Origin of the sequence: Wohlfahrtiimonas populi, from assembly GCF_002006795.1 — a bacterium.
Classification (GTDB): Bacteria; Pseudomonadota; Gammaproteobacteria; order Cardiobacteriales; family Wohlfahrtiimonadaceae; genus Wohlfahrtiimonas; species Wohlfahrtiimonas populi.
In genome coordinates this window covers 288358-346028 of record NZ_MVDN01000001.1, presented here as the reverse complement: position 1 = coordinate 346028, position 57671 = coordinate 288358, and the positions used below count along the sequence as shown (strand labels likewise).

Genomic DNA, 57671 nt, shown 5'->3' with positions numbered 1-57671 from the left:
AACGTAATGAGCTCAATTTAAGCGAAATAGCTGTTCGTGCAACATCTGGAGAATCAGAAATCATCATTCAGCAATTGAATCAGTTGTTGGAAAGGATTGCTGAACGCATTGAATATGAGAAGCAATTTACAGCAGATGTTGCCCATGAATTAAGAACGCCATTGGCTGGTATGAGATTAAATCTAGAATTAATGGATGATGTACCAGAAAAAGCGTTATTCATTACCAAAATAGATGAATTATTGGTCACGATTGAGCGTTTATTGCAATTTGCACGTGCAAGTCATGAATTGCATTCCAATGAAGCTTATCAATTCAATGTTTATAGTGAAATCATTGAGCCTTTGAAAGCCGAATATGAAGGTAATTATCCAAATACATTGCTATGGAATGTGCCCCAAAACTTAAAGCTCAAAGGCGATCCTAGTTTGATTTATTTGCTGATGAAGAATTTACTGGATAATGCAAAGTTTTATGCTGCAAATGGCAAAGAAACCGTGATTGCTTTTCAGGAAAAAGTAAATACAGTTGAATTAACTATTATGGATAATGGAAAAGGCATTAACCCGGAGCAATTAGCTGAAATGAGTAAACCTTATAAACGCTCTGACGAAACACGCAATGGTTTTGGTTTGGGGTTAAATATTGTGGAAAGAATCGTTCAAGCACACGATGCCAAAATGATCATTCAAAATAGAACAGATGGTGAAACAGGATTGATGATTACCATTAAATTTAATCGATAAATATACATAGACTCATAGCAAGTTACGCTGTTGTTTGCTAATCTCTTTGATCCGCTCTTAATAAATGATGATTGATTCACCATGATGTTGCTCAACTTGCTTTGGATTCTCGCGCCACTTTTTATTGGTTTCTTTACTGTTATTCGTTCTAAAACAATTCTAAAGATCATTGATCGTAGTTTAATGGCTTTGATCTATTTGATTCTATTGGTGATGGGATTAAATTTATCCGCGATGGAAAATTTAGACAGTGAATTGAGTAAGATTCTCTGGCAAACCGCAAGTTACATCGTTTGTATCTTGGGTATGAATATGCTCTTTTTCTACTATTTAGATAAAAACCTACCTGTCAAAACTGAAAAAGCAGAAGGTTATCAATCCTCCACATTAAGCCTAGTTTTCAATGCCATTAAACTATTAGGCTCTATTGTGATTGGTGTAATTTTAGGGAAGTTGTTATTGGCAAATTTCTCCATAGAATTACCAACTTTTAAACATGTGGCAGATTGGTTGGGGCAAGGTGCTTTGATGACTTTGTTACTATGTGTTGGTATTCAATTGCGCAGTAATGGTATCAGCTTAAAAGCAGTATTTTTAAATCGCTACGGTTTGATTTTGAGCGTTGCGATCATCATTTCATCGTTCTTAGGTGGAATGTTGGCTGCATGGTTAAATGGCCGTCCATTATTAGAAGGCTTGGCTGTCAGCTCAGGTTTTGGTTGGTATTCATTATCAGCAAGTGTATTACAAAAAAGCTTAGGACCAACTGTGGGCAGTGTTGCTTTTTTCAATGATCTCTTCCGTGAGTTTTTTGCCTTTGCTGTGATTCCATTAATCATGGCACGTTTACCTTTGTCAGCAATTGGCTCAGGCGGTGCAACATCCTTAGATTTTGTATTGCCTTTGATCCAAAAAACAGGTGGCATTAAAGTTGTACCTATTGCGATTAGTTTTGGCTTTATTGTGAATATCATTGCGCCATTTTTATTGGTATTATTTGGTAGCTTAGCGCAATAGTTTTGGGTTGTTTTACAACTTTTACAATTAAATACAAGCGCCTCACAACTTTATAGATAGAGTGATCATAATGTTTATAACAAATCACTCAATCGGAGGTTTTATGAAAAAGTTATGGACATTGCTATTCAGTTTTTCAAGCTTGTGGGCAGTTGGCCAAGCGCAAACTAATGAAATTATCATTCAATCAGAATTATCATCGCCTGTTGTTTTAGTGAATGATAAATCACCCAACTATTTAAAGGTTTCTCTCAAAGGTTTTCCTGTCAAAGCGACAGAGCGCCCACCATTAAATTTGGCATTAGTTGTGGATCGTTCTGGTTCAATGTCGGGCGATCGCATTGAAAAGGCAAGGGAAGCGGCGATTATGGCAGTAGAAGTTTTAGGTGAAAATGATACTTTATCCATCATTGCTTATGATAGCGGCGTGGATGTGATTGTGCCTGCAACTAAAATCAAAAATAAGAAAGAGATTATTCAAAAAATTAATAAACAATTAACACCACGCGGTGCAACAGCGCTATTTGCAGGTTTAAGCAAAGGCATTGGTGAGGCTTCTAAAAATCTAGATCCTAACAAAGTCAATCGTATTATTTTATTATCTGATGGACAAGCAAATGTTGGGCCAACATCTACAAAAGAGTTAAGTGAACTCGCAAAAATTGCAGCTCAAAAAGGCATTGCTGTGAGCACATTCGGGATTGGTAACGATTACAACGAAGATTTAATGACGGCTATTTCTAATTACAGTGATGGTAATCATGCTTATGTTGCCAACGTGAGTGATCTAGAATTGATTATGGAAAAAGAGTTTAAGGATTCTATGTCCGTTGCTGCGCAAAACTTTGAAATCATTATTGAGTTAAAAGAAGGTGCAAAACCAATTCGTTTATTGGGTCGTGATGGTGAAATCAGAGATAACAAGATTACTGTGAACATGAATCAAGTTTATGCGAACCAAGAAAAATATGTGTTATTGGAATTAGAACCAATGGCAGGTGCATTGAATGAAGAAAAACTATTGGCAAATGTAGATGTGCGCTATACCAATGCAGTGACGAAACAAACACAAGAGCGTAAAATGCCAGTAAATATCAGCTATACAGATAACCAAGAGTTCGTAGCAGATAGCGTACAAGAAGATGTTTTAGTTGAATCAATTGTCCAGAAGATCGCTATGGATCAAGAAAAAGCTGCTGAGTTAATAGAAGAAGGAAAATTTGAAGAGTCAAAAGATGTATTAGAGTTTGGAGCAGGAGCAACTTCTGCATTAAGATACGCAACAGGCCCAGTCATGTTGAAATCAGAAGATAGCCGAAAAAAACTTGAAAAAGTGCATTCAGAGAATTTACAGTATGTTGAAGAGTTAACAAAGCCAAAACCATCAGCAGCTCCAATTCGTAAATCAATTAAAGAATCGAGTTTTAAAGCTAAAAACCAACAAGAATAACTGTAATATTATTTGAGTTAACAATACAACAAAGGAACCTAAAATGTTCAAGAAAACTTTATTAGCAACAGCATTAATCAGCACATCATTAGCAATGGCAAACACAAACAATGTTGTCAGTAATGATGATAATCGTGAAGCATTGTCCATTACGATTTATAACGAATCATTGGCACTCATTAACGAAACACGCAATATTCCTTTTAAAGCAGGCTTAAATAATGTGGAATTGAAAGGTGTTTCTGCACAAATCAGAGCAGAAACAGCTTTACTTACATCCTTATCGAAAATGCCATTCAATGTGATTGAGCAGAATTTTGATTATGATCTGTTGTCACCACATGCTTTGTTAGAAAAAGCAGTTGGGCAGGAAATCGAGATTATTCGTACAAATCCTGCAACGGGTGAGGAAACTCGTGAAACAGCAACATTGTTATCCAATAATGGTGCACCAGTTTTACAGTTCAAAGATCGCATTGAAATCGGTGCATTTGATAAATTTGCTTTTAAATCCATTCCAGAAGGATTGCGCGATCGTCCAACATTATCGGTATTGTTAAACAGCGAAAAAGATACTGATAATAAAGTGCAATTAACTTATTTAACACGCGGATTCAGTTGGAAAGCTGATTACACTGCAACATTATCTGATGATGAAAAATATTTAGATTTATCAGGCTTAATCACATTGAATAACCAAAGCGGTACAACGTTTAATAATGCTAAATTGCAATTGGTTGCAGGTGATGTGAATCAAGTATCTCAGCCTTCACCAGTTATGATGGAAGCAAGAATGATGAAGTCTGCCGTTGCTTATGATATGGCAGGTGGTGCATCAGAAGAGCAGTTTGGTGATTATCATTTGTATAAAATCCCATTTGCAACTAACTTGAAGAATAACCAAACGAAGCAAGTGGCATTGTTATCGACTCAAAATGTACCTGTGCAAAAAGAGTATAACTTTAACCAATATTACGGTTACACAACGCAAGATGGGCAAAATTTAAAAGCTTCTGTATCGTATCGCTTGGAAAATTCTAAAGAGAATCAGCTCGGTATGCCTTTACCAAAAGGCGTTTTCAGAATGTATAAAAATGACTCTTCAGGCAACGCATTGTTGTTGGGTGAAGATACCATTAATCATACCGCTGAAAATGAAAAGTTTGTGATTAATACGGGTGATGCATTCGATGTTTCTATGATCAAAACATTGAAAGATCATAAAGCGATTTCAAAAAATGTGACGCAATATACATATGAAGTTGTATTCAACAATGCTAAAGATGAATCTGTTGATGTGAATTATACTTCCTTCATTGGCGATGATAGTAATTGGCAGTTGTTGAAAACTTCTCAACCAATGTTGAAAGGTCAAGCATCTGATATCGCAAAATGGACAGTAAAAATACCAGCAAAAGAAAAAGTAACTTTGACTTNCAATATACATATGAAGTTGTATTCAACAATGCTAAAGATGAATCTGTTGATGTGAATTATACTTCCTTCATTGGCGATGATAGTAATTGGCAGTTGTTGAAAACTTCTCAACCAATGTTGAAAGGTCAAGCATCTGATATCGCAAAATGGACAGTAAAAATACCAGCAAAAGAAAAAGTAACTTTGACTTATACATTACAAGTGAGCAGTAAATACTAATGGCTGACAATCGCATTTCTACAAAGTTAATCGCATTCATTACGATCAGTGCTTTAGTGATTGCGATTGTAGCTTATTTAGGTAGCCAAACCATTGGCTACCAAGCTTTGCGTCAACAATATGCGATGGAAGCAGAAGGTAAATCCGAGCTTTCTCGCGTTGTTGATGTGATTGAATCTGTGTTACAAACTGAAGAAGAAAAATTACGACAAGGTGATGAATCGGCTGTTCAGCAAGAGTTTATTTTGGATGGCAATCAGCTGATTTATCCTAATATCACTGAATCTTTATCCATGAAAGAACAAACATTTGTGCAAAAGATTGCGCCAATCGTGGAAAATTCATCAGTTCTATATCAAGCTTATTTAAATGAAGGCACAGAAATTCCTGATGATGGTTGGTACATTCGCCACGATCATGATCTACCTTTATGGATTTTTTGGATGAAATCAGGTTCGCAAATCACAGGTTATGCTGTGAATTATTCATATCTGATAAGCCAAATATTGAATCAGTTGGCTGATCAATCCTATGATCCAAAAAGCTTAATGACACTAGAAGATAATGGGCAACTACTGTTTCAAAATCATGATCAGGACAGTGCAACCATTCGCTACGCAACGCAGCAATTAACATTCCCATTCAATTATTGGCAGTTGAACTATTATGCAGCGCCATACAATGGTTGGTTGATTTACACACTGGGAACTATTGTGATCATTGTATTGTGTTTGGTTTTAGGCTGGTTATTTTGGCGAGTTTATCAAGAGTATCAACGCATACAAAACACAGCGCGTCAGCAAGTAAACTTTGTGAGCCAAGTTTCTCATGAATTGAAAACGCCTTTAACAAATATTTCCTTGTTTGCAGAATTATTGCAGGAAGAACCATTGAATGATGCTTCACAAAAATATAGCGAGATCATTCATTCAGAAAGTAAACGTTTAACACGTTTGATTCAAAATATTTTAAGCTTTACTAAAAAGCGAGAACCATCATTATCAAATTTTGATTTGGTGGATTTGGTGAAGCAAATTGCAGTAACATTTCAGCCATCGTTTGAGTCTAAAAATTTAGTATTGAATTTGCAATTACCTGAAGCTTGTCCGATTTATTCGGATCAAGATGCAATTACTCAGATCATTAATAATTTACTCAGTAATGCTGAAAAATATGGCTCTATGGGCAAAGTAGTGGATGTGACTGTAGAACAAAATGAGCAGGGAATCATGATTAAAGTTCGGGATTATGGTGAAGGCATTAGCCATAAGCATTTATCACAAATCTTTAAACCTTTTTATCGTGTGCATAGTAAAATTACAGAAGGTGTTGCAGGTACAGGCATTGGCTTAACAATCGCGCATCAATTAGTTGAATCCATTCATGGTACGATTAGCGCATATTCACTAGATCAAGGTGTGGAGTTTCGTTTATTCATAGGACAATGATGAAAATATTAATTGCAGAAGATGATCCCAATATCCGTTTTGGTTTAGCACAAGCTTTAAAAAATGAAGGCTATGAATTATTGATGGCAGAAAACGGGGCGATTGCTTTGGAGTTATTTCAAGCACAATCTCCTGATTTTATCATTTTAGATATCATGATGCCCGTGATGGATGGTTATACTGTTTGTAAAGAGATCCGCAAGGTGAATGAGCAGATTCCTATTCTCTTTTTATCTGCAAAAGATGAAGAGATTGATCGTGTTGTGGGATTGGAATTAGGTGCGGATGATTATATTGGTAAACCTTTTGGTATTCACGAAATTCGTGCACGCATTAAAGCTATTGCTAAGCGCTGTTGCCAAATAGTTAAAAAAGAACCTGAAATATTGCCAAGTAGTTTTAAATTTGGCGAATGGCTGATTCAACCTAATCAATTAACAGCAACGAAAAGGCAAGAAGAAGTTGTTTTAACGTTGCGTGAAGTGACAATTCTAGAATATTTTCATGCGCACCCAAATGAAGTAATCACACGCGATGCTCTATTCAATATTGCCTGGGGTTATGATCATTTACCCAATAGCCGAACATTGGATCAACATATTTCTAAGCTCAGAAAAATTATTGAACCAAATCCTCATGTTCCAACTTTGATTTTAACGGTTCATGGCTTGGGTTATCGGTATACGAAATGATTGTGGCTTTTGTATCATATTGAAAGTCAATCAATCCTTTGATTTGGCAATTTAAGAAGCTTTCAGGTGTTGATGTACTAAGTAATTCACAATAATCATAGAGATATGCATTATATATTTCGTAAGATCTACGATATTCACGTTGTTCATTTGTGCCTAAAAGCTTTAAAGCATCTTCATATTGTTCAAGCAGTAGTTCTTTTACATCTTCATAAGAGTGTTGTGTGATTTCACCATCGACATCAAATTTTAAGGTATATGAAGGTGATGTTTGGAAAAGAATTCTGCCTAAAAGTAATGCTTCTAAGTTTTGAGTTTGAACTTCTGTTGCATTGATTTTGCAGCTGGAAGAAGTCATACAGTGACGAGAACGATAACGAATCCATTTTTGCTGAATTTGCGCGAAACGATTACGATATTTAGCATCTAACTGATGGATGACCAATTGATAGTATCTATTTAATTCATGATCGAGTTGAATGTAATCTTCAGGAATTTCAGATTCATAATCAACCACAATGAAGTTATTGNGCAGTAGTTCTTTTACATCTTCATAAGAGTGTTGTGTGATTTCACCATCGACATCAAATTTTAAGGTATATGAAGGTGATGTTTGGAAAAGAATTCTGCCTAAAAGTAATGCTTCTAAGTTTTGAGTTTGAACTTCTGTTGCATTGATTTTGCAGCTGGAAGAAGTCATACAGTGACGAGAACGATAACGAATCCATTTTTGCTGAATTTGCGCGAAACGATTACGATATTTAGCATCTAACTGATGGATGACCAATTGATAGTATCTATTTAATTCATGATCGAGTTGAATGTAATCTTCAGGAATTTCAGATTCATAATCAACCACAATGAAGTTATTGGCAAAAGTGATATTAAAACTTGGCCAAATCAATAATAAAGATATCAAAAATAATTTACGCATAGTCATTTATTCAAGTAATGTTGCATGTCAAAGATAACGTCGAGTGATAATTTTGTTGCACAATAGTTGTATTGAATGATGTTACGACTATTCAGTAATAAACAGAGTTGATTACGATAAGAGAGCCACGCGACATAGGATTGATGTAGTTGAAGTCGCCTTTGCGCATCCAATTGAGAATAAAATTGTTGATATTGGCTATTGAGCTTTTGAGCAATACTGGTATCAATGTTCTCATTAAGATACTGGGGTTATGCTTTTTGAAATCTGATAATAGATTGTTTAAGTTTTTCTTTGAGAAAACGAATCATATCAATTTGATTAGGGCGTAATACTTTTAGAACAATATTATATCGAAATGTGATTGCTATTTTACATTGCTCAGCATTGCCTTGAAAAATAGTCTCATGCATTTCACAACGTAAATCACGATACTGTAACCACACCTTTTGCCCACGAAGGAGCAGATTTTTCTGCTTTTCTGGTAAGTGATCTAATGCGTCATCATAATGATAGCGTGCTTCCTCTTCAATTTCTTGCAGAGTCAAAGCATGACTAAATTGCATTATGATGAACAACATTCCACATATATATGAGAATAGTCGTTTAGCCATTTTATGCCTCTGATGAATGGGGGAAATATCAAATAAATTAGCTTGCTTAAATGTAACTTTGTTTAAGTTATTGTTATTTTACATTTTTAAAATGATATTGACTAATTATTTATGAATACTTGTGAGTAATATCAGAAATGCTGATTTTCTTTATAATTTATTTATATGATTTTATTCATGCATAATTTTTATAAAAAAAAGCAGGCACTTAAATGAGTGCCTGCTTTGGTGTATAATAGAAATTTCTACTTATAAATCAATGTCACGATGACAATCTTTGGAATAAATGTAACTGAAATCTTCTTCGCCCACTTGGTAAGCGACTTGCAAGTTATAAGGACCCATGAAGATGTAATCGCCTTCTTGAACAGGCATCCATTGGTTGTCTAAGTTATACATACCACGGCCAGAAGTGATCAATGCACCATGTTCTTGTACGTGTGTTTCGATATAACCATGTGATCCACCTTTTTTGAAAGTTAGGATGTGCATATTCATATCAAAGCCTAATTCAGCAGGTAACATACTTTGGAAGTGAACATTTTCCATGCCTTCATAGTGTACGATTTCAACATTTTTGATGTTATCTGAAATCACACGTGCAGAGTAACCTTCTAATGGTACATAACGGCGTTTATAGAGGAATAATTTACTCTTTTCACCATTGTTATCATTTTTTAGGTACATTGTTACGCCTGCAGGGCAGTACAAATAACCACCTTGATCCAAGTTATGCTCATCTTTATCAGAGTAAGCTTTGATTTTGCCTTCTAATACGAATACGAAAGTTTCGATATCACCGCCACCAAAACCACGAGTATTTTCCCCATTAGGATGCATTGTCACAACGTAGTCCACAAATGATGCACCCATTTTTGGTGAACCCAAAATTGTCATATCGCAGTTATCAAAACCAGGCACTCGGTTATTCACCCAACCATTTGGTTCCAATAATGCACAGTTACCGTGTTTTACAAATGAACGAGTTTGCAATACACCGTTTGGAAAGCCTAGTTGATTATTAATGTAACCCATCGATTATCTCCTTAAAAAATAAAATATCAGCCATTCTGAAATTGCTTTATTGAGCAACTTTCTTTTTGTTCATTAACATAAATAGGATTGCACCAGCAAATAGAATTGCAACTGCAACATAGAAGCCTAAAGCTTGGCTGTTTGTTGCATCTATGATAGCACCTGTTAATGGTGGTGCGATAACGGAAGATGCCATACCACAGCTGTTGAATACACCAAGTGTTGTACCATAACCTTTTTTAGGTGCAACATCAGCAACGTAAGAGATGATAATAGGCTCGACAGCAAGTTTACCAAGTAAACCATATAAAATTAAAGCAATCAATAAAGCTGTTTCGTTTGTAAAAGAGATGATGCCAAAGAGCATAATTGCAGCTGCAATTTCCAGTGCAACGATCAAGCTTGTTTTTTTAGATTGGAATTTATCAGATAAACGGCTGAATAATAGTGCGCCAGGGATGGAAGCAAAAGCCACCAAAGATGCCGCAAAACCAACGGCAACGCCTTCAAAGCCTCTTTCTGATTGTAAGAATTTGGGCAACCATGTCACGATCATGTAATAGCCATAGCATGTACCAAAATAGAGGAAGTAAATAGAAAGCATTTTTGGTGTTAATAAACGCTTCATTACGCCTTCTTGATCTTCTTCCTCAGCTGCAGCATCTGTAGATTGAGTACTATTGGCTTGTTGTGGTTTGATGCCTTTGATCACTGCTAAAAATACAAAAATCATCACGATGATTAAAGCTGCTGAAATGTACATCATGAGCTGCCAAGACATGCCCATTTGTTTAACCAACAAACTTGAACCAATCAATGCAATTGCCATACCCAATGCCGAACCACTGTTGATAATCGCTGTTGATAATCCACGACGATCAGCAGGGATATTTTGAGATGATAATGAGTAAGCAGAACCATAATATGTACCACAACCAATACCAGCAAGCACACTTGCAAAGTAGATCATATTAATGGAGCTTGAAGTTGCAATCAATAATGGAGCAACAGCGAATAGAATAAAGCCAGGCACCATAACAACTTTTTGGCCAAACTTATCCACTAAAATCCCTGCAGGAATTTGCATTGCGGTATAGGAGAAGAAATAACAAGTTGCGATAAAGCCTAGTGCAGTATTGCTCACACCCAAGTCGAGTTCCATTTCTGGATAAACGCTTGGTAGGGTTTGTCTATAGATCCAAATCGCCGTCCAACCTAAGCAGAGTACGATGATCAGTTTCATCCAATAAGGCCAACCTTGTTTAGGATCATTCATTGTTTCGATATTGGTATTCATATTTACCTCGATTTTTAGTACAAAGAATCCTTGGGCTGATAGGCATTGCTATCAGCCTTGATTTCGTTGAGTCAAATAATAAATTTTGTTAAAGGATTGATTTACTCTTGATACGCTAACTCATAAAGTGTTTGTGCCAATACTTTTACGCCTTCTGCTAAATCCTCTACTTTCGTTGCTTCAGCAGGGTTATGGCTCACACCATTAATGCTTGGTACAAAGAACATCACTGTTGGCACTTTCGGTGCGAAAATTTGTGAGTCATGTCCTGCGCCACTGTGCATTACACGGAAATTATAATTGTCACGTTTGCAAATGCCTTCTAATTTAGCCACTAAATCTTTATCCATTGGGATTGGATCTTCATCCATCCAACGATCGATTTCAATGATTAAACCTTGCTCTTTAGCAATGCGCTCCATATCTGCTTCCATCTCAGTTGTGAAATCAACTAAGGCTTTTTTGTCAGTATGGCGACAATCAATTGTGAAAGTCGTATAACCAGGGACAACGTTGACAACACCTGGTTTTGGTTCAACTTTACCAAAAGTTAATACTAATGGATCACCCATTTTTTTGGCTTTATTAATAGATTCAAAGCAGATTTGGCTAAAACCATAAATGGTATCTTTACGATAGCCCATTGGCGTTGTACCCGCATGATTCGATTGACCTTTCAATGAAACATTGTAACGACGTTGGCCCACTATATTATTCACAACACCAATTTGTTTGCCTTCCATTTCAAGCACATTACCTTGCTCAATATGGATCTCAACAAATGCTTTGATATCACTGCGCATTGGTTTGGCATTATCACGGAAATCAAAGCCAGCATTGCGCATTGCATCGACAAATTTATTACTTTTGCTGTCAGCAATATTTTCAACGTCACTATTTTTCGCAATACCTACGATATTTTTACTGCCCCAAAAAACGTAAGGGAAGCGACTACCTTCTTCTTCCGCCATAGAAACAACTTCTAAAGAACGAAGCGGTTGGCCATATTTTTCTTTCAGATATTGAATCGCTAAGAATGCAGCTTCAATACCATATTGACCATCTAAGTTCCCACCATTCACAACAGTATCAATGTGCGAGCCTGATAAAATGGTTTCATTAGGGTATTTACTACCTTCAACACGGCCAAATAAGTTACCAATTTCATCAAATTGTGCATCTAAACCATTATCAATGAATCTTTGTTTTAAAGCATTTTGTGCATCGATCCACTCTTGTGTATAGAGCAAACGCGTCATTCCGCCCGTTGGATCTGCGCCAATTTTGGATAACCATTCAGAAAGTTCAGTAAAACGTTGTGTAAAATCGATCATTACATGCTCCTTAATCATTTTGAATTAAAATGTTGTTGCTTGTAGAAGAAAGCTCGATATTCGGGGGAGAGAGATCGAGCTTATGGTTTTAATTAACTGGCAAATGGGTCTTTGTTGTCATATGAGTTGACAAAGATCGCATCTGAAATGAGATAGTTATAAATCTCATCGACGATTTCTACACCATTTGCTAATGCTTCACGCTCTGCGATTTCAGTGTTTTGTCCAGGATAAAAGACCATATCTATACCTTCAGCAGGTTTAATGTCGTTGAGTTCTTTCATCATTCGGCTGATACCTTGGCGAACAACTTCAGCACCTGCAAATTTAGCAGGATCAATCACAATGTGTAATTGGCCTAAATTACGACCTTCTTTTAAATCATGATACATGGAAGAGACGCTTTTACCGAAAGGTAAGCCTAATAATACGCCTGCTAAAACATCCACCATCATCATTAAACCATAGCCTTTTGGTCCTGCAATTGGCAATAAACCATGCACAGCATGTGCATCTGTTGTGGGTTTGCCATTGCTATCAACAGCCCAAGTATCTGGAATTGCAACATTGCGAGAACGCGCATCGAGTACTTTGCCCCAAGCTTGCACTGTGGTTGCCATATCAAAAATAATTTTATCTGTGCCTTCGCCAGGTGCAGCAAATGCAATAGGGTTTGTGCCGTAATAAACTTCAGCACCATTGAAAGGTACTGCCATTGGGTCAGATTGGCACATTGAAATACCAACTAAGCCAGCATTGGCTGCCATTTCCACAAAGTATGATAAAGCGCCACTGTGACCAACTTGTCTCATGCCGACAACTGCAACGCCATTTTCTTTTGCCATGGCAATGGCTTCATCCATTGCTAATTTAGCAGCAACATGACCAGAGCCATTGTCGCCATGAAAAATTGCGCTACAAGGGCCTGTTTTTTCAAATTTAAAATTAGGGTTAGTGTTTGTACCACCTTTGCTGATACGTTCTGCATAGTATTCAACGCGAACTGCGCCATGAGAATGAATACCACGTAAATCGGCGTGAACCAATACATCAGCTACGATGCTTGCATGTTTTTCTGTTAAACCTGCTTGCATTAGTTTATTTTTCATAAGGGAATGCAATTCTTGGTGAGTCAGCTTCATAGTTCTTCTCCAAAATGTCCATCGAATAACTGCAATATGCGACATTTTATCGAAAAATGACTTGACCTGAGTTAAGATTCTCGAAGTGGTCAATCTTTTCATTTAAACAAATTGTATTGTTAGAAATAATCTAACAACACAATTCATTAGGTTTCATCAGAAGTTTGCTGGGTTTTATGTCAATGAAGAATTGGATAAAGGAACTTTTGAATCATTGATTAAAGGTTCATCCTCTGCTGTCCAACCTTTATGAGCTAAAGGGAAGAAAGCGACTGCAATTGCTAGGATTGCTACAAACCATAAGTAATAAGCAACGCCCATTGGCGTAATTTTCAATAAGGCAATGGCAACAGCAGGCGTGATTGCGCTGAAAATCGCATAAGATAAATTATATGAAAATGATAAACCGCTGAAGCGAATGTTTGGCGGAAACATACGTGTTGCAAGAATAGGTGGCAATGATGTGCAACCTGCAAAGAAGCCCATTAATCCATACAATGCCATGACTGTGAATAATGTCCCTTGTGTTAATTGATTCGATTGATAAGGCTCTAAAATGGATGACAATGTCGAGTAGAAGATCGCTGATGTCACAATCAATCCACCCCAGAATAGAACAGAAACTTTACGGGTTTTAATTTTATCTTCAAAAATTCCGCAAGTGATACAGCCGATCACTAAACAAATGGCCGCAATTAGTCCAGAAATACGTGTGATCATTGGATCAATGCCATAGATACCTTGTAATACTTTGACAGGTGTAAACAATATGCCAAGCATAATGGTTGTGGATAATGACCAAGTTAATAAACCTGTTAATACACAAGCAAATCGGTGCTTTTTCACAACAGTCACAATGGGAATTTCTTTGGATAATGATTTGTTTTTTGCCATCTCTTGGAAGACAGGCGTTTCTGATAAGAAACGACGTAAGTAAACAGCCACTAAGCCAAAAATACCACCAATGATGAATGGAATTCTCCAAGCATAATCTGTAATTGCAGCACGATTATCAGCATAGATAACATCAATGGATAATGAAATAGAGAAGCCTAATAAAATACCGCCAGCGATACCGCCTGTTAATACGCCAATGCCTAAGCCATAATGTTTTTTAGGTGAATGTTCTGCGATGAATACCCAAGCACCAGGCATTTCACCACCAATTGCAGCGCCTTGTAATACGCGAAATACGATCAATAAAATGGGTGCTGCGATGCCAATCGTTGCATATGTTGGCATTAAACCGATTAGTAATGTTGGGATTGCCATCATAAAAATGCTGAGTGTGAACATTTTTTTACGGCCTAAAGTATCACCAAAATGCGCCATGACCATGCCACCAATAGGGCGGGCTAAGTAACCTGCGGCAAAACCACCCCAAGCAAATATATCGCCCCAGATGCCAGCTGCTAAATCAGCAGGTAAGAAGAGCGGTTTAACAACAGTTTCTATGTAAAGTGCATAAATCACGAAATCATAGAATTCTAATGTGCCACCCAATGCAGCGAGTGATAATGTTTTCTTATCCTCTCGCGATAATGACTTTTCGGCCTGAACTGGCTCGGTACTGACAGACATGGTTTACTCCTTAGGTTTAAATTTATAATTGTGTAGATCAAAAAAAAGCCCGCTTTCTGCGGGCTTTCGGTTATGTTTTGCTAGTTTATTTTGGCATCACAAAATTCTCCGAGTCCCGCAGGGCTTGAAGTAAAAGAAATAAACTAGTGCAATAATTTTGTTCATGTCATATTTTTTACATCGCTTCTGTCATAAATGCAAGCAATCAGATTAAAAAAATTAATAGTGATCCATAAAGCTTATGCTTAACAATTACTTTGTATAAAATTTTAAATTTATTCTATGAAATTACGATAAGAAAAAAATTGACTTTAAAAATAATTGTACTACTATGCTAGTACAGTTTATGGAGGANCATCACAAAATTCTCCGAGTCCCGCAGGGCTTGAAGTAAAAGAAATAAACTAGTGCAATAATTTTGTTCATGTCATATTTTTTACATCGCTTCTGTCATAAATGCAAGCAATCAGATTAAAAAAATTAATAGTGATCCATAAAGCTTATGCTTAACAATTACTTTGTATAAAATTTTAAATTTATTCTATGAAATTACGATAAGAAAAAAATTGACTTTAAAAATAATTGTACTACTATGCTAGTACAGTTTATGGAGGAATCAATGAAGAATGATGATTATCAAGCGCTTTGTGAAGCATTAGTATCCATTGATGATGCAAAAGAGATGAATGACTTTTTAAGAGATCTCTGCACACCCAATGAATATGCCGCATTTGTAGAGCGTTGGAGAGTATGTAAATTACTTGCAACGGAACAGCACTCATACCGTGAAATTCATGCCCTGACAGGGGCGAGTTTAACGACAATAGGACGTGTTGCACGTTTCTTAAAAGATGAAAACAACAATGGATATGCTTCAGTTTTAGCAAAAATTGATCAAAAATAAATTTATGTTGAGGAGTATGGAATGAAAAAGACAGTATTGGCAGCAGCTTTAGGATTAATGACAGTATTCAGCGCATCGTATGCTGAAATGAAAAAAGTTTATGTGAACCAAATTGTAGAGCACCCTGCATTAGATCAAACTGCTAAAGGCATTAAAGATGGTTTGGAAAAGCGTGGTTATAAGCAAGGTGAAAATTTGGATTTCCGTGTTGAATCGGCGCAAGGCAATATCGCATTGGCAAGCCAGATTTCTACAAAATTTGTGAATCAGGGCGCTGATGTGACTGTGGGAATTGGTACACCTTCAGCACAAAGCTTGGTGAAAGCTGCAAGTGAAGGTAAAACAAAAATGGTTTTCTCTTCAATCACTGATCCTTTAAGTGCAACGCTAGTAACAAAATTATCTGGTTCAAATAACAATGTGACAGGCATGTCGAATAAAGTAGACGTTGTGCCACAGTTTGAATTATTTAAAGAATTGTTGCCTAACTTAAAAACAATCGGTTTCATTTATAATCCTGCGGATGCAAACTCTATTCAGCAGTTGGATGATGTGAATGTTGCAAGTAAAAAATTAGGCTTAACAATTGTGCCACAAGCTGTGAACAAAACATCAGACGTTCCGCAAGCGGCAACACGCTTAGCAGGTAAAACAGATGCATTATTTGTTTATGGTGATAACACAACTTTGGCTGCATTGGAAAGTGTGATCATGGCAGCAAATAAAGAGAAAAAACCTGTATTTGTGGCAGATACAGATGCAGTTGAATTAGGTGCTTTAGCTGCATTAGGTCCAAATCAGTATGATTTAGGTTTAGATACAGCAGTGATGATTGCAGACATTTTAGATGGTAAAGATATCAATAGCATTGATGTTGGTTTCCCGAATGGTTTAGAATTGTTCATCAATCAAGATGCTGCAGATAAATTGGGTTATACATTCTCAGATGAAGTTAAAGCAAAAGCAGCAAAAGTAATCAAGAAGGATTAAGTTAGTAGATGATAAGTTTCGGTGAATTAGAGATGAGCCTCATTTTGGGGCTCATTTATGGGATAGTTGGTATGGGGATTTATCTCACATTTCGTGTGATAGATTTTCCTGATTTAACATGTGATGGTAGCTTCGTATTAGGTGCGGCGATTTCAAGTATTTTGATCAAATATGGTTACAATCCTTATTTCGCGCTATTGATCGCAATCATGGGTGGAATGGCAGCAGGATCGGTTACAGGGGTTCTCAATTGCTATTTTAAAGTGACAGATTTGCTGGCAGGTATTTTGGTTGCCTTTATGCTGTACTCTGTCAATATTCATGTGATGGGCGGTATTCCTAATATTTCTTTGATGGGCGCGAAAACCATTTTCCCTTCATCGTACTTTGAATTATTTGGCTACAGTTTTTCTTACTCATTAATTTATTTAGCAATCATTAGTATTGTATTGGTTGCAGTATTTACTTGGGTATTAAGCACAAACTTGGGTTTGTCATTACGCGCAATTGGGCAAAATAAGCGTTTGTGCTTGAATGGCGGTGTCAACGTTAAGTGGATGATTATTCTAGGTGTTGCGTTGGGGAATGGTTTGATTGCATTAGGCGGTGCTCTATTTTCCCAACAGCAAGGCTTTGGTGATTTAACATCAGGCATTGGTACAATCATTGCAGGTTTCGCGGCTGTGATCATTGGTGAAAAAGTTTTACCATTCAGATCAATCTGGGTGAAATTATTGAGTTGTATCATTGGTTCAATTGTTTACCGTGTTGTGACTTCTATTGCTTTAAATACAGAGTTTTTAAGCCTTCAAACGTCGGATTTCAATCTCATTGCAGGCGTATTAATTATTGTGATTATGGCGTTACCAGGAAGAAAAAATGCTTAAACTAGAATCAATTGATGTCATCGTTGCCAAAGGCACAAAATTAGAAAGAGAAGTGCTTTCAGGTTTGAGCTTGGAAGTTAAAAAGGGTGAGTTCTCTGTCATCATTGGTGGCAATGGTGCAGGTAAATCAACATTATTTAATGTGATTTCAGGTTTTATGAAGCCTGAAAAAGGTCGCATTTTAATCAATGATGAAGATGTAACAACACGTTCTCAACAAAAGCGTGCAAAAGATGTTTCGATTGTGATGCAGGATCCTCGTGTGGGCACGATGGAACGTATGACAATTTTAGAAAATATGGCATTTGCTGCAAAACGTGGTCAAACACGTGGTTTAGGATTTTTCAATGGCAAAGCACAGCGTGAGTTCTTTAGAGATCGTTTATCTTTATTGAATATGGGCTTGGAAAATCGCTTGCAAGATTCAGTGATGAACTTATCGGGCGGTCAGCGCCAAGCTTTGAGCTTAATTATGGCGATTTTGTCTGATTCTAAAATATTGTTATTGGATGAAATCACAGCAGCATTGGATCCTAAAATTGCTGAAAATGTGATGTATCTTGCGAATAAAATTGTGGAAGATTCACATTTAACATGTTTGATGATCACTCATAATATGCACCATGCAATCAGATATGGTGATCGCACAATGTTATTGAAAAATGGTCAGTTTCTAAAAACATTCAGTAAAGAAGAGAAGCATAATCTTACAGCACCAGAATTGGCTGCAATGTTTGAAGAAGATTTGGATTAGAGATTCAATCTTCGATTAAAATTTAAAAAGTTCTGAATAATCAGAGCTTTTTTATTGCCAAATATTTATGTTTAATGAATTTTGGGTGTGAGTTTTACGTAAACCAATTCACCGATTAGCTCAACAATTGTTTGTGTGACGATGATGCTTGTTGTGATTAGAATTATGTCGATAGGCAATGCCAATGCAAAAGGCAATACTGCCAATGAGTTTCTTGTGCCTGCACTGAAAATCAATGTGCGCTTAGATTCAGATGACAATCTAAATAGTTTTCCCACCAAAAGATTGAGTGGGAACATGATGATCATAAATGCAATGTAGATCGGAATAACTTGAATGATTTGTTCATAATGCAAAGTTATCGGTGTGATTTGTGAAGCAATGATGATGAATAAAACAATTGCCATGAATGGCACAGGCAACCAGTTAGAAATTTGACGTGTAAGATTCAATATCGTATTTTTAGCTGATAATGTTTGCACAATGATTGCTGCTATAAAAGGAATCACAATCAAAAATAGGAAAGATTCCACAAAAGGTAGAATGGATAATGAAGATAAAAAACCTTTACCCATCATCAACCAAATATAGAAAGGCAATAACAATATTTGAGTGATGAATAATAACGGCGTAGAAGCTAGCATTAACTTAGCATCGCCCTTGCCAATTTGCGTGAACACAATTACGTAATCTATGCACGGCGTTAATAATACTAATAAAACTGCAAAGATAATGGCAGGTTGATCGGGTAGAAATTGAGTGAGTACATAAGCCAATAAAGGCACAACAATGTAATTGCTGATGAGTAAAGCAAGCATGAATTTGCGATGACCAAAAGAAGCTTTTAAATCTGCAAATGGTATTTGCAAGAACATGCTGTACATTAAAATGCCTAAAGCTAAAGGCAATCCATCATTCAAGATATGAATGGCAGGGAACATTAATCCAATCACAATGGCAATGATGATTGTGATGGCATAAATGCCCACTTGATTGTGTTCTATTTTATCTCTCATCTCTTTGATCCATGAATGATGGGATTGTATTCAATTTTTAATTATAGCGGATGATCATGAGAATGGTGGTTCTTTGAGAATTGAACGCTATAATCGTGGATTCATGAGTAATCGATTGGAGCATTGAATGATCACTGTAACAACATTGAGAAAGATGAAAGAGAAGGGCGTGAAAATAGCGATGTTAACTTGTTATGATGCCTCTTTTGCAAAAGTGATGAATAACGCTGGGGTAGAAGTTTTACTCATAGGTGATTCACTCGGTATGACAATTCAAGGTCATACAAGCACATTGCCTGTCATATTGGAGCATATGATTTACCACACTCAAAATGTCGCGAACGGTAATCAAAAAGCATTATTAGTCGCTGATTTACCATTTGGTGCTTATGAAGGCTCTGTAGAATCTGCTTTTCTAAACTCTGTGCAGTTAATGAAAGCTGGCGCACATATGGTTAAATTGGAAGGTGGATTAGATCAAGTGGATAAAACGGCTTATCTATCTAAGCGCTCAATTCCTGTGTGTGCACATTTAGGTTTAACACCACAATCTGTGAATACATTGGGTGGTTATCGTGTGCAAGGTCGTGATCAAGAAGTTGCTAATGAAATGATTGCAGCAGCAAAGGCACATGAGGAAGCTGGTGCAGCATTGATCGTTTTAGAATGCATTCCTCGAGAATTAGCTAAGGCTATTTCAGAGCAGTTGAATATTCCTGTGATTGGTATTGGTGCTGGTGTGGATTGCGATGGTCAGGTTTTAGTCTTACAGGATATGCTCGGGATTTATCCCAATCCCCCAAGTTTTTCCCATAATTTTTTAGCAGAAACTAATTCGATTGAGTCGGCTGTGAAAGCCTATGTTAATGCTGTTAAAGCTTCTCAGTTTCCAACGGCTCAACATTCATTTAATTTAAATCATTACTGAAATCGTTCAAATAAAAAACTCTTCCTTAAATATCATTAAGGAAGAGTCTGATGAATCTTGTTTGAAATGATTAAGCTTTTTTAATAGCTAAAATCACGTGTGGTGCTTTGAATAGTGCTGTGACAGATTTGCCAACAGTCAATGCCATATTTTCAACGCCAACATTTGTGACGATCGCAACTAATTCAACGCCTTCTTCTGTTTTTAAGAAAACTTCACTATCAGCAGCACCTGCTTTGATGGCTGTGACTGTTGTAAAAAATTGGTTACGTGTCGAGAATTCGTATTCATCAGAATCAACTGCCAAAATAATCCAAGTCGCTTTGATCATAGCAACGACTTCTTGGCCCACTGATAAATCAAGGCGACGTGTGTTGCCTTGAGTAATGCCAGCAACAATTTCTAAACCAGAACCAATATCAATGATGATTTCATCATTGCCTGAGCCAGCAGATTGAATGGCTTCAATTGTTCCTTTGAATTGATTGCGTGCTGTTGTTTTCATCCCTACTCCTTTGTGAAATGTGTTATCGTCTGACATTATAGCGTTGATTGCGCAAATTGATTGTCAGATAATGTATATATTTATATTATTAATTTCAAGGCTCAAGATATGAATCATACAGTTCTATCAATGGATGAATGTTTAACGCATCAATGGCAGAGTTGTGAATCATTTGCCTATCGATTGCACAGCCGATTCAGCCATGCCATCAATTGGATGAATGCTGACGGTGAAATGGTCACATTCTTATCTGAAGATTTGCCAAATGGCCCAAATACTTTGATCGTGGATATTGAATCTTTTGATAATTGGGCTTTAAATGAATCTGTAATGCTTACTAAATCTTCTCAGGGTTTATTATTATCCAATACAAATATTAATTTACTGATCCGAGAAGATCTTCAAATATGGCACCCAAAGTTTCCAAAATTATCTAAAGTGAATGGCGATGCAATCCTTGCGATCCACCTGTTTTTAAGTCTGAATAATGGTGATCTGCAAGAGATAGAGAAGAAAATTTATTATCAATTGGATGATAATCATCGGGCTTTGTGTCAAGCTATCCAAGCTAAAAACTATGATGATGTGATCCTGTGTATTCAGCGCAATATTGGCTTAGGATTGGGTTTAACGCCATCAGGTGATGATCGTTTAGTGGGGTTTTTATTAGGTTGCTATATTCAATCTCGAAGAAATATAGATTTATTAGAAGCAATACAGAAAGCTATAGCAATCAGCCACGATAGAACGAATGATATTAGCTATGCAATGTTAAAATGTGCAGCAGAAGGGCGATTCAATGAATGGTTAATGGCATTGAGTGAAGTGATTTGTCATCATGATTCAAAAGCATTGGACGATGCAATCCAGAATGTTTTTAGTATTGGCTCAAGATCAGGTGGCGATATGCTCAAGGGATTTGTACTATCCCTTGAGTTATTCAGATAGTTTTGACTCTATAAGTTCACATAACGTGATGGATTGATAGGATTACCATTTACACGAACTTCAAAGTGTAGAATACTTTTACCTTCAGGGCTTGCACCCATTGTGCCAATTTTTTGCCCGCTGGAAACTTTTTGTCCTTCACGAACTGCGACAGAAGATAGATAGCCATAAGCGGTATAAACATTATTAGAATGTTTCACCATGACTAATTGTCCAAATCCGCCACTGCCTTGACCTGCATAAACCACAACACCATTATTAGCGCTGTTGACTGGTTGGTTTAAGCTACCAGAGATTTGCACGCCTTTGTGACCAGGTAGATTTGGATTGAATGAGCGAACAACTTTACCTTGCGTTGGTTTGTGCCAGCCGCCCATTTTTGGAATTGGTTGATTAGTGTATGTGGATGATGCTTGAACACTATGATCAGTATTTTTATTAACAGGTGGGACTTTGTAATTGTTACTAGAAGAGTAGTTAGAACTACTGCCACGAGTATCTTTAACCTTTGTGCCACCACGTGTTTTAAGCGTTTGCCCAACACGAATATGATTAGGATTGGAGATATTATTCATACGACTGAGATCAGCCACAGACATATTGTGACGACTCGCAATATTACTCAATGAATCGCCTGGTCGAACAGTATATGTGCCAGAACTAGAACAAGCAGCGATGATCAAAACGATTGGAATCAGAAGAGTTGTACGCATAGAGCTCATAGTATATTTATTATCGATCCTAAATTTGAGACAAGTTCGCAAAATAACGGCTTTACACTATATTGTAAAGGATAATTTTGCGAACTTGAGGATTTATTGCTAAATATTATTCAGTGGCACAAATTGCTGTGATATTCACAACACGGCGCACAGTCGCAATGTTTGTCAAAATCTGAACAGGTTTTGCAAATCCTGTTAAGATCGGAGCAACCACAACGCTGCCTGTAATTGATTTTGCAAGGTTATAAGAAACGTTTGCAGAATCAATGTTGCTGAATACCAATAAATTCGCATTGTCTGACAACTTGTTTGTTGGCAAATATTCATCGCGATAGTACTTGAATAGTGCCAATTCAGGTTGCATTTCACCATCCACAGATAAAGTTGGTGCTTTCTCTTTTAAGATTTCTAATGTTTTTCTCATTTTGAGTGAATATTCAGTATCAAATGAGCCAAAGTTAGAGTGAGAAACCAATGCGATATTAGGTTTTAAGCCAAAGCGTTCAACGATTTTAGCACCCGCTAAAGTAATATCAGCCAATTGTTCAGCACTTGGATTTTCATTCACATGAGTATCTGTGAAGAATAATGGACCATCTTGCGCCAATAGGATGCTCACAGCAGAAGGTTTGTTGTGTGAATCTTTCAAGCCCACAGTATCTGTAATGTGTTCTAAATGGTTTTTGTATTGACCTAAAGTACCTGCAACGATGCCATCAATGAAACCTTGATCCAATAACATGCCAGCTAAAACGTTCGGGCGCATTTGTAAACGGTGATAAGCCCAATCAGATGTTAAGCCTTTGCGTCCCATTTTTGCATAGTAACCTTTATGGCAAGCATCTAAATGTGGCGGAGTACGATAATCAATGATCTGTACAAACTCACGTTCAGTGTGGGAAATTTCTTCTTCAGATTGCAACACTTTAGTTGGCAAGCTGATGGATAATTCAGCCAATTTAGCTTGAATCACATCTGCACGGCCAATTAACACAGGGTTTGCAATTTGTTCATTATGAATGATTTCAGCCGCGCGCAATACACGCTCATCTTCACCTTCAACATAGGCAATTGTTCGATAGTTATGTTTTGCTTCATCAAACAAAGGCTTCATGATCATGGATGAGCGATAAACTAAAGCTGTGAGCTCTTCACGATATGCAGCTAAATCTTCGATAGGACGAGTTGCGACGCCTGTTTCCATTGCTGCTTTTGCAACAGCAATTGGTAATTCGATGATCAAACGTGAATCAAATGGCTTAGGAATAATGCTATCACGACCAAAGCGAGCAGTTTGGCTCTTACGGCTACCAACATTGATGCTTGCACTTTGTTGAGCAAGTTTTGCAATTGCATTCACACAAGCAACTTTCATTTCTTCGTTGATTTCGGTTGCGCCACAATCTAGTGCACCACGGAACAAGAATGGGAAGCATAATACGTTATTGATTTGGTTCGGATAGTCAGATCGGCCTGTTGCAACGATTGCATCTGAACGAACTTCATGAACAATTTCAGGGCGAGTTTCTGGCTCAGGATTTGCTAATGCAAAGATGATTGGGTTATCTGCCATTGATTTAATCATGTCTTGATTCAAAAGACGTGGTGCAGATAAACCTAAGAAAATATCAGCACCTGCGATTGCTTCAGCCAAAGTATTGTGAGGCGTTTCACGTTGATATTCTTTGTTGTATTTATTCAAAGTTTCTTCAGGGCGACGTGTATTGATGATGCCATCAATGTCTGAAACTAAGATGTTCTCTTTCTTTAAACCCATTGTGACCAGCATATTTAAACATGCTAATGCAGCAGCGCCTGCGCCACTTGTCACTAAGCGGACGCCTTCAATAGACTTGTTCACAAGTTTCAATGCGTTCATGATGCCCGCAGCAACGATGATCGCTGTACCATGTTGATCATCATGGAAAACAGGAATTTTCATGCGTTTTTTCAATTCAGCTTCGATTTCAAAACATTCTGGTGCTTTGATATCTTCTAAGTTGATGCCACCAAAAGTTGGCTCTAATGCTGCAACAGCTTCAATGAATCTTTTTGGATCTTGTTCATCCACTTCAATATCAAATACATCAATGCCAGCAAATTTTTTGAATAGAACGCCTTTACCTTCCATCACAGGTTTGCCTGCTAAAGCACCAATATTACCTAAGCCTAATACAGCGGTACCATTGGAGATCACTGCAACTAAGTTACCTTTAGCCGTGTAATCTAATGCAGATAAAGGATTCGCTTTAATTTCTTCACAAGGATAAGCAACACCAGGAGAATATGCGAGTGCAAGATCGCGTTGATCACTCACAGGTTTGCTAGGGATGACTTCAACCTTACCGGGTTTCGGGAAGCGATGATAATTCAATGCTGCCTTTCTAAATTCTGCTTCTTTCTTAACCTTATCGTTGGTCATAATTCCTCCAAAACCATTGTTTGTTGTGTAAAATTTACGCAATGCGCGTAGCATTTTTAGGGCTTGATGTTACCAAAAAATGTAATTATTGACTATACTTATGGTAAGCATAGTAAAAAGATAATAGAAGACAATAAGAGACTATGTCATCATAGATTTATGATATAATAGTCTGTCAAATTTTAAGGGAGGTTTAATGAATAAATCTTTAGTTTTAAGAGCTAATTCATTGCCTGCTGTCAGTGATGACTTCAGTGCATATGCTTCTGCAATCGCAGATATCCCAACTTTAAGTGCAGAAGAAGAGAAAGAGCTTGCAACGCGTTTGATTGAAAAAAATGATATTCAAGCGGCACAATTATTAGTTTTAGCACATTTAAAATTTGTTGTTCATATTGCTAAAGGCTTTACTGGTTACGGTTTGCCATTAGTAGATTTAGTACAAGAAGGGAATGTTGGCTTGATGAAAGCAGTGAAACGCTTTGACCCAAGTTACAACGTTCGCTTGATTTCGTTCGCTGTTCATTGGATTAAGTCAGAAATTCATGACTTTGTCATTCGTAACTGGCGAATTGTTAAAGTGGCAACAACTAAAGCACAACGTAAATTATTCTTTAACTTGCGTTCATCTAAAGAATCTTTAGGTTGGCTCAATGAAAATGAAGCTGAGAATATCGCAGCGGATTTAAATGTTAGCGTCGATGAAGTGAAAAGAATGGAATCGCGCTTGTTTTCTAATGATGTTTCGTTTGATTTATCCACAAGTGATGATGACAATGAACATTATTCACCATCAGAATGGTTGGCAGATGAAAATATGGATCCATTAGTACAAGTTGAACAAGATGATACTGAACAGAAAAGCTTAGAAGCTTTAGCAAATGCTATGGCGAGCTTGGATGATCGTAGTCGTGATATTGTTCAGCGCCGTTGGATGGAAACAGATGACAGTAAAAAGCCAACATTGCATGAATTGGCTGCTGAATATGGTGTGTCAGCAGAACGTATTCGTCAGATTGAAGCGCAAGCAATGACGAAGTTGAAAAAATTCCTGATTGAATAATCAATTGGATCGTTATGAAATCTAAAAAATTATTAACAATTTTGTTAGGGGCATTGATTTTGCCCCTATCTGGCTGTGCGCCATTATTAGTATTTGGTGCAGTTGGCACAACAGGTGTCATTATGGCGGATCGTCGATCAAACGCAGTTATGCTTGAAGATCAAGAAATTGAATTGAAAGTGGATAAGGCTATACGTGACCTGCCTTATGGCTCGAAAAATCACATTAACAAGGTTAGTTACAATCACGTTGTGCTGTTAGCGGGTGAAGTGCACAATCGAGAAGTGGGTTTAACTTTAGAAAATGAAGTTAAAAAAATCCCAGGTGTAACAAATGTCTACAATGAACTGGTGATAGCACCTGCATCATCATTTGGTGAACGTTCGCAAGATACTTTCTTAACTACGAAAGTTAAAGGTGAAATTGCATTGTTGAATATCGCACCTGACTTTTATGCTGGTAATGTTAAGGTTGTGACGGAGCGAGGCATTGTTTATTTAATGGGCTTATTGAAACCATCTGAAATGCAGCCAGTGATTGACCGTGCGCGTGGCGTTTCTGGTGTTGTTGAAGTTGTACCATTATTCCAAACATATTACCCAGAGAAAAAGGATAAGTAATGAAATATGATGTAATTGCTCTTGGCGCTGGTTCAGGAGGAATTTCCGTTGTAGAGCGTGCTGTGAGTTATGGCGCTAAATGTTTAGTGATTGAAAAAGGTATGGTTGGTGGCACATGTGTGAACGTTGGCTGTGTACCGAAAAAGATCATGTGGAATGCATCTCATGTTGCAGACACAATTCGCAATGCATCTGGTTATGGCTTTGATGTTGAATTGAAAAATTTCTCTTGGGTAACATTGAAAGAGAAGCGTGATGGTTATATTGGTGGCATCACAAATTGGTATGGCGGTTACATTGAATCTTTAGGCATCGATTATATTGAAGGTGCTGCAAAGTTCATTGATGATCATACAATCGAAGTGAATGGTGAACGTTATACTGCTAATCACATTGTAATCTCAACTGGTGGTCGTCCAAAAATTCCTACAGATGTCAAAGGTGCTGAATTTGGCATTACATCAGATGAGTTTTTTGCATTAGAAACGCAACCTAAAAGTGTTGCTGTGATCGGTGCGGGTTACATCGCTGTAGAAATTGCACAATTGATGCAAGGTTTAGGCACTGAGTCACATTTATTCTGCCGTAAAGAAAATGTATTGAGAACATTTGACCACTTTGTAACGGATGAGTTGAAATTAGAGTTAGAAAAAAATCTCTCATTCCATACAAATTCTACGATTGAAGCCATCGAAAAAACTGCAAATGGTTTAGTCGTTGTTTCTAATCATGGTCGCACAGAAGTTGAACAAGTGATTTGGGCGATTGGTCGTGATCTGAATACAGACAACATTGGTTTAGAAAATACTTCCATTAAAATGGAATCAGATGGTGTGATCCCAGTTGATCAATATCAAGAAACTAATGTAAAAGGTGTTTTTGCATTGGGTGATATTATTGGTGAATTCTCATTAACACCAGTTGCAATTGCAGCGGCACGCCGTTTAGCAGATCGTTTATATGGTGGTAAAGAAGGTCGTTATTTACCTTATGAAAATATCGCAAGTATTGTGTTTTCCCATCCACCAATTGGTACTGTTGGCTTAACAGAAGCGGAAGCAGAAGCTCAATATGAGAAAGTAAAATGCTATACAACATCATTTACTTCTATGTATTCAAGCTTTACGCCACATCCTGTAAAAACAGCAATGAAATTAGTTGTTGTGGGTGATGAACAAAAAGTTGTGGGTGTTCATATGATTGGCCCACAAGTGGATGAAATGTTGCAAGGCTTTGCAGTTGCAGTTCGCATGGGCGCAACGAAGCAAGATTTTGATGACACAGTTGCGTTACATCCAACTTCTGCAGAAGAATTGGTGACAATGCGCTAAACATCGCTAGCATTTTGTATTACAATAGGCTCTTTCGTCATTTGAAAGAGCTTTTTTTATGTTGGCTGAATTTTTTTCTGGACTTGATTGGCATGTCATTTTAATTTTGATTGGCTCTGTCGGACTTGTTCTAGCTTTTGAATTTGTAAATGGATTCCATGATACCGCCAATGCTGTAGCGACAGTGATTTTTACCAAATCAATGAAGCCTGGCATGGCGGTTTTTTTATCTGGCATATTTAACTTTTTAGGTGTTGCATTGGGCGGTTTGGCAGTTGCTTATGCGATTGTAAATCTATTGCCAATGGAATTATTAGCAACGGCAAACTCAACGAAGGGATTGATTATGATCTTCTCATTGTTGGTTGCAGCGTTGATTTGGAATTTAGGTACTTGGTACTTTGGTATTCCTGCTTCAAGCTCTCACACTTTGATCGGATCAATTTTAGGCGTTGGTTTGGCAAATGCATTGATTGAGCATGGCTCATTAGTGGAAGGTGTGAACTGGGCGAAAGCTTATGATGTATTCTTCTCATTACTATTTTCACCATTGATTGGTGCTGGTGTTGCAGGTTTATTTCTATTATTGTTATTGAAATGGAAGCCTAAAAGTAATATCCATAAAACACCACATATTCGCCATAATATCGAAAAGAAAAAGCGTCCGCCATTCTGGCCGCGTTTTTGTTTAGTTTGTTCAGCAATGGGCATGAGCTTTGCTCATGGTCAAAATGATGGACAAAAGGGGATTGGCTTGGTGATGTTAGTATTGTTCAGCATTGTGCCAGCACAATTTGTTGTGAACATGAAATCGGATGTTTATGACATTCAGCAGACTAAAATTGCTGCAGAATTGATCATCACTTCTTATGATAAAAATAAAGATGTGATGGAAAAGTTATTCCCAAGGCCTGAAAAAGTAGAACAAACACTTTTCAGCTGTGAGCCATCTGAAATGGTTGCACATGCACAGAAATTAGTGGGTTTATTGGATGGCATTACTAGCTATGATCAGTTAACAACGGATCAACGCTGGTCTGTGCGTAACGAAGTTTTGTGTTTAGGCAATGTGACTAAGAAGTTAGAAAAAGCAGAGGATTTATCTGATGCTGATCGTAAAACTTATAAGAGCATTTCTAAGAACTTAACAAAGACAACTCAATATGCACCAATTTGGGTGATTTTCGCTGTGGCATTAGCGTTAGGTTGCGGCACGATGATTGGCTGGAGAAGAGTTGTAGAAACTGTTGGTGGTAAAATTGGTAAGAAAGAGATGACTTATGCCCAAGGCATGAGTGCTCAGATTACAGCAGGTGTTTCGATCGCTTCAGCAAGCTATTTGGGTTTACCAGTTTCAACAACGCACATTTTATCAAGTGCAGTTGCAGGAACAATGGTTGCGAATAAATCCGGTTTGCAAGGATCGACAGTGCGTAGTATTTTAATGGCATGGGTATTAACATTACCTGTTTCAATTATTTTATCATTTACGTTATATTATATCGGTAACCTTTTATTTATTAGTTAGTTGGTCATGAGCAAGTTATTAACAGTGGAAGAAGGGATTGAAGCATTAGTTCGTCAAGAACTAATCCTTTATCCTACAGAGGGCGTGTATGGCATCGGCGCTGATGCACGAAATGTAGAATTAGCCAAAAGAATTTGTGAAATCAAAGGGCGACCGTTAAGCAAAGGCCTGATTGTTTTAGCTGACTCATTAGAAAGGTTACAAGATTGGATTTTGCCATTAACCGAAGAGCAAAAAGCATTGATGGAAACTATGGATTTTGGTTTTCATCATACTTGGTTAGCGCCAAGAACAGATCAATGTCCAGATGTTTTATCTGGGGATTCGTCTGATTTAGCAGTAAGATTAACAACGCATCCTGTGGCAAAAGCGTTGTGTGAAGGTTTTGGTGCTCCTTTAATTTCAACGAGTGCTAACATTCAGGGAGAACCTGCTATAATGTTAGAAGAGGATGCTTTAAGATTTTTTGATTCTGAAGTGACTGGTGTTGTTGCAGGTAGATTAGGTGGGATTCCACAAGCAACAAAGATCCAGCATATCGTGACAGGAAAAGTTTATAGAACTTAGTATTGATAGGAATCAAATAGAGAAAATAAATACCTTTTAACGTTTGTGATTGTGGTATGTACGTCATAATATAATTAAATAATTTGTGTATATAAGGAATCATCTATGGATAACAATGTAGACTACAAAATTCCACCGAACATGGAACTTTCCGATTTACCTCAAGGTACAATAGAGTATGTAGAAAAGACTTTGACGTATTATGAAGGCTTCCAGCGTCGAATTTATGTTGTGGATGAGGAAGTGCCTTATCCAGATGGTCGCTTGATTGTTTCGAGAACTGATACACGCGGTATTATCACACACGCTAATAGAGCATTCGTGGATATGTCTGCATGGACAGAAGAAGAGTTAGTAGGTTCACCACACTCTATTTTGCGTCATCCTGATGTTCCACCTGTGATCTTTAAAGATTTATGGGATACGATTCAATCAGGTAAGCCTTGGCGTGGTTTTGTTAAAAACTTGCGTAAAGATGGTCGTTATTATTGGGTTTATGCAACAGCAAGCCCAAACTATGAAGATGGCCATATCATCGCTTATACATCTGTTCGTCGTAAGCCTGCACGTGAAGGTGTGAATCAAACGCTAGAAGTGATTGGTAAAATTTGGTCAGGTGAATTAGTGCTATAATTAATATTAAATCAGTATTAATAAATTATTTAATAAAAAATCCCGCATAGCGGGATTTTTTATATCTAGAGCATTTCACTATAATTAATTAATGCTTTTTGCATCGTTTTTGGCAATAGATCAAAGTCTAAGCTATCTAGCCAATTTTTAATTTCTAAAACTAAAGCTGTCTTACCTTCGATTGCTAAAGCACGATTGAAGAATAATGTATCAGGATCTTCTGTTCTGGAGATTAATAAAACCAAAGGATTAAATGTTGATTTTAATATGACATCAGCTTTTTCATTAGCATCCAATGCTACCAGCTTATTATTTCGTAATGTGATGGTTGTTGAATAATGAATATCATCCACGTTAATTTGAAAAGTTTTATTCTCTAAAAAATCCAATTCACCTTCAGCAATTGCCTCTTTAAAGAAATGATTCATGGCAATATTAATGCATTGAATTTTTAATTGATTCGGCATTATCTTCAAATGATATTTGCACAGTTTTGGCAAAATATCAGGTAAATGCTTTGAAACTTGAGCGGGTATTTGCATAACGACCTCAAAATTGATTCCAATCAAACCACTCATACTGTAAACAATCTATCTTAATAGCATTTTGATATTAATCATAAATGAGGCGTTATGGAATTATTATGCCCAGCGGGTAATTTACCTGCTCTGAAAACTGCATTTGAAAATGGTGCAGATGCTGTCTACATTGGTCTCAAAGATGAAACCAATGCTCGCCATTTTCCAGGGTTAAATTTTACAGAAAAACGATTACAAGAAGCAGTGAAAACAACGAAAAGCTTTGGTAAAAAACTGCATGTTGCAATTAATACATTTGTGAATCCTTCTTCTTTTGATGTTTGGAAAAGTGCTATTGATCGCTCAGCTGGAGAAGGTGTTGATGCTTTGATATTGGCAGATATTGCTAATTTGGATTATGTTGCCAATCAACATCCTGAGATGGAAATACATTTATCCGTACAAGCCTCAGCTACCAATCTCGAAGCCATTAAATTTTATCAGCGTGAATTTAATGTTAAGCGGATCGTGATTCCTCGTGTTTTGCCCATTCATCAAGTAAAAAAACTCGCACAAGAATCTCCCGTTCCATTGGAGGTTTTTGCATTTGGTGGGTTATGTATCATGGCAGAAGGACGTTGTTATTTATCATCTTATACGACAGGTAAATCACCGAATACCGCAGGTGCATGTTCACCTGCGGAATTTGTAGAATGGCGAGAAATTGAAAATGGCGGTAAAGAGACACGTTTGAATAATATTTTGATTGATCGCTTTTCAGAATCTGAGCATGCAGGTTACCCGACTTTATGTAAAGGGCGATTCAATGTCGAAGATTCTCTCTATCATGTGATGGAAGAACCGACGAGTTTGAATACAATTTCATTGATTCCTGATTTTTTCAAAATGGGCATTGCATCAGTGAAGATAGAAGGGCGCCAACGCAGCCCAGCTTACGTTGCTAAAGTTGCCAAAACATGGCGAGAAGCAATCGATTATTATCAAAAATCACCCAATGACTTTCAAGTGAAAGCACAATGGGATCAAGCATTGAGTGAAATTTCAGAAGGTAAGCAAACCACTTTAGGTGCTTATAATCGCCATTGGCAATAAAGAAGAAGGAAAAGTCGTATGAAATTATCATTAAGCCCGATTCTTTATTGTTGGGGAAAAACTAGAGTTTATGATTTTTATGATACCATCAAAATGAGTGATATAGATATTGTTTATTTGGGTGAAATGGTCTGTGCAAAGCGCCAAGAACTTTTACTCAATGATTGGCTTGAGATCGGTCAAGAGCTCAAGAAACATGGCAAAGAAGTTATTTTAACATCATTAGCATTGGTGGATAGTCCATCTAAATTGTTGGATGTTAAAAAAGCTGTGAGTAATGGTGAGTTTATGATTGAAGCCAATGATTTTTCTGTCATTAATCTGTGTGTGGAAAATCAATTACCATTTGTGGTAGGGCATGCTTTAAATATCTACAATGCAGAAGCTTTGGCTGTGATGCTACGTAATGGCATGCAACGATGGTGCTTTCCTGTGGAGCTTTCGCAAGAATGGTTGAGTGCCATTCAAAAAGAATGTGAATCACAGGGAATATGGCAAAAATTTGAGAAAGAGATATTAGCTTATGGCTATCTGCCTTTATCATATTCTGCACGATGCTTCACAGCGCGCAATGTTGGGCGAGATAAAGCAGATTGTGAAATTGCTTGTATTCATGATCCGGCAGGTAAAGCTGTATTGACGCAAGATGATCAACGCATTTTTACAATGAATGGCATTCAAATGCAAAGCGGGCTTTGTTATAACTTAATCAACGAATACTCAGCGTTAGAAGGTTTAGTGGATATTATTCGTTTATCACCATTAGATGAGGATATTGTTAATGTGATTCAGCAATATCGTGTGAGAATGTTATCCAAGGATTATATTCCACAACCATTAACACAGAATGAATGCTCTGGATTTTGGACAGGCGAAGCAGGGATGAGATAATTCTCCGCGATATATTATATTCAAACAATTGAAAGCTGAAGCCTTCTCATTTGTGGTGAGAAGGCTTCTTGGTAACTATTTAACGTAATGAGTATATTATTGCAATTTACCAACTTTTAAAGTTAGTGAACTTAATGCGCTTAGCAAAAAAATCGATACTTTCATCAAAAGAGCGCTGGATTGCAGCTTGGAACTCTAAAATAGTTGGCTCTTCTTTTTCGAGAAAACGAGTATAGTCTGTGGATAATTTAGGTAAAACATCTTGTGCCATAGGATGCATTGTTGTGAAGCCACTCCATACGATATTTTCTTCAATCCCAACCAAGCGCGATAATGCTTTCTGATAAAACATCGCAGGCCCTAATCCACGAATGAATATGGTTCTATTGGTTGAGTTGGGCACAAGATCTGTCGCAAGCAGGTTGGAAATATCATAAACCGTCGATAAACGAAGTTCTTTAGTCAATAGATCTGCATAGTTAAAGAATTCATATTGTGCATTTTTTAACTCTTTGATGATCAGCTCAGAACTGACTTTATATTGTTTTTGAGCCAAAACGCCATATGTTCTATAAATTGCAGAGAATTGTTTCTCTAAATTCTCTTCAATGATTTTTAATTTATCTTGGTCGCACAACGTTAAAATGTTTTTGATGGCCATGATACTTACCTCTAATTATTTGTTTTAGTTTGAAGTACTACTTATTATAATAGTTCATTTTACAATTATTAACATTGATATTAGTTAAAGATTTGATCTTTAACTAATCTTTATCAGTAAAAGTTTTAACATTTATTGTATTAAATTCAGTAAGATATTCATCCAATGTAATGAGATTCATACTGGAAAATGCGCCTGATTGTATTATTGTTTGATTGGCTAATTTTCGCGCCAGAATAATAGAAGCAAAGCAGGGAATATTAGGGCCTTCATTGTCATAGCCAATGATTTCCCAATTAATAGTGAGCGGTTGTTGCTGATGATCTATGCCTTTTAACTTAACTTGCATGCCACTTAAACCATCACCAAATCGTTCAAATTTTTGGGCGGTTTTATAGAATAAATCAACATGTTTGAGTGGTTCTTTTATAAGATGATATCGCTTGAGCCATGAAACAAACCATGAACTAATTTGTACGATGCTAATGCCAACGCCAGCTTTGAAAGTGACTTGTTGCACAGTTGGATAATTCATAGGAAATAATGCTAGATCTGGCACACTACAGTTACCAACCCAGCGCTTATTGGGTAAATGATAAAATTTTTGGTGAGTTAAATTTTGTAGCCCATAAACTTCTTGCCATTGTTGATTTTTCCACATTGTAAATTTTTGACCACAATAACTCAGCACTGCTGACAATGTACTAATGCCAGGCACTTTCTCTGAAGCACTGAGCGCAATATCTATATTATTTAACTGTGAATACTCAGATAGAAAATGATTAACAACAGCGCTATTTAAGCTGGGTACAGTGCTTGCACCAGAGCAAATGAATAGATTCTTTTCTTTTGCAATGGAATCAAATTGGACGATATTTTCAACAAACTCTCTAGAGTCTGCTAAATCAATGTAATGAATACCCGCATTAATGGCTGCTTGAGCCATGTCATAAGATTGATTTTGAAAAGAGCCAACCGTTGAAATAACCAATTGAACAGAATGAGCATGAAAGGTTTGAACTAGATCATCTTGATGAACATCCAATTTTACATAGCGACAATTCAGCTGATTGGCCAAAGCTTTTGCCTTGTTTTCATTGCGACCTGCAATGATGACTGAAATATTTTCTTCTTGGCTCAAGGCAGTTGCAATGAGTTGCCCAAAATTCCCATAGCCACCTAATATCATGACTTTGAATGTCTGTTGCATGTTCATTCCATCTTATTTTTATGTTATTCCTTTGAGTATACTCAGTTATAAAAAAAGTGCTATGAATAGCGCTTTAAACTGGAAGGTAAATTAAAAGTTAAAAACAATTATTCTTGGCAATCTAATTATAAATTTATCAGTTAAAACTATTTAATATTTAAATATTATGTATAAATTGATCAAAATTAGCTTTTAATTTTAATAATTACGATATAGTAAGATAAAGAAAATTAAGAGTAATATCAATAATGTAAAGTAAGGATAGTTTGATGAAATTTAAAAATGTATATTTACAGATATTAATTGCTTTAGGGGTATTATTTGCCCCTGTTGGGTATACCCAAAAATCAGGACCATTTAAACCGTCACAAGAACCAATTTTGAATACGCCTCAGCCAAAATCTAATATTCAAATGGTTTTGGATGATTCTGGATCTATGGCTACTTCTGATATTTATATGCTAGAACATGCATATGGGCAAGGTCAACCTACATGTAAATCTGATGCTGCAGCTGTTAAATGGGGAAAGGATTTAGAAAAGGAGGGAATGTATAATGCTTTTCCTGCAAGAAACCAGTACGTTCCCTGGGATCCAGAAAAAGTAGATGATGATGGTATGATTAATGGTAAAACAGAACCACCGCCATATAACCGTTGTCTAAAAGTTACCCGTGGTAATGCATTAAGCTATGTAGTCCAAGAAATTTTAAATCGATATAGAGATAAGGCCTTTGTTGGCGCCAATGTGATCAATAAAAATGGGAATTTATTAGATAATGGCGAAAAAGGTGGTCTAATCACTTTGCCATTGAAAGATTATGCCTATGATGAACAAGATGACTTTGATTTGAAATTGAAACCTTTATTAGATGCAATAGAAAAACCTTCTGGCGGTACACCTACTGGAGAAGGTTTATATCACGCAATGAAAATTTTACGAGGTGCCCCGATTCCATTGAAGGCTGGTTCCAGCACAACAGGTAAAGCACCAAACCGTTATTATCCTTACTATCGTTATGAGACACCTTTGCGTTATCGTTGTCAGCCTAGTCATATTGTTAATATGAGTGATGGTTACAGTGCTAGTACGACGGTTTATGGGATTTTTAGCCAAGACTTCCCCTATCTATCAGAAATAAAAATGTCGAGCCGTGAAAATGACTATGTTATAGGTGGAGTAAATTTAATTTACCGAGCAGTAATTTCGAGTAATTTCTATGATTTTGGTCGCTTAGCTGCTGGATTAGATTTGCGTACGGCATCTAAACCTGTTTGGAATGCATCAACAAAACAATGGGATGAAAAACGGTTGGATGATGCAGGAAAGCCTTGGAATGACCCTATTTATTCTACTAAAATGCCTATCATACTTAATAGTGTATCTCTGGGATTAGACCCTCAAGCTACTGCATTTAAAAATTTAGTAGGCCCAACTGGTGGTGTCAGTATTGGTTTTAAACCAGGTAAAGATTCTGAAGGTAAAAACTTAGAGTATACAGCAGAGGATTTATTGAATTCTTTTGATTCAATATTTTCTAACATTATTCAAAGCTCTAGTAGTACTTTAGCCGTGAATGATAAAGTTTATGCTGATGTTTTACCATATAAAGTAGAGATGATTAATGGGCGCTTATATATGGATGGAAAACCTACTGATATGGGAAAATTAGGTGCTATTAGATATAGTACACGATATGGGTTTGGACAGCGTTATGGCATTATCTCTGCAGTTGTACCATACACTAATGGTAAAATTATTGATAAAGATGGCAAAGAGGTTGATAAAATTGATTTATTTGAGTTATGGAATACTAGTGCAACAATTAAGCCCGGCCAGGGGAATTATGTAACATATTTAGATAGTAAACAAGGCTATTCTAATTACCCTGTGGGCACTAGATTGTATCGTGTTCACTCTGGAAAAGCTTTAATAAATTTTAAAGATATATACCAAGAGATGACTGGGTTTAGAAATGACGCGTGGCATTACCATGTGCATTGGTTATATGAGTTTACACGTACTAGTTTTAGACCTTACAATTTACGCTCAAGAATGACACCTATGGGTAGCATTACGAATTCGGATATTAGGTTAGCTAATAAAGATATTCTTAATATTAATATTGCTAAAGATAAAATGGCCAAACCATTGAGTAACGAGATGGTTAAATGGCTAAAATTTAAGGCACAATGGCAACCTAAAAACTTTATTATTGCCAGTGATAATGATGGATTTATTAACTTTATTAATGCGCAGCGTGGGTTAAATAAGGCTAATGAGCGAAAAGGTGGACAGCGTGATACCGCTTATTTTCCACAGATTGCTTACCGTAAAATAAATGATATTGCAGTAAAGAATCAGAAACCAATATTAGTTTTTGAAGGACGTACTAATTTAGTAGATGCTAAAGTGTATCAAGAAGGTAAAGGTAATTATTATGCAACATTAGGTATCACTGGCATGGGGGGCGGTGGTAAAGGATTAGTTGGCTATCGTATTTTTGCATCAGAAGAAAGTACAGTGAATGATTGGATATTGGGTCAACGCAAGCCAAGATTGCCAGCAAGTTATAGCAATCCTATTGATAAAGTGACGCCAATGTTTGAAATTAGTAATGAAGGTATTGCTAAGCATCGTACGCCTGGTTTTGAAAATTTAGGTTATACCTATTCAGGGTTTGAATATTTCAATCGCCTTATCATGCAGAATGGTGAAAAGAGAGGACAAGCTGTAGCTGTCTTTGGTAATGGTTTTGGAACAGACAAGTCAACAGTTTATTTTATTGATGCCTATACTGGAAAAAAATTAAATGAAATAGTATTGAACCACCAAGGTGGTGGTGCTGCAACACCTGCTATTATTGTTAAGGCAGATGCTAATGGAGGACAAATCATTGATCGGCTATATGTCGGGGATTATTCAGGTACTTTATATAAAATAGATTTTAATGGAAACGATTTTACGGATAATTCAGAAATTAAAGTAACAGCTTTATTTAAAGCACCTATTACTAATATTGGACAATCTGCTATTTCTACAAAACCATTAGTTATAAAAAATAAAGAAGGATCAATGCAAGTATTTTTTGCAACTGGTATTGCCGCAAATAAGGAGCGTGATCGCGGTGATAATGCAGCAGTATTGCATAGTATCTATGGTATTACTGATCGGAATTTATCAGATGGAAATTCAACTAATAGTGCATTAGCTATAAATAATTCAAATTTATCATTGTCAGCAAAATTATCAATTAAAGATCTTAAAAAAGGTGATGTTAAGTATAAAGATGGGACACAGATAGATTATCAGCAGAAGAATCGCTATGAAATAGATATTGTGACGCCTATAGACCAAACACCTGATAAAAAACTAGATGGTTGGTATATGCAATTAAGCTCTGATGGACTTAATAGTGGTGAGCGAGTGATACAAGATCCAAAATATGATGGTTTGAATCGAAGTGTAATTTTCTCTACATGGGGCGTAGTCGAGCGGAAAGATGTCAATGATAATGATTTACCTGACCCATGTCTACGGGATACTCCATTTGGTAAAATGTTAGCTTTTAATATTTCAACAGGTGGAAAGGCAATTGGTGGAGGTCATGGGGGATTGAGTAATGTTGGTTCAGTGGGAACTATACCTGGTGGTTTAACAGGAGATTTAATAGGAACTGCTCCTGAAGACAATAGTACTACATCATTAGACGACTTGGGAAAGGAACTGGTTGATGAGCTAATTGAAATTGTAGGCGTAGATAATAGCTCTTTAACAAAGAATACTGAGGGTGTGGGAGCAACTTGTGAAGGTAATATTGATGCTGAAGGGAACTGTGAGGTTAACATTGGGCGCATACCAAAACCCGAAAAACCATTGAAAAAAGGCCGTATTAGTATTACAACAGTTTTATAAGCAGCTATTTTAAAAAAAGGCCCCTAAGATATTTTAGGGGCTTTATTTATTTTTAATATTAAAAATTGAAATAAAGAAATAAAAAAGAATTGTTAGATGATAGATTATATCCGTAGGAAATTAGATTAGAAATCTACACTCACACCTAACCAATAACGGCGACCATCTAAACTCTTACCATATTTTTCATCAGTAATCTTCTTGTTAGTTAAGTTATATACCCCAGCAAAGAAGCTTGTGCGATCATCGAATTTATATGATCCACCGATATCCACCATTGTATAGCTTGGATATTCTGTGCCTTTAGCACCACCGCGTGATAACTGTGTTTCTTTGCCACGATAGTTCGCTTTTACCCAAACGTTAGCTTGAGGTGTAAATTGCCAATCAGCGCCGACATTCAATAAATGTTTAGGAATACGATTTAAAGGGTCACCTTTATTGGCACCACTAGTTTGTTTTGTTTTTGTAAAGGTATAGCTTGTTGATAATGTTAACTCTTCAACGGGCCTCCAACGTGCTGCTAACTCAATACCTTTAAGTGTTGCATCATCAATATTTTCATTAGTTTGGATGAAGTAGAACATTTGGCCATTAGGTGCTCGACATTTATCGTGCAGGGCAGAATTATATTTACCTTTATAATCAGGTGAACGGCATGTTTCAACATTTTGTAATTTATCTTTAAACTGCGTATAGAAAACAGTTGTATTAATATCTAAATTTTCATCGGGTGCAAAATTTACACTGATTTCGTAGTTTGTAGATTTTTCAGGTTTTAGGCTAGGATTGCCTAAGATCACACCATTAGTACGACCACCGCCCGTACCATGTCCCCAATCTGCAACTGCTTGGCGGATCGATGGCGTCCTATAACCTGTAGAAATACCGCCTTTGATTGTCCACGCTTCATCAATATTCCATACACCATATAAACGTGGTGTCCAATGGCTACCATAGTTTTCATCATGATCATAGCGGAGGCCAGCAGTGATGGCAAAGTTATCTAAAATCCACCATTCGTCTTCTATGAAAATTGCATAGCTTTTTCGAGCGATATTATTAACAGGAGTGGAGGATGTGCTGAATTTATTATTAGTGTCTCTTAATTTCTCATCAATGTATTGTCCGCCAACTGTCATTGTATGTGTACCAATTGGGATGATCACATTACCATTCACTTCAGTATTTTTTACAATCATGTTGCGTGAATAGTTATTATTTTTTTCATGAGAAACTAATAAGTCTGCAATGATGCCGCCATCAAATTCACCTGTATAGCGAAGTGATCCATTATTGCGTTTATATTTATTATCTGATGATTTATCCGCTGATTTATCTGCTGTCCAGAACCGTTTTTGGAAACCAGAGCCATATTCTAATTCAAATGTTTGACCTTTTACTGGTACAAAAGATAATTTACCACCAATGTTTTCGATACGTTGTTCTGGGTTACCGCCTGAAAACTCGTCTTCTCGGCGGTTGGAATATTTACCATACAATTGTAAGCCTAAAGTCTCTTTGATCAATGGGCCATTTAGGTAGAATTCTGTGTTACTACCATTACCTGCATCAGAATGATGTTGTACTGTATAGTCTGTACGAACGTTACCACCCCATTTATCTGCTACTTTTTTAGTGATGATGTTGATCACGCCACCCATCGCATCGGAGCCATAACGTGATGACATTGGTCCACGTACAACTTCAATACGATCAATTGCTGCTAATGGTGGAATCCAACCTTGTTCGATACCTGATCCATCACTATTTGGGCGTGTTTGGCGCGAGTTTTGACGTTTACCATCCACCATCATCAATGTGTATTGAGGTGCCATACCACGAATACTAATATCTTGGCTTGCACCGCCACCTGTAATTACAACCCCTGGAACATCTTTTAATGCATCTGTCACATCGCGAAATGGTGCATTATCTAATTCTGCTTTAGATACGACAGAAATAGATGCAGGTGCACTTTTAATTTCCTGACTGAAACCACCAGCAGTCACAACAACTTTCGATAAGTCGATGGCTGATGTTTCTTGTGAGAAGTTTTCTAATTCTTCAATTGTTTCATTGCTATTAACTTTTTCTTCTTGAGCGAATGACATTGGAGAAATGAGTGCAAATACAGCAACAGCAACTAAGCTATGTTTAAAGATGGGGAGAGTAAGATTGCGTGACATTAAAACCTCAGACTATAAAATTAAGTAATTAGAATTATTTGAGAATGATTATTATTACTAAATAATATAAATAGTCAAACAATAATGGTTTACATGGTTTTAAAGAAAATAGTGATGTTTATAGGAAATTTATTAAATTATGTTAATAATCAATATGTTAATTTTTATTCATGGTAATTTGTAGGTTTACAAAATGCTGTTTTGTATAATAAATGATCAAATAATTGTCAATATCTTGTAAATCCAACAATAAAAAATAGCACTATAAAATAGTGCTATTTTTAGGTTCATATAAGTTAATTATTTACTTAGAAATCGATGCTAACACCGATCCAATAACGGCGGCCATCTAAACGTTTGCCATAGTTATCATCATCAATTCTTTTATCTGTAAGGTTATAGATCCCACCATAGATATTAGTATCATTGTTATATTTATATGACATACCTAAATCAACAATTGTATAGCCATTGTATTGCTTATCTAATGGTCCACCGCGTGATGTAGATGCTTTCTCTTTACCATGATAGCTAACTTTTGCCCATGCATTGGCTTGTGGTGCAAATTGCCAGTCAGTTTTAATATTAAACAAATGATCAGGTACGCGATTTAATGGTGTGCCTTTTTTATCGCCACTTGTAATTTTTGTTTTGGTATAGGTATAGCTGCTTGAAAGTGTTAATGTATCAATAGGTTGCCATCTAGCTGCAAGTTCAAATCCATAAAGCTTAGCATTATCAACATTCGTTCTCTCATCGATGTACCAGAACTCTGTGCCGTTATACATACAAGTTGCATCTGTACCACCGTAACCAATCATATTGCAAACACGAGTAGTTTCGATTTTATCTTTGAACTTTGTATAGAACGCTGTTGCATTGATGTCTAATGCTTCATTAGGTGTGAATGATGTGCTAATTTCATAGTTAGTTGTTTTTTCAGGTTTTAAGTTTGAATTACCTAAAATCACACCGTCAATGGCATACATACCACCACCACTGATTTGTCCCCAACCATCTGTTGATTGACGTAAACCAGGTGCTGAATAGCCCTTAGACATACCACCTTTTAATGTCCATACATCATCGATGTTCCATACAGCGTATAATCTTGGTGTAAACTCACCGCCGTAATTCTCATCGTAATCGTAACGTAAGCCACCTGTTAAAGCGAAGTTATCCAATAACCACCATTCATCTTCAATGAAGAATGAATATGCCCAACGTTCCACTTTATTTAAATCAGGGTTGATTTGGTTGCCCGCATCAGATAACTTTTCTGTACGATATTGTCCACCTAATGTCACTGTATGTGTTTCAATAGGAACGATCACATTGCCTGATACTTCAAAGTTTTTCACTTTCATATCACGAGAATAGTTGTTATTTTCTTCGTGTGAAATTAAGAAATCACTTGTGATACCGCCATCAAACTCACCTAAATATCTGAGAGAAATATTATTTCTCTTATATTTATTTTCTGAGTCTTTATTGCGTTTACCTTTATCATTGAATTCAGAGATTGTTTTACCAACATGGCTGAAGCGCTTCTGGAAGCCCATTCCACCTTCTAATTCGAATGTTTGACCTTTAACTGGCACAAAAGATAATTTACTACCAAAGTTTTGTAGACGTTGTTCAGGGAAGCCTTTATTAACTTTATCTTCTTCACGGCCTGAATGCTTTCCATAGAGTTGTAAACCTAAAGTTTCAGCAATTAATGGGCCTGCTAAATAAAATTCTGTTGTATTTGTATTGCCTCTATCAGAACTTTCTGTCAGCGTGAAATCTGTGCGGATATTTCCGCCCCATTTATCTGCTACTTTTTTAGTGATGATGTTAACAACACCACCCATCGCATCTGAACCATAACGAGAGGAAATTGGACCACGAACAACCTCAATTCTTTCAATCGCTGCTAATGGTGGAACCCAACCTTGTTCGATACCTGCACCATCACTATTTGGACGAGTTTCGCGTGAGCTTTGGCGTTTGCCATCTACCATCATTAATGTGTATTGAGGAGCCATACCACGAATACTGATGTCTTGGCTTGCACCACCACCTGTAATGACAACACCAGGAACATCTTTTAATGCATCTGTGACATCGCGAAAGGGCGCATTATCTAATTCTGCTTTAGAAATTACAGAAATTGAAGCAGGTGCACTTTTAACTTCTTGGCTGAAACCGCCAGCAGTTACTACAACTTTGGATAAATCAATGGCTGATGTTTCTTCAGAGAAATTTTCTAATTCTTCAATAGTTTCATTGCTATTAACTTGTTCTTCTTGAGCAAATGAAATAGGTGCTAAGAATGCTACAACAGCACAGGCAAGTATGCTGCATTTAAAAACGAGATTTGTATTATAGGACTGCATGATATTCCTTAAGGATGAACGTAAAATAAATTGGTGGTTTACAATTACATTTGGTAATTATTATCAATTAGTAGTAATAGTCAAATATACATTTATCTTAAATGTTAATGCTAATTAGTCTTTTTCTCGTTATGAAAATTAAAAAATTATTAATTATCAAACCTTAATCCAAAAAGGTTAAAGATATATATTGAATTGGGCTGATCAAAAAATAGTCAAAAATATTTTATGAGTTTAAGTTTGAGCTAGGTTTACAAATGCTCAATTAAGCATGGTTATTAGTTTGAATCGGCGTTGTTTATTCGCTATGATGTTTGAATCTTGATTCATTCAAGTTGCTTACTCTATAACTATATAACTCTATTTAAGGAGGATTAGTGATGCAAAAAACAATGAAAGCAATGGTTTATTATGGCGCGGATGATTTGCGTTTTGAAGATCGCCCAGTACCACAAATTTTAGAACCAACAGATGCAATTATAAAATTAACAACGATAACGATATGCGGTACAGACCTTGGCATTATGAAAGGAAAGAACCCAGAAATTGAAACAACTGCCAAAGAGAAAACAGGTAGCTTTAATGGCCGTATTTTAGGGCATGAAGGCGTTGGTATTGTTGAAGAAGTGGGTAGTGCTGTTAAGAATTTCAAAAAAGGTGATAAGGTTATCATCTCTTGTGTGAGCCGCTGTGGTACTTGTGAAAATTGTCAAAAGCAATTGAATGCCCACTGCATGAATGGTGGTGGTTGGATCATGGGTTACATGATCGATGGCACACAAGCGGAATATGTTCGCACGCCATTTGCGGATACATCTTTGTATCATCTGCCAAATAACTTAGCAGAAGATATTGCTGTATTACTGTCAGATGCTTTACCAACTTCCCATGAAATAGGTGTTCAGTATGGTGATGTCCAGCCAGGTGATACGGTGGCGATTGTTGGTGCTGGTCCAATTGGGATGGCTGCATTATTAACAGCACAATTATATTCTCCAAGCGAATTGATTGTTGTAGATATGGATGATAATCGCCTTCAAATGGCTTTAGAAATGGGTGCAACAAAAATCATTAACTCTGCAAAAGAAGAGCCAATTGCAAGTATTCTTAAAATGACAAATGGCCGTGGTGTTGATTGTGCAATTGAGGCTGTGGGCATTCCACAAACTTGGGATGTTTGCCAACATGTAGTGAAAGAGGGTGGTAATATTGCAAACGTTGGTGTTCATGGTCAAGCTGTGAGTTTTGCTTTAGAAAAACTGTGGATTAAGAATTTGAAAATCACCACAGGTTTAGTGAATGCAAATACAACGGATATGCTCTTAAAAACGTGTTGTTCTGGTAAATTGCCACTAGATAAGATGATCACACATCACTTTAAGTTTAGTGAGCTTGAGCATGCTTATAAAGTGTTTAAGAACGCTGCGGATGAAAATGCCATGAAGGTCATTATTAATTGCTAATTGGTATTGAGATATTATTTCAGGTATAAAAAAGCGGGAATGAATCCCGCTTTTTGTTATTTTAAATTAGTAAACCTAAAAATAAATATCTACATTGCTCCCGTAGGGAGCAATGCTAAATATGATTTTTAGATTTTATCTTGAATCCAAGCTTTTGCAGCATCTAGTGCTTCTTGAACTTTAGAGCCATCTTGACCGCCAGCTGTTGCTGAATCAGGACGACCACCACCTTTACCGCCAACAATTGCAGCTGCAACATTTACGAAGTCGCCAGCTTTTACTTTAGCTGTTAAAGATTTTTCAATCGATGCAACTAATGTTGCTTTGCCATCTACCGCAGAACCTAGTAAGACAATACCTTGTGATTGATCACGTAATTTATCAGCCAATTCACGTAGAAGTTTGGTTTCAACTTCAGGAACCAATGCAACGATTACTTTAGTACCATTAATTTCTTGTGCTTGCGCTAAAATCTCATCACTTGCAACCAATGCCAATTTAGATTTAGCTTGTTGTAATGCTTTATCTGTTGCTTTTAGATCATTCAACATTTGATGCATTTTAATAAGAATCTGTTCTGGCGTTGATTTTAATGCTTCAGATAATTCAACGATCAAACGTACATTGCTTTGAACTAAAGATAGTGCATGTAAGCCAGTCACAGCTTCGATACGGCGAACGCCCGATGCAATGCCTGATTCTTGAATGATTCTGAATTGGCCAATATCACCTGTGCGAGCAACGTGAGTACCACCACATAATTCTAAAGAATCGCCCATTTCAACAACACGAACTTCATCACCATATTTTTCACCAAATAGAGCCATTGCACCTTTAGCTTTAGCTTCATCAATTGGCATGGTTTGAATTTCAACTGGGCTATTAGCAATGATTGCTTGGTTTACATGCCATTCAATTTGTTGCAATACTTCCAATGGAATCGGTGCATTGTGGGAGAAGTCAAAGCGCAAGCGATTATAAGTAACCAAAGAACCTTTTTGTTCAATGTGGTTGCCTAAAATATCTTGTAATGCGTTGTGTAATAGGTGAGTTGCAGAGTGATTTTTACGAATATCATCACGATATTGCTCATCAATTCTCGCATGAACTTGGTTAGCTTTTTTGAAAGAACCTTTAGAAACATGACCAAAATGAAGAATTGCATCACCTTGTTTTTTCGTATCTTCAACGATGAATAAGTTATCACCCATTGAAATAGAACCATGATCACCCACTTGGCCGCCAGATTCAGCATAGAAAGGTGTGCGCTCTAATACTACAATACCTTGAGCACCTTCAGATAATGAATCTACTAATTCACCATCTTTAGCCAATTCTAGGATGATTGTATCTAAATGGTTTTCTGTATAGCCAACAAACTCAACTGGTTTATCTAAATCAACAGCTACAGTTTTTTCTGCGCTGAATTGGTTTGCAGCACGCGCACGCGCACGCTGTTCTTCCATGCAAACTTCAAAGCCATCCATATCAAGCTCTAAACCTTGTTCACGAGCGATATCGTTCGTTAAGTCAACAGGGAAGCCGTATGTATCATACAATTTGAAAACTGTTTCACCAGAGATCGTTTTTGCACCATTCAATGCTTTGATATCTGCTTCTAACAATTTCAAGCCGTGCTCTAATGTTTCAGCAAAGCGAATTTCTTCTTGTCTGATCGCATCTTGAATGTGAACTTTCTTCTCGATCAATTCAGGATAAGCATCGCCCATTACATCAGCCAATGTTGCGACCAATGTATTGAAGAAAATATCTTTTTGACCTAGTTTATAACCATGGCGAACTGCACGACGGATGATACGGCGCAATACATAACCACGGCCTTCGTTAGAAGGTAAAACACCATCTGCAATCAAGAAAGATACTGAACGAATATGATCGCTGATGACTTTCAATGAATTGTTCGTTAAATCTGTTGTATTTGTTGCTTTTGCAGCAGCTTTGATCAATGATTGGAAAATATCAATTTCGTAGTTGCCATGAACGCCTTGTAAAACAGCTGCCAAACGTTCTAAACCCATACCAGTATCCACAGATGGTTTTGGTAATGGATGCAAAATGCCAGATTCATCACGATTAAACTGCATGAAAACTAAGTTCCATACTTCGATGAAACGGTCGCCATCTTCTTCAGGAGATCCTGGAGGGCCGCCCCAGATTTGATCACCATGATCATAGAAAATTTCAGAGCAAGGACCACAAGGACCTGTATCGCCCATTTGCCAGAAGTTATCTGAGCTACCATCATCTTTCAAACCTAAACGAATGATGCGTTCTTCTGGCACACCAATAACATCGCGCCAAATGTTAAATGCTTCATCATCTGTATGGAATACAGTCACTGTCAATTTTTCAGCAGGGAACATATAAACACTTGTTAATAATTCCCAAGCAAATTCGATGGCTTCTTTTTTGAAATAATCGCCGAAGCTGAAGTTCCCCAACATTTCAAAGAAAGTGTGGTGGCGCGCTGTGAAACCAACATTTTCCAAGTCATTGTGCTTACCGCCGGCACGAACACAACGTTGTGATGATGTGGCGCGCACGTAGTTACGCTTTTCCAATCCCAAGAATAGATCTTTGAATTGGTTCATACCTGCGTTTGTGAATAAAAGCGTCGGATCATTGTGAGGAACGAGCGAGCTCGAAGAAACTTCTGTATGTCCTTTTGAGATAAAGAAGTCTAAAAATTTACGGCGTATTTCTGTAGTTTTCATAAAGTCTAAAATTTGTTAAATAAAAATATTATAGGGAATGATCCATAAAAACCCATGGCGTTTTCTGTTTCATTCGCGCTTCATAAGCTTTAATATCATCAGTATGTTGAAGAGTTAGTCCAATATCATCAAACCCATTGAGTAAACAATATTTACGGAATTCATCCACATTGAATGAAAATGGTTGATGCAATGCTTTATTGTCTAGCTTACAAACCACTTGCTGTTCAGGTAGATCAATCTCGATTTCCAATCCTTCATGTTGATTGATTAACTGTATAATTGTATCAACATCTTCGGCAGAAAGCACAATTGGTAATACACCATTTTTAAAACAGTTATTGAAGAAGATATCAGAATAGCTTGGTGCGATCACAGATCTAAAACCATAATCATCCAAAGCCCATACAGCATGCTCACGAGATGAACCGCAGCCAAAGTTTTCGCGCGCGACTAAAATAGAAGCATTTTTGAATCGCGGCTGGTTCAATGAAAATTCTTTATTGAGTGGGCGCTTGGAGTTATCCATGCCAGGTTCGCCAACATCTGTATAGCGCCATTCGTCAAATAAGTTAACGCCAAATCCAGAGCGTTGAATGGATTTTAAAAATTGTTTAGGAATGATCGCATCTGTATCAATGTTTGGGCGATCAATCGCAACAGCAATGCCTTGATGTCTTGTGAATTTTTTCATTATGATCTCCTTAAATCAATGTGCGAACATCAACAAAATGGCCAGTAATAGCAGCGGCAGCAGCCATTGCAGGGCTCACTAAATGCGTACGACCGCCTGCGCCTTGACGACCTTCAAAGTTACGGTTCGATGTTGAAGCGCAATGTTCACCTGCATTTAAGCGATCATTATTCATAGCTAAGCACATCGAGCAACCTGGTTCACGCCATTCAAAGCCAGCCTCTAAGAAAATCTTATCTAAACCTTCTTTCTCTGCTTGTTCTTTCACTAAGCCAGAACCTGGCACGATCATTGCCTGTAAAATGTTGTTGGCAACTTTTTTACCTTTAGCGATGAAAGCAGCTTCACGTAAATCTTCAATGCGTGAGTTTGTGCAAGAACCAATGAATACTTTAGATAAAGGAATTGCTGATAATGGAATGTTTGGCTGTAAATCCATGTATGCCAAAGCTTTTTCCATACCTGTACGTTTGACAGAATCAGTTTCTTTAGCTGGATCAGGAATCATTTCATCAATACCGATCACCATTTCAGGGCTTGTACCCCAGCTTACTTGTGGTTTGATATCTGCAGCATTCAATGTGATCACTTTATCAAAATGAGCACCTTCATCTGAATGTAATGTATTCCAATAAGTAACGGCTTGATCCCACATTTCACCTTTTGGCGATAATGGACGATCTTTCACAAATTCTAATGTTGTATTATCAACACCAACCATACCAACGCGCGCACCAGCTTCGATTGCCATGTTACAAATAGTCATACGTCCTTCCATTGATAGCGCACGAATTGCACTACCTGAGAACTCGATTGCATAACCTGTGCCGCCAGCAGTACCGATCTCACGAATGATTGCAAGAACGATATCCTTAGCAGTAACGCCTTTGGATAGATCACCATCCACAATAATATTCATTGCTTTGGATTTCTTTTGTACTAAACAACATGTTGCCATAACATGTTCAACTTCACTTGTACCAATACCAAAAGCAAGCGCGCCAAATGCGCCATGAGTTGCCGTATGCGAATCTCCACAAACAACAGTCATTCCAGGTAATGTTGCGCCTTGTTCAGGGCCAACGACATGTACGATACCACGGCGAATATCACCAACAGGGAAGTAAGTTACACCAGCTGCGCGTGCATTTTGATCTAAAGTATCAACTTGCAAGCGAGAGATTGGATCTTCAATCGTCGTAAAGCCAGGTGTTGTTGGTGTATTGTGATCAGGTGTTGCAATGATGGAGTTTTTACGCCAGAGCTCACGATTTGCCAGACGAAGTCCTTCAAAAGCCTGTGGGCTTGTGACTTCATGAATGATATGTCTATCAATGTATAACAATGCAGTACCATCTTCTTCGGTACGCACAACGTGGGCTTCCCACAATTTATCGTAAAGCGTTTTGGCCATTTTAAAACCACCTCTAAATTTAACATCCTAAAATGGAAACAAGCTAAGGTAAGTTTGCTATGATAATCCCCTGCAACAAACCTTAATTTATTTTTGTGCAAATTAATTTTGCTTGAACTTGACATCATAATATGAATTGTATGGAAAAAGAAACTCTTTGGGTAATTAAAATCGGCAGTGCAATGATCACGAATGGTGGCATTGGTATTGATTATTCTTTATTGGATGATTACGCTGCACAAATCGCAAATTTACAATCGAAAGGCTATAAGATTGTCGTGGTTTCATCAGGTGCAGTTGCTGCTGGTATGAAACGATTGGGTTGGAGTGAACGACCCAAAGAATTGAGCGAGCTTCAAGCAGCTGCAGCAGTAGGACAAGCAAAATTAGTGGAAGCTTGGCAAACGGCATTGCAAAAATATCGTTTAACAGCAGCGCAGGTTTTGTTGACTCATGATGATGCTTTGGATCGTACTCGCTATTTAAATATCCGTGCAACACTCAACGCTTTGATCAATCACAATGTGATTCCTGTTATTAATGAGAACGATACGGTTTCTTATGATGAAGTTTGTATTGGCGATAATGATACGTTAGGTGCGTTGGTTGCAAACTTAATCGAAGCGGATACTTATATTATTTTGACAGATCAAAAAGGTTTGTATAACAAAGATCCTCGTAAAAATAGTGATGCGCAATTATTGAGCAAAGTTCGTGCGATGGACCCATCATTATTGGATATGGCAAGCCCAGAAGGTGGAAGTTTAGGCAAAGGTGGTATGTATACGAAAGTAAAAGCCGCACAAAAAGCTGCAACTTCAGGCACGGAAACATACATTGTTTATGGCAAATCTGAAGATGGCTTATTGAAAGTAGCTGCACGAGAAGAAATTGGTACGCAGTTTGAACCAGAGCACACAACAATGGCGGCTAAAAAGCGTTGGATACTCAATCAAGCGCATGTATTTGGCAAAGTTGTGGTGGATGAAGGTGCTGAAAAAGCATTATTAGTGCAGAAAAAGAGCTTGTTACCGATTGGTGTGATCGATGTCAAAGGCTCTTTCCAACGCGGTGATATCATCTCTTGTGTGAACGTTAAAGGTGAAGAACTTGGACGTGGATTGTGTAACTATAATTCAGAAGAAGTAAAGTTGCTCTTGAAAACGGCATCGAATGACATCATTAATAAATTAGGTTATGTGATATCAGAAGAGCTCATCCATAGAAATAACTGGGTATCACATCAATAAGTTCTTTTTGACGTTAAAATACGTTAAAATACACTGTTAATTTATATTTTTACTATATAGAAGGAATGCCATGTTTGGTGCGATTGCAAAAAAGATTTTTGGAACTCGAAATGACCGTTTGGTCAAAGATGCTTTCAAAATCGTTAAACAAATTAATGCATTAGAACCTACGATGCAAGCAATGTCTGACGAAGAATTAAAACAACAGACAGTTAAATTTCGTGAACGTATCCAAGAAGGTACTTCTTTAAATAAATTGTTACCAGAAGCATTTGCAACCATTCGTGAAGCAAGTACACGTGTTTTAGGTTTGCGTCATTATGATGTTCAGATGATCGGTGGTATTACATTGCACCAAGGTCGCATTGCAGAAATGCGCACAGGTGAAGGTAAAACTTTAGTGGCGACATTGGCTGTTTATTTGAATGCTTTAGAAGGTAAGGGTGTTCATGTTGTTACAGTGAATGACTACTTGGCAAAGCGTGACGCAACAGATATGGGCCGCTTGTATCAATGGATGGGTTTATCTGTTGGTGTCATCGTATCTGAACAAGGTCCTGAAGAGAAAAAAGCAGCTTACGAATGTGACATTACATATTGTACAAATAACGAAATTGGTTTCGACTATCTTCGTGACAATATGAGTTTCCAGCCAGAGCAGAAAGTACAGCGTCCACTTAACTTTGCTGTTATTGATGAAGTTGACTCAATCTTAATCGATGAAGCAAGAACACCATTGATCATTTCAGGCCCTGCGGAAGGTACAGCAGAGCTTTATCAAGCGATCAACTTGGTTGTTCCGCATTTAGTGAAAGCTGATGAAAATGGTGACAATGACTTTACGATCAATGAGAAAGATCGCCAAGTATTATTGACTGAAATTGGTCATGAACATGCTGAAGAGTTATTAGTTCAAGCTGGTTTATTGAAAGAAGGCGAAAGCTTATATGATGCGAATAACTTGAAGCTTTATCATCATTTAGATAGTTGCTTGCGTGCACATCACTTATTCCGCAAAGATGTGGATTATTTGATCAAAGAAGGTGAAATCATCATTGTTGATGAACACACAGGCCGTACATTATCGGGTCGTCGTTGGTCAGATGGTTTGCATCAAGCGATTGAAGCAAAAGAAGGCGTACAAATTAAGCCTGAAAACCAAACATTGGCATCAATCACATTCCAAAATTTGTTCAGAATTTATGAAAAACTATCTGGTATGACTGGTACTGCTGATACTGAAGCGCCTGAGTTATTAGAAATCTATGGTTTGGAAGTTGTGGTGATTCCAACAAATAGAGAGATCAAACGTAAAGATTATGGTGATTTGATTTTCTTAACACAAAGAGAAAAATACGAAGCGATCATTAAAGATATCGTGCATTGCCGTGAAGCAGGTCAACCTGTGTTGGTAGGTACTGCTTCAGTAGAAGTTTCAGAATTAATTTCTCAAATGTTAGATGATCGTCAAATTCCCCATGAAGTTTTGAATGCAAAACAGCATGAAAGAGAAGCTTATATCGTTGGTGCAGCAGGTCAACCTGGCGCAGTAACAATTGCTACAAATATGGCTGGTCGTGGCACAGATATTGTGTTGGGCGGTAACTTCTCAATGGAATTGGAAAGTCATCCTGATGCAACAGAAGCAGAAAAAGCTGCTTTGAAAGCAGAATGGCAGAAACGTCATGATAAGGTTCTTACTGAAGGTGGTTTACACATCATTGGTACAGAGCGTCATGAATCACGCCGTGTTGATAATCAGTTGCGTGGTCGTTCTGGTCGTCAAGGTGACGTCGGTTCATCTCGTTTCTATCTATCGTTAGAAGATAACTTGATGCGCATTTTTACATCGCCATCTGCTTACAATATGATGAAAAAATTGGGCATGGGTGATGGTATTCCTTTAGAGCATAAATGGATCAGCCGTTCGATTGAAAATGCCCAGCGCAAAGTGGAAGGTCATCACTTTGAAATGCGTAAGAACTTATTGCAATACGATAACGTTGCTAATGATCAGCGTAAAGTTATCTATCAACAGCGTGATGATATTTTAGCTGCAAATGATGTGGGTCCAGCAATCGATGCAATTCGTGAAACTGTATTCCGTGATTTAGTTGCTAAACATATCCCGCCACAATCATTCCCAGAGCAATGGGATATGGAAGGATTGGAAGAGAAATTATCTCGTGATTTCTTGATGGATGTGAAATTAGCTGCTTGGTTAGAAGAAGATCAAGAGTTGGATGATCAAAAAGTTGTAGATCGTTTAATCGAGATGAATAAGCAGGCGTATCATTCTAAACAATTTGTAAAATTACCTGATTCAGAGGAAGAAATTTCTATTGTTGATCAAGATAATTTCAAAGCATTTGAAAAGAATATTTTGCTTCAATTATTGGATCACAACTGGAAAGATCATTTGGCTGCGATGGATTATTTGCGTCAAGGTATTCAATTGCGTGCTTATGCTCAAAAACGTCCTGAGCAAGAGTATAAGAAAGAAGCATTCAGTATGTTCGAGCAAATGTTGGATCGCATCTATTACGACACAATTGTTTACTTGAGCCGTTTGAAAATTGAATTACCAACAGTATCAGAAGAGCAAGAAATAAGTTTATTGCCAGAAGATAGTAATGAAGCAGATGCAAGTGAATTGTTGATGAAACGCACATTCAGTGATGCAGGTGAAATCACAGGCCAAGAAATTGATTTCTCTACGGTTGGCCGTAATGATGATTGTCCTTGTGGATCTGGTAAAAAATACAAGCATTGTCATGGTAAATTAAGCTAATTGACAGAATTTTTTAAAAGCCTCGCATTAGCGGGGCTTTTTTATTACTGTAATATTTGTATAAATATAGTATAATTTTCTTTTTTTTTCTTTTCTTTATATTTTATTTGATGTTTAGTTTTGGGTTTTAGATGAATAAAGTATGTAAGTACAAGGAGATGAGTGCATGCCGTTATCACCTAATTTTTTAGTGATTACACATGATAATAGCTTTTCTAAGTTGGTTGATCGTTTTAATGTTGCATTAGAGGGTTTAGCGCATCATATCGTCGATATTAATGCTGATAGTGTTAGGNCTTTTTTTTTCTTTTCTTTATATTTTATTTGATGTTTAGTTTTGGGTTTTAGATGAATAAAGTATGTAAGTACAAGGAGATGAGTGCATGCCGTTATCACCTAATTTTTTAGTGATTACACATGATAATAGCTTTTCTAAGTTGGTTGATCGTTTTAATGTTGCATTAGAGGGTTTAGCGCATCATATCGTCGATATTAATGCTGATAGTGTTAGGTTGTTACCAAAACAGATGAATGAATTATTGAATGATTTAAACTTTGAGTTTTATAATTACTCTAAAGAGTTTAAAAGCTATCAAGGATTATCGACACTATATTGTTTATCAGCGTTATGTTGATGAAGTTGCAATCAGTTTATTGGAGTCATTGAAGCCAACGGATGAAGCTGGTATTAAGCAAATCAAGGATTTTAAGGAATCAGTTGAGCATATTTTAGTGTATTTGAAGAAGCGCAGTAAAATAGTACTGAAATAATGCCCAACCAACAGACGTAAAAAAAGCCCTGAAAAGGGCTTTTTTTGAAACTTAAGAATTAAGCAGCGATTGCTTTGATTCTTGCGTTCAAACGGCTAACCAAACGTGCAGCTGTTTTCTTATGAAACAAGCCTTTGTTTGCTGCGCGATCTAAAACGCCTTGTGCTTTTTTTAACGCATCTTTAGCAGATTCTACGTTGTTTTCTTGAATAGCTTTCAATACTTTCTTAACATAAGTACGAGTCATTGAACGGTATGAAGCGTTTGCTAAACGGTGTTTTTCCGCTTGGCGTACGCGTTTTCTTGCTTGAGCTGAGTTTGCCAAAGGTATTCTCCAAATATAACCAATAGTTTAAACAATATAAGACGCAACATTATCTTGCTTTTTAGTATAAAAGTCAATCATACCCAGAATTAAAATGCTGAGTTAATGTTACGTTTCAATCTGATTTTACGACCATTTCACTATTATAACCTGTTCTGATAATTAATGTAAAAATGTTGTCGAAATAAAAAAGAGTCGATGAAGATCGGCTCTTTTTAGATGATTCTTCTCTAATGAAATTAGAAGCCAGGTAAAATACTGCCTTGGTATTTTGTTTCAATGAATGATTTCATTTCTGGTGAATTTAATACTTTCATTAACTTCTGCACGTTCTCTTTATCTTTACTGTCTGCTTTTACAGTCACAATGTTTACATAAGGAGAATTTTTATCTTCAATGATTAACGCATCTTTCATTGGATTTAAATCAGCATCTAATGCGAAGTTTGTATTAATTAATGCTAAATCTACTTCATCAATTGCTTTAGCTAACATTGGAGCTTCTAGCTCAATGAATGATAAATTTTTAGGGTTTTCTTTGATGTCAGCAATAGTTGATAAGATGTTTTTTGGATCTTCTAAAGTGATTACGCCATTATTGTGCAACAAGATTAGAGCGCGTCCACCATTAGTAGGATCGTTAGGAATCGCAATTTTACCATTATTAGCAATTGCTTTAACATCAGTTATTTTTTTAGAGTAACCACCTAATGGTTCTAAATGAACACCGCCAACAGATACTAATGTTAAGTTGTTAGCTTTGTTGAACTCATCTAAGTAAGGTTGATGTTGCATAAAGTTTGCATCAACTTCGCCTTCGTCCAACATTAAGTTTGGCAGAACGTAATCTGTCACAACGACAACATCAATTTTAAAATCAGGCGCTAATGTTTGTGCGTGTTCTAAAATTTCTGCATGTGGAACTGGTGTTGCTGCGACTTTAATTGAATCCTGTGCATTTGCTAAAAATGGTAATGCAGAGAGAATCAATGCTGATGCTAATTTTTTCATGCTACGGCTCCTTACAATAATCCTAAATAGTTGTTATTTTCGCGTTAATCGGCGCATAAATGTATCGCCAACTAATTGAATAGTTTGCGCGATAATAATGATAATTACAATCACAAAGTTAGTAATTTCTGGTTGATTGCGATGGAAGCCAAATCTTGTGGCTAAATCGCCTAATCCGCCTGCACCAACAACACCAGCCATTGCTGTGAATGATAGTAATAAAATACCTGTAATGGTTGCGCCTGCAATGATGCTTGGGCGTNGTGCATTTGCTAAAAATGGTAATGCAGAGAGAATCAATGCTGATGCTAATTTTTTCATGCTACGGCTCCTTACAATAATCCTAAATAGTTGTTATTTTCGCGTTAATCGGCGCATAAATGTATCGCCAACTAATTGAATAGTTTGCGCGATAATAATGATAATTACAATCACAAAGTTAGTAATTTCTGGTTGATTGCGATGGAAGCCAAATCTTGTGGCTAAATCGCCTAATCCGCCTGCACCAACAACACCAGCCATTGCTGTGAATGATAGTAATAAAATACCTGTAATGGTTGCGCCTGCAATGATGCTTGGGCGTGCTTCTCTTAATAATACAGAGAAGATAATTTTATGCATTGGTGTACCCATGCTCACAGCAGCTTCAATGATGCCACGATTAACTTCGCGCAAGGATGTTTCAACGAGTTTAGCAAAGAAGGGAATTGCGCCAATTGCTAATGGAATGATTGCACCTTTTACACCAAAGGATGTATTCACTAATAGCTTGGTATAGGGCAATAGATAAATGATCAAAATTAAGAATGGAATGGAGCGTAATACATTGGTAAAAATGGATAACATAGGGTAAACAATTTTATTTTGTAGTAGTTGTTTTGGGCTTGTTAAATATAAAACAACACCTAAAATGATGCCAAAAACTGTCGTGACTGCCCATGAAGCCATTAACATTTGTAAGGTTGCTTCTGTTGCATCCCAAAGCATATTCACTTTAACTTTAGGAAAGGTATCTTGAATTAAACTTTGTAGGGCGCTGATAGCCCATGTTTTGAAATCTGTATACATGATTTATAAATTAACCGCTAATGTATGGATATTTTTGGCTGAGAATTCTTTTAAGGCATTGGTTTGTGCTTCTTCACTACCATTTAATGCAACAAGTAATTGCCCATAAGGTAAATCTCTAATGTAGCTAATATTGCCAGATAGAATAGAGAAGTGAACACCTGTGGATTTAATGATGTCACTTAAATGTGGATGGTAGGAATCTTCGCCAGAATAAGTAATCTGATAAAGATTGGCATCTTTCATTGTGCTTGTTTTTAAATGTGCTTTTAATTCATCATAATGGCTATTATCTAAAATAAATTCTTTGGTGACATTGTGTTGAGGGTTTAAAAATACTTCTTCCACAGGACCTAGTTCAACAACTTGGCTTGCATGAATGACGCCAACTTTATGACAAATTTTACGAATTACTTCCATTTCATGGGTGATTAATACAATTGTTAAGCCTAATTTTTGGTTAATATCACGTAATAATTCTAAAATGGACTGTGTTGTTTGTGGATCCA

50 protein-coding genes (2 of these 50 only partly in view) are annotated in these 57671 nt (G+C 37.0%); 26 read left to right on the top strand and 24 right to left on the bottom strand.

Annotated features, from left to right (window positions below):
* From BZK16_RS01690 to BZK16_RS01665, 7 genes are all read left to right on the top strand, one after another.
* Positions 1-746 carry the 3' portion of an ATP-binding protein gene (locus tag BZK16_RS01690; protein ID WP_077927168.1) on the top strand. The gene continues 289 nt to the left of window position 1, outside the view, so 746 of the gene's 1035 nt are visible here — the last part of the coding sequence; the start codon falls outside the window, past its left edge; the stop codon is at positions 744-746.
* A gap of 81 nt (positions 747-827) precedes the next feature.
* Positions 828-1763, top strand: coding sequence for a lysine exporter LysO family protein (locus BZK16_RS01685; RefSeq protein WP_077927167.1), 936 nt, complete (start codon positions 828-830; stop codon positions 1761-1763).
* Between the two features lie 103 nt (positions 1764-1866).
* Positions 1867-3213, top strand: coding sequence for a vWA domain-containing protein (locus BZK16_RS01680; RefSeq protein WP_077927166.1), 1347 nt, complete (start codon positions 1867-1869; stop codon positions 3211-3213).
* A 43-nt stretch (positions 3214-3256) separates the two neighbouring features.
* The gene (locus BZK16_RS01675; RefSeq protein WP_077927165.1) at positions 3257-4705 is read left to right on the top strand and encodes a DUF4139 domain-containing protein; all 1449 of its coding nucleotides are present in this window, start codon (positions 3257-3259) and stop codon (positions 4703-4705) included.
* Positions 4702-4869 carry a hypothetical protein gene (locus BZK16_RS14210; RefSeq protein WP_158076784.1) on the top strand — a complete coding sequence of 56 codons (168 nt, stop codon included), beginning with the start codon at positions 4702-4704 and terminating at the stop codon, positions 4867-4869. Before BZK16_RS01675 ends, BZK16_RS14210 begins: the two co-directional genes overlap by 4 nt.
* A complete protein-coding gene (locus BZK16_RS01670) occupies positions 4869-6317 on the top strand; it encodes a sensor histidine kinase (RefSeq protein WP_077927164.1) in 1449 nt (482 codons plus the stop codon). The genes BZK16_RS14210 and BZK16_RS01670 overlap by 1 nt, the downstream gene beginning before the upstream one ends.
* Positions 6317-7009, top strand: a complete 693-nt coding sequence (locus tag BZK16_RS01665) for a response regulator transcription factor (protein ID WP_077927385.1) — start codon at positions 6317-6319, stop codon at positions 7007-7009. Before BZK16_RS01670 ends, BZK16_RS01665 begins: the two co-directional genes overlap by 1 nt.
* Here the strand turns inward: BZK16_RS01665 and BZK16_RS01660 are convergent.
* The 8 genes from BZK16_RS01660 to BZK16_RS01630 form a co-directional block, all read right to left on the bottom strand.
* The gene (locus BZK16_RS01660; protein WP_158076783.1) at positions 6936-7943 is read right to left on the bottom strand and encodes a lysozyme inhibitor LprI family protein; all 1008 of its coding nucleotides are present in this window, start codon (positions 7941-7943) and stop codon (positions 6936-6938) included. The two genes, BZK16_RS01665 and BZK16_RS01660, sit on opposite strands and share 74 nt — an antisense overlap.
* Before the next feature lie 2 nt (positions 7944-7945).
* The gene (locus BZK16_RS14830; RefSeq protein WP_408645557.1) at positions 7946-8161 is read right to left on the bottom strand and encodes a lysozyme inhibitor LprI family protein; all 216 of its coding nucleotides are present in this window, start codon (positions 8159-8161) and stop codon (positions 7946-7948) included.
* A 33-nt stretch (positions 8162-8194) separates the two neighbouring features.
* Positions 8195-8557, bottom strand: coding sequence for a lysozyme inhibitor LprI family protein (locus BZK16_RS01655; protein ID WP_143691118.1), 363 nt, complete (start codon positions 8555-8557; stop codon positions 8195-8197).
* 249 nt (positions 8558-8806) lie between these two features.
* Positions 8807-9592, bottom strand: coding sequence for a (S)-ureidoglycine aminohydrolase (gene allE, locus BZK16_RS01650; RefSeq protein WP_077927161.1), 786 nt, complete (start codon positions 9590-9592; stop codon positions 8807-8809).
* 46 nt (positions 9593-9638) lie between these two features.
* Positions 9639-10889 (bottom strand): MFS transporter, encoded by a 1251-nt coding sequence (locus BZK16_RS01645; protein WP_077927160.1) that lies wholly within the window; start codon positions 10887-10889, stop codon positions 9639-9641.
* Positions 10890-10990: 101 nt separating this feature from the next.
* Positions 10991-12223, bottom strand: coding sequence for an allantoate deiminase (allC, locus tag BZK16_RS01640; RefSeq protein ID WP_077927159.1), 1233 nt, complete (start codon positions 12221-12223; stop codon positions 10991-10993).
* A gap of 92 nt (positions 12224-12315) precedes the next feature.
* Positions 12316-13365: an ureidoglycolate dehydrogenase gene (gene allD, locus BZK16_RS01635; protein WP_077927158.1), complete on the bottom strand. Its 1050-nt coding sequence runs from the start codon at positions 13363-13365 to the stop codon at positions 12316-12318.
* A 174-nt stretch (positions 13366-13539) separates the two neighbouring features.
* On the bottom strand, positions 13540-14946 hold the full coding sequence (locus tag BZK16_RS01630) for an MFS transporter (RefSeq protein WP_077927157.1): 1407 nt from the start codon (positions 14944-14946) through the stop codon (positions 13540-13542).
* A 619-nt stretch (positions 14947-15565) separates the two neighbouring features.
* On the opposite strand from BZK16_RS01630, the gene BZK16_RS01625 reads away from it, so the two are divergent.
* From BZK16_RS01625 to BZK16_RS01610, 4 genes are read left to right on the top strand one after another with little or no spacing between them, the layout of a single operon-like run.
* Complete coding sequence (locus BZK16_RS01625) at positions 15566-15850, top strand: YerC/YecD family TrpR-related protein (RefSeq protein WP_077927156.1); 285 nt, start codon at positions 15566-15568, stop codon at positions 15848-15850.
* A gap of 21 nt (positions 15851-15871) precedes the next feature.
* A complete protein-coding gene (locus tag BZK16_RS01620; RefSeq protein ID WP_077927155.1) occupies positions 15872-16840 on the top strand; it encodes an ABC transporter substrate-binding protein in 969 nt (322 codons plus the stop codon).
* 8 nt (positions 16841-16848) lie between these two features.
* On the top strand, positions 16849-17727 hold the full coding sequence (locus BZK16_RS01615; RefSeq protein WP_077927154.1) for an ABC transporter permease: 879 nt from the start codon (positions 16849-16851) through the stop codon (positions 17725-17727).
* A complete protein-coding gene (locus BZK16_RS01610; RefSeq protein WP_077927153.1) occupies positions 17720-18481 on the top strand; it encodes an ABC transporter ATP-binding protein in 762 nt (253 codons plus the stop codon). The genes BZK16_RS01615 and BZK16_RS01610 overlap by 8 nt, the downstream gene beginning before the upstream one ends.
* 71 nt (positions 18482-18552) lie before the next feature.
* On the opposite strand, the gene BZK16_RS01605 is transcribed toward BZK16_RS01610, so the two are convergent.
* On the bottom strand, positions 18553-19497 hold the full coding sequence (locus BZK16_RS01605; RefSeq protein ID WP_077927152.1) for an arsenic resistance protein: 945 nt from the start codon (positions 19495-19497) through the stop codon (positions 18553-18555).
* Positions 19498-19624: 127 nt separating this feature from the next.
* Here BZK16_RS01605 and panB point away from each other — a divergent pair, with 127 nt between their 5' ends.
* Positions 19625-20425: a 3-methyl-2-oxobutanoate hydroxymethyltransferase gene (gene panB / locus BZK16_RS01600; protein ID WP_077927151.1), complete on the top strand. Its 801-nt coding sequence runs from the start codon at positions 19625-19627 to the stop codon at positions 20423-20425.
* A gap of 70 nt (positions 20426-20495) precedes the next feature.
* Here the strand turns inward: panB and BZK16_RS01595 are convergent, their stop codons facing one another.
* Positions 20496-20930, bottom strand: a complete 435-nt coding sequence (locus tag BZK16_RS01595) for a TOBE domain-containing protein (protein WP_077927150.1) — start codon at positions 20928-20930, stop codon at positions 20496-20498.
* 108 nt (positions 20931-21038) lie between these two features.
* Between BZK16_RS01595 and BZK16_RS01590 the strand changes: the two genes are divergently transcribed.
* The gene (locus BZK16_RS01590) at positions 21039-21878 is read left to right on the top strand and encodes a DUF2877 domain-containing protein (RefSeq protein ID WP_077927149.1); all 840 of its coding nucleotides are present in this window, start codon (positions 21039-21041) and stop codon (positions 21876-21878) included.
* Positions 21879-21886: 8 nt separating this feature from the next.
* On the opposite strand, the gene BZK16_RS01585 is transcribed toward BZK16_RS01590, so the two are convergent.
* Both BZK16_RS01585 and BZK16_RS01580 read right to left on the bottom strand, forming a co-directional pair.
* Positions 21887-22591 (bottom strand): peptidoglycan DD-metalloendopeptidase family protein, encoded by a 705-nt coding sequence (locus BZK16_RS01585; protein WP_077927148.1) that lies wholly within the window; start codon positions 22589-22591, stop codon positions 21887-21889.
* A gap of 115 nt (positions 22592-22706) precedes the next feature.
* Positions 22707-25022, bottom strand: coding sequence for an NADP-dependent malic enzyme (locus BZK16_RS01580; protein ID WP_198932421.1), 2316 nt, complete (start codon positions 25020-25022; stop codon positions 22707-22709).
* Between the two features lie 196 nt (positions 25023-25218).
* Between BZK16_RS01580 and rpoH the strand changes: the two genes are divergently transcribed.
* From rpoH to BZK16_RS01550, 6 genes are all read left to right on the top strand, one after another.
* Entirely contained in the window at positions 25219-26085 is an 867-nt protein-coding gene (gene rpoH, locus BZK16_RS01575) for an RNA polymerase sigma factor RpoH (RefSeq protein WP_077927147.1), read from the top strand.
* Positions 26086-26099: 14 nt separating this feature from the next.
* On the top strand, positions 26100-26705 hold the full coding sequence (locus BZK16_RS01570; protein WP_077927146.1) for a BON domain-containing protein: 606 nt from the start codon (positions 26100-26102) through the stop codon (positions 26703-26705).
* Entirely contained in the window at positions 26705-28036 is a 1332-nt protein-coding gene (gene gorA / locus BZK16_RS01565; protein ID WP_077927145.1) for a glutathione-disulfide reductase, read from the top strand. Before BZK16_RS01570 ends, gorA begins: the two co-directional genes overlap by 1 nt.
* A gap of 61 nt (positions 28037-28097) precedes the next feature.
* Positions 28098-29564 (top strand): inorganic phosphate transporter, encoded by a 1467-nt coding sequence (locus BZK16_RS01560; RefSeq protein WP_198932426.1) that lies wholly within the window; start codon positions 28098-28100, stop codon positions 29562-29564.
* Positions 29565-29570: 6 nt separating this feature from the next.
* Positions 29571-30131, top strand: coding sequence for an L-threonylcarbamoyladenylate synthase (locus tag BZK16_RS01555; protein WP_077927143.1), 561 nt, complete (start codon positions 29571-29573; stop codon positions 30129-30131).
* 105 nt (positions 30132-30236) lie between these two features.
* Complete coding sequence (locus tag BZK16_RS01550; protein ID WP_077927142.1) at positions 30237-30764, top strand: PAS domain-containing protein; 528 nt, start codon at positions 30237-30239, stop codon at positions 30762-30764.
* A 65-nt stretch (positions 30765-30829) separates the two neighbouring features.
* On the opposite strand, the gene ubiT is transcribed toward BZK16_RS01550, so the two are convergent.
* Complete coding sequence (gene ubiT / locus BZK16_RS01545; protein ID WP_158076782.1) at positions 30830-31306, bottom strand: ubiquinone anaerobic biosynthesis accessory factor UbiT; 477 nt, start codon at positions 31304-31306, stop codon at positions 30830-30832.
* A gap of 90 nt (positions 31307-31396) precedes the next feature.
* Between ubiT and ubiU the strand changes: the two genes are divergently transcribed.
* Together ubiU and BZK16_RS01535 are read left to right on the top strand one after the other, a co-directional pair.
* The gene (gene ubiU / locus BZK16_RS01540; RefSeq protein WP_077927140.1) at positions 31397-32395 is read left to right on the top strand and encodes a ubiquinone anaerobic biosynthesis protein UbiU; all 999 of its coding nucleotides are present in this window, start codon (positions 31397-31399) and stop codon (positions 32393-32395) included.
* Positions 32396-32413: 18 nt separating this feature from the next.
* Positions 32414-33286, top strand: coding sequence for a U32 family peptidase (locus tag BZK16_RS01535; RefSeq protein WP_077927139.1), 873 nt, complete (start codon positions 32414-32416; stop codon positions 33284-33286).
* 106 nt (positions 33287-33392) lie between these two features.
* Here BZK16_RS01535 and BZK16_RS01530 read toward each other — a convergent pair whose 3' ends face one another.
* Both BZK16_RS01530 and BZK16_RS01525 read right to left on the bottom strand, forming a co-directional pair.
* Positions 33393-33947 (bottom strand): hypothetical protein, encoded by a 555-nt coding sequence (locus BZK16_RS01530; protein ID WP_077927138.1) that lies wholly within the window; start codon positions 33945-33947, stop codon positions 33393-33395.
* Positions 33948-34050: 103 nt separating this feature from the next.
* Positions 34051-35157: a saccharopine dehydrogenase family protein gene (locus BZK16_RS01525; RefSeq protein ID WP_158076781.1), complete on the bottom strand. Its 1107-nt coding sequence runs from the start codon at positions 35155-35157 to the stop codon at positions 34051-34053.
* 269 nt (positions 35158-35426) lie between these two features.
* Here BZK16_RS01525 and BZK16_RS01520 point away from each other — a divergent pair, with 269 nt between their 5' ends.
* The gene (locus BZK16_RS01520) at positions 35427-39071 is read left to right on the top strand and encodes a pilus assembly protein (protein WP_077927136.1); all 3645 of its coding nucleotides are present in this window, start codon (positions 35427-35429) and stop codon (positions 39069-39071) included.
* Positions 39072-39196: 125 nt separating this feature from the next.
* On the opposite strand, the gene BZK16_RS01515 is transcribed toward BZK16_RS01520, so the two are convergent.
* Positions 39197-41260 carry a TonB-dependent receptor domain-containing protein gene (locus BZK16_RS01515; RefSeq protein ID WP_077927135.1) on the bottom strand — a complete coding sequence of 688 codons (2064 nt, stop codon included), beginning with the start codon at positions 41258-41260 and terminating at the stop codon, positions 39197-39199.
* 308 nt (positions 41261-41568) lie between these two features.
* Complete coding sequence (locus tag BZK16_RS01510) at positions 41569-43641, bottom strand: TonB-dependent receptor domain-containing protein (RefSeq protein WP_077927134.1); 2073 nt, start codon at positions 43639-43641, stop codon at positions 41569-41571.
* Between the two features lie 392 nt (positions 43642-44033).
* On the opposite strand from BZK16_RS01510, the gene BZK16_RS01505 reads away from it, so the two are divergent.
* Positions 44034-45104, top strand: coding sequence for a zinc-dependent alcohol dehydrogenase family protein (locus tag BZK16_RS01505; RefSeq protein WP_408645556.1), 1071 nt, complete (start codon positions 44034-44036; stop codon positions 45102-45104).
* Positions 45105-45232: 128 nt separating this feature from the next.
* Here the strand turns inward: BZK16_RS01505 and alaS are convergent, their stop codons facing one another.
* From alaS to leuC, 3 genes are read right to left on the bottom strand one after another with little or no spacing between them, the layout of a single operon-like run.
* Positions 45233-47839 carry an alanine--tRNA ligase gene (gene alaS, locus BZK16_RS01500; protein WP_077927132.1) on the bottom strand — a complete coding sequence of 869 codons (2607 nt, stop codon included), beginning with the start codon at positions 47837-47839 and terminating at the stop codon, positions 45233-45235.
* A gap of 28 nt (positions 47840-47867) precedes the next feature.
* On the bottom strand, positions 47868-48533 hold the full coding sequence (leuD, locus tag BZK16_RS01495; protein ID WP_077927131.1) for a 3-isopropylmalate dehydratase small subunit: 666 nt from the start codon (positions 48531-48533) through the stop codon (positions 47868-47870).
* 10 nt (positions 48534-48543) lie between these two features.
* A complete protein-coding gene (leuC, locus tag BZK16_RS01490; protein ID WP_077927130.1) occupies positions 48544-49947 on the bottom strand; it encodes a 3-isopropylmalate dehydratase large subunit in 1404 nt (467 codons plus the stop codon).
* A 140-nt stretch (positions 49948-50087) separates the two neighbouring features.
* Between leuC and proB the strand changes: the two genes are divergently transcribed.
* The 3 genes from proB to BZK16_RS01475 all read left to right on the top strand — a co-directional run bounded on the left by proB (position 50088) and on the right by BZK16_RS01475 (position 54623).
* Entirely contained in the window at positions 50088-51197 is a 1110-nt protein-coding gene (proB, locus tag BZK16_RS01485) for a glutamate 5-kinase (RefSeq protein WP_077927129.1), read from the top strand.
* A gap of 70 nt (positions 51198-51267) precedes the next feature.
* Entirely contained in the window at positions 51268-53988 is a 2721-nt protein-coding gene (gene secA, locus BZK16_RS01480) for a preprotein translocase subunit SecA (RefSeq protein ID WP_077927128.1), read from the top strand.
* Positions 53989-54371: 383 nt separating this feature from the next.
* Entirely contained in the window at positions 54372-54623 is a 252-nt protein-coding gene (locus tag BZK16_RS01475; RefSeq protein ID WP_077927127.1) for a hypothetical protein, read from the top strand.
* A gap of 194 nt (positions 54624-54817) precedes the next feature.
* Here the strand turns inward: BZK16_RS01475 and rpsT are convergent, their stop codons facing one another.
* From rpsT to BZK16_RS01450, 4 genes are all read right to left on the bottom strand, one after another.
* Positions 54818-55084 (bottom strand): 30S ribosomal protein S20, encoded by a 267-nt coding sequence (gene rpsT, locus BZK16_RS01470; protein ID WP_077927126.1) that lies wholly within the window; start codon positions 55082-55084, stop codon positions 54818-54820.
* A 239-nt stretch (positions 55085-55323) separates the two neighbouring features.
* Positions 55324-56094, bottom strand: coding sequence for a MetQ/NlpA family ABC transporter substrate-binding protein (locus BZK16_RS01465; protein ID WP_077927125.1), 771 nt, complete (start codon positions 56092-56094; stop codon positions 55324-55326).
* A 354-nt stretch (positions 56095-56448) separates the two neighbouring features.
* Positions 56449-57162, bottom strand: coding sequence for a methionine ABC transporter permease (locus BZK16_RS01455; RefSeq protein ID WP_077927123.1), 714 nt, complete (start codon positions 57160-57162; stop codon positions 56449-56451).
* A gap of 3 nt (positions 57163-57165) precedes the next feature.
* On the bottom strand, positions 57166-57671 hold the end of the coding sequence (locus BZK16_RS01450; protein WP_077927122.1) for a methionine ABC transporter ATP-binding protein. 511 nt of this gene lie beyond the right edge of the window; the window shows 506 of its 1017 coding nt (coding positions 512-1017); the start codon falls outside the window, past its right edge; the stop codon is at positions 57166-57168.

Coding starts and splice junctions, on each gene's coding strand:
- BZK16_RS01685 (WP_077927167.1), top strand. CDS start 828: ATGATGTTGCTCAACTTGCTTTGGATTCTCGCGCCACTTTTTATTGGT.
- BZK16_RS01680 (WP_077927166.1), top strand. CDS start 1,867: ATGAAAAAGTTATGGACATTGCTATTCAGTTTTTCAAGCTTGTGGGCA.
- BZK16_RS01670 (WP_077927164.1), top strand. CDS start 4,869: ATGGCTGACAATCGCATTTCTACAAAGTTAATCGCATTCATTACGATC.
- BZK16_RS01665 (WP_077927385.1), top strand. CDS start 6,317: ATGAAAATATTAATTGCAGAAGATGATCCCAATATCCGTTTTGGTTTA.
- BZK16_RS01655 (WP_143691118.1), bottom strand. CDS start 8,557: ATGGCTAAACGACTATTCTCATATATATGTGGAATGTTGTTCATCATA.
- allE (WP_077927161.1), bottom strand. CDS start 9,592: ATGGGTTACATTAATAATCAACTAGGCTTTCCAAACGGTGTATTGCAA.
- BZK16_RS01645 (WP_077927160.1), bottom strand. CDS start 10,889: ATGAATACCAATATCGAAACAATGAATGATCCTAAACAAGGTTGGCCT.
- allC (WP_077927159.1), bottom strand. CDS start 12,223: ATGATCGATTTTACACAACGTTTTACTGAACTTTCTGAATGGTTATCC.
- allD (WP_077927158.1), bottom strand. CDS start 13,365: ATGAAGCTGACTCACCAAGAATTGCATTCCCTTATGAAAAATAAACTA.
- BZK16_RS01630 (WP_077927157.1), bottom strand. CDS start 14,946: ATGTCTGTCAGTACCGAGCCAGTTCAGGCCGAAAAGTCATTATCGCGA.
- BZK16_RS01625 (WP_077927156.1), top strand. CDS start 15,566: ATGAAGAATGATGATTATCAAGCGCTTTGTGAAGCATTAGTATCCATT.
- BZK16_RS01620 (WP_077927155.1), top strand. CDS start 15,872: ATGAAAAAGACAGTATTGGCAGCAGCTTTAGGATTAATGACAGTATTC.
- BZK16_RS01615 (WP_077927154.1), top strand. CDS start 16,849: ATGATAAGTTTCGGTGAATTAGAGATGAGCCTCATTTTGGGGCTCATT.
- BZK16_RS01610 (WP_077927153.1), top strand. CDS start 17,720: ATGCTTAAACTAGAATCAATTGATGTCATCGTTGCCAAAGGCACAAAA.
- BZK16_RS01605 (WP_077927152.1), bottom strand. CDS start 19,497: ATGAGAGATAAAATAGAACACAATCAAGTGGGCATTTATGCCATCACA.
- panB (WP_077927151.1), top strand. CDS start 19,625: ATGATCACTGTAACAACATTGAGAAAGATGAAAGAGAAGGGCGTGAAA.
- BZK16_RS01595 (WP_077927150.1), bottom strand. CDS start 20,930: ATGAAAACAACAGCACGCAATCAATTCAAAGGAACAATTGAAGCCATT.
- BZK16_RS01590 (WP_077927149.1), top strand. CDS start 21,039: ATGAATCATACAGTTCTATCAATGGATGAATGTTTAACGCATCAATGG.
- BZK16_RS01585 (WP_077927148.1), bottom strand. CDS start 22,591: ATGCGTACAACTCTTCTGATTCCAATCGTTTTGATCATCGCTGCTTGT.
- BZK16_RS01580 (WP_198932421.1), bottom strand. CDS start 25,022: ATGACCAACGATAAGGTTAAGAAAGAAGCAGAATTTAGAAAGGCAGCA.
- rpoH (WP_077927147.1), top strand. CDS start 25,219: ATGAATAAATCTTTAGTTTTAAGAGCTAATTCATTGCCTGCTGTCAGT.
- BZK16_RS01570 (WP_077927146.1), top strand. CDS start 26,100: ATGAAATCTAAAAAATTATTAACAATTTTGTTAGGGGCATTGATTTTG.
- gorA (WP_077927145.1), top strand. CDS start 26,705: ATGAAATATGATGTAATTGCTCTTGGCGCTGGTTCAGGAGGAATTTCC.
- BZK16_RS01555 (WP_077927143.1), top strand. CDS start 29,571: ATGAGCAAGTTATTAACAGTGGAAGAAGGGATTGAAGCATTAGTTCGT.
- BZK16_RS01550 (WP_077927142.1), top strand. CDS start 30,237: ATGGATAACAATGTAGACTACAAAATTCCACCGAACATGGAACTTTCC.
- ubiT (WP_158076782.1), bottom strand. CDS start 31,306: ATGCAAATACCCGCTCAAGTTTCAAAGCATTTACCTGATATTTTGCCA.
- ubiU (WP_077927140.1), top strand. CDS start 31,397: ATGGAATTATTATGCCCAGCGGGTAATTTACCTGCTCTGAAAACTGCA.
- BZK16_RS01535 (WP_077927139.1), top strand. CDS start 32,414: ATGAAATTATCATTAAGCCCGATTCTTTATTGTTGGGGAAAAACTAGA.
- BZK16_RS01530 (WP_077927138.1), bottom strand. CDS start 33,947: ATGGCCATCAAAAACATTTTAACGTTGTGCGACCAAGATAAATTAAAA.
- BZK16_RS01525 (WP_158076781.1), bottom strand. CDS start 35,157: ATGCAACAGACATTCAAAGTCATGATATTAGGTGGCTATGGGAATTTT.
- BZK16_RS01520 (WP_077927136.1), top strand. CDS start 35,427: ATGAAATTTAAAAATGTATATTTACAGATATTAATTGCTTTAGGGGTA.
- BZK16_RS01515 (WP_077927135.1), bottom strand. CDS start 41,260: ATGTCACGCAATCTTACTCTCCCCATCTTTAAACATAGCTTAGTTGCT.
- BZK16_RS01510 (WP_077927134.1), bottom strand. CDS start 43,641: ATGCAGTCCTATAATACAAATCTCGTTTTTAAATGCAGCATACTTGCC.
- BZK16_RS01505 (WP_408645556.1), top strand. CDS start 44,034: ATGAAAGCAATGGTTTATTATGGCGCGGATGATTTGCGTTTTGAAGAT.
- alaS (WP_077927132.1), bottom strand. CDS start 47,839: ATGAAAACTACAGAAATACGCCGTAAATTTTTAGACTTCTTTATCTCA.
- leuD (WP_077927131.1), bottom strand. CDS start 48,533: ATGAAAAAATTCACAAGACATCAAGGCATTGCTGTTGCGATTGATCGC.
- leuC (WP_077927130.1), bottom strand. CDS start 49,947: ATGGCCAAAACGCTTTACGATAAATTGTGGGAAGCCCACGTTGTGCGT.
- proB (WP_077927129.1), top strand. CDS start 50,088: ATGGAAAAAGAAACTCTTTGGGTAATTAAAATCGGCAGTGCAATGATC.
- secA (WP_077927128.1), top strand. CDS start 51,268: ATGTTTGGTGCGATTGCAAAAAAGATTTTTGGAACTCGAAATGACCGT.
- BZK16_RS01475 (WP_077927127.1), top strand. CDS start 54,372: ATGCCGTTATCACCTAATTTTTTAGTGATTACACATGATAATAGCTTT.
- BZK16_RS01465 (WP_077927125.1), bottom strand. CDS start 56,094: ATGAAAAAATTAGCATCAGCATTGATTCTCTCTGCATTACCATTTTTA.
- BZK16_RS01455 (WP_077927123.1), bottom strand. CDS start 57,162: ATGTATACAGATTTCAAAACATGGGCTATCAGCGCCCTACAAAGTTTA.